The organism is Streptococcus sp. W151 (genome assembly GCF_053010205.1).
Genome location: NZ_JBRKNT010000001.1, coordinates 115,344 through 173,014, shown reverse-complemented (window position 1 = coordinate 173,014; position 57,671 = coordinate 115,344). Strand labels below are relative to the sequence as shown.

Sequence of the window (57,671 nt, the reverse complement as noted above, 5' to 3'; positions counted from 1 at the left end):
CGTCCATACCATCTTCGATAGTGACGATTGGGTATTTGTTTACCAATCCTTCAAGGTAGTCGATTTGTTCAGCAGCAGTGCGGACAGCAGCTCCTTCACCTTCGAATTTAGTGTAATCGTAAACTTTGCGTTCTTTATCGTAGAATTCTGATGATGCACAGTCAAATCCGATAAATACGTCTTTACCTGGAACATAACCAGCAGCTTCGATAGCAGCGATGATAGTTTCAACACCATCTTCAGTTCCGTCGAAACGAGGAGCGAATCCACCTTCGTCACCAACGGCTGTTTCAAGACCACGACCTTTAAGGATTTTCTTAAGTGCGTGGAAGATTTCAGCACCCCAACGAAGAGCTTCTTTGAATGTAGGTGCACCAGCAGGTACGATCATGAATTCTTGGAAAGCGATTGGAGCATCTGAGTGAGATCCACCATTGATGATGTTCATCATTGGAGTTGGAAGAACTTTAGTGTTGAATCCACCAAGGTAGCTGTAAAGTGGGATTTCAAGGTAGTCAGCAGCAGCACGAGCTACAGCGATAGACACACCAAGGATAGCGTTAGCTCCCAATTTACCTTTGTTAGGAGTACCGTCAAGAGCGATCATTGCACGGTCAATAGCTTGTTGGTCACGTACATCGTAGCCGATGATTGCTTCAGCAATGATGTTGTTTACATTATCAACAGCTTTTTGAGTTCCAAGACCACCGTAACGAGATTTGTCACCGTCGCGAAGTTCTACTGCTTCGTGTTCACCAGTAGAAGCTCCTGATGGAACCATACCACGTCCGAAAGCACCTGATTCAGTATAAACTTCTACTTCAAGTGTTGGGTTACCGCGTGAGTCTAGGACTTCGCGAGCGTAAACATCAGTAATAATTGACATTTCTTACTCTCCTTATTGAGTTATATTTTTTACTCCTCTATCATATCGTAATTAGGACATTTTTTCAAGAAAAAACAAGGAAATCTACGAAAATTGAGAAGTTTTTAACAAGAAAACGGTTCCACTGTCTTATTTTCTTCCATTTCTCCTCCTTATTTAATTTTTTAGCATTCTTCTACTCTTCTGCTACGCTTTATGCTATACTAAATTTATGACAGATATTAATAAAACGATTTTAGAAAAAGCTGCTGGTCCTACTCGGTTCAATCCTGATGAACAGCGTCGATTTTTGGAGACATATGAGGAGCGTGTGATTGCTTCATATACCTTGGAGGAGGCAAGGGACAATCTCTATTTGGAGCACTATTCTTCAATTCTTACGAACATTTCAGAACGCTTTGAACCTGTATTGGTCAAGATTTCGCCTGCCTTGGATGAAAGTAGCCAACTTCAATATTTGAAAAAAACAAAGGATCTTGGTCTTGTGGCAAGCATTGTTTCAGATGACTGTCGCCACTCTCCCTTTGGTCTCATCATCCATACTGATCATCCATCTGGAATTTCTCCAACCGATATCAGCCTCCAGTATCCAAATTTGTTTGAAAAGAACGAAGAGAGCACAGCACCTGAAAAAAAATCATTTTGGAAACGCCTCTTTGGCTAAAGAAAGAACCAATTGAAAAGGAATTTCCTTTTCAATTGGTTTTTTAGTTTGCTTTCATTTTTAAGAGGTTACCAATATTTCGAGCACAGGAAATCAGATTTTTTTCAGTATGAGTGAGTGCATCTGCCACCTCACAAGGACCTGGTACAATAGAGAAGGCAGCCTCAATATGATGACTTGGGAATGCTGGCAAATCGTACGCTAAGCTACCACAAATAGCAAGCACTGGGATCTTCTCTGGTGTTCGTTTGGCTACCCCGACAGGAGCTTTTCCAGACAGAGATTGGAGGTCCATCCTACCTTCTCCCACGACGACCAGATCCGCTTTTTGAACTTTGGTATCAAAATCAATTAAATCGAGACTTTTCTCAATTCCTGATGAAATCTGACCTCCCGCAAAAGCGACTAAGCCTGCTGCCATGCCACCTCCAGCTCCAACGCCAGCCATAGACAAGATTCGGGGATCAACTAGCTGATAAAAATCCTCCATAGCTTGATCAACTGCTGGAAACAGAAGGGGATTCAATCCCTTTTGCCCGCCAAAGATATAGGTTGCTCCTTGACTGCCACAGAGAGGATTGGTGACATCCGTTAAGACCTGGAGCTCGATGTCTTGTAAAGCTTTTGGAACCGCACTGGTATCTATTCTATCCACACGACCGATCGAAGCTCCTACAGGACGAAGCATATGACCTTGATCATCATAGAAGGCTACCCCTAGTCCGGCTGCCATCCCAATCCCACCATCATTGGTCGCTGAACCACCAATTCCCACACAGATCATTTTAACCCCTTGGTCAACCAATTGCAAAATCAGTTCACCAATTCCTCGTGTCTCTAGTTCTAGTGGATTGCGTTTTTCAGCTGGGATAGAGCCTAAGCCAACAAGAGAGGCCATCTCAAAAAATGCCATCTCATCTTTTTGGTAGTAAGCCATTGAAACAGGCTTCCCAAATGGTCCTGTTACCTGAGTATGCTTCTTGGTTAAATTCAGAACGCCAGCAAGTGTATCCATTGTTCCTTCGCCACCATCCCCTATGGGAAGGAGGTCAAAAGTTGTATCTGGTAGAGCCTCTTGAAATCCTTTTTTTAAGGCTTCTGCTACTTGTTTGGCGGATAAGGATTCTTTAAATGAATCCGGTGCTAGTAGGATATGCATACTGTTTCCTTTCTATGCTGGTCTAGAATTTCAAGAACAAGGCTTAGATCCCTCGTCTCAATACGGTATGGAGCTCGTTCGGCTACGATCGGCTTTGCCATAAAGGCAATCCCGATTCCGGCTGTTTCAATCATAGGAAGATCATTGGCACCATCTCCCATAGCAATCGTCTGACTTCGTGGAATATGATTTTCTCTCGCCCATGTCAGGAGGGAGTCTTTTTTTCTTTCAGGGGTCACAATCTCTCCGAGCACTTTCCCCGTCAGACGGCCATCAAAAGTCTGCAAACGATTAGCACGAACCAGATCAATTCCTAAAGACCTCGCGATAGGATCGATGACTTCATGAAATCCCCCTGAAACAAGTCCAACCTTGTAACCGCTTTGATGAAGTTCCGTGATTAAGCTTTCAGCTCCTGGTGTGACTTCAATCTGCTCCAAAATTTTCGGAAAAATAGAGGCCTCTAATCCTTTCAATAAAGCGACACGCGCCTGTAAAGACGCTTTAAAATCCAGCTCTCCATTCATTGCTTGTGCTGTTATCTCTGCTACTTTTTCTCCCGCGCCAGCTTCTTGAGCTAGTAAATCAATTCCTTCTTGTTGAATCAAAGTTCCATCTACATCCATAACGAGGAGACCTGTTACTTCTTTCATCGCTTTCCTTTCTTATTTCTCCCTTACTATACAAAAATAGGGTTTAAATTTCAAGTTTCAATGATCATTTGAAGATAAAAAAACGACCTCCTAAAAAGTCGTTTTTTTGTTATTAGAAGCGAATTTGCTCCCGAGTTTTTTCATACGAAGTAACAAAGCGATCTGTTACGCCAGCTTCTACCATCTCCAAAGCATCTGAGATGACTTTAAAGGAAGCTGCATAGTCATATTCTCTTTCGAAAATATAAAGGGATTCATCAAAAGCTGCTTGCACATGATCATCAAATGAACGGTAACGGTTTGAGTATTGCAATAACTGCTCGGTTAAAGTAGCATTTTGTACAATTCGATAAGTCGCTTCTTCCAATTCATTCATATCATTTGTCAAAATATCTAACAAACGATTGGTTGATTCGATGTTGATTTTATCCCCTTCCAACTCATCCATCAAAGTCTCTGTATTGTTGCTTGCTGTAAAGAATAATTCCAAGAATTCTTGAGGGATTCCTGGCAAGTTTCGCTTGTCCATATAGCGTTTAATGGCATGCAAACGGTTGGCATAGATGTTGACTTTTTGGCGAGCATTGGCATCGTCTTTTTCAATTTTTGAAAGGGAATCACTTAAGCTGATTTGCTCATCTTCGATTTCTTTCAAGCGAGCCTCAATAGCTTCTAACTCTTCTTCTACGATAGAATAAGCTTTTTGTGTTTCAGATGAATCTTTCAAGGCATCTTCTACCACATTTTCTTGTGAAGATAACTCAGCTTCTAACTCTTTTAATTGTTGACTGAAAGCTTCATTCAAGACGAATGTTTTACCAAGGCGTTCCACTTCTGCTGCAAGGTTGCTATTGTTATCTTTTGCGTGTTTCAAATAGCCAGGCAGTTGTTTCACTAACTTCTTCACGACTTTTTGTGATTCGATTTCACGAGTAAAGATGTGATACAATGCATCGATTTCCTCTTGAATTTGCTCATTTTCGTAAATAGCATTGTCCAATTCAAGCGCGGATACATTTGCCATATTGTTCTTCAAGGAAGCATGCAACTGTTGGAAACGAGATTCAATATCTGTTTCAGTGAAGTGGTAGCCCGATTCCAAAAGCTTGCGGTAGCCACTTTCCAAATCCTCTAATTGGTCTGGAAGTTTTGACTGAAGAGCGGTGACAATTTCTGGCACTCGCTCAACAATTTGTTTTAAGGCCACAATATGATTCTCAGCTGTATCAAGGATTTCAGCTGCTTCAACAGGGTCACCTGAAGAATTCAAGGTGACAAATTGTGAAAACTCAGATTGAATATTTCCAATTTGCTTTTCAATTTCAGGAAGTGCACTGCCATAACGATCTGGATCTGAAGTGACTTCTTTTTGAAGTTCTTCAAACATATCTAAGGTATGAACCACGCGTCCGCTATTTTTTTGTTCTTGCTCTTCAAGATCTGAAAGGGCCTGGCGAATCGCTTTGATATCTTCGTCGATCAACTGGATCTGACTTTCGATATTGTCAATAGCTTGTTTAGCCTTCATGAAACGGAAAGAATTATTGTAGCCTTCCGCCTCAAACAAATTATTTTCAATATCAGCAAATGAATTTAAGGATAAATCTACCCATTTTTGATTCCATTCACGAAATGCAACTTGACTTTGACCAATCAAATGCATGTTTTTTACGGCCTCAACTTCATCGTTGACCGGAAGGTTATATAACTTTTCTTTTCGTTCTTCCAGTGCTGCCAGTAAGGCCTCGTTTCGTTTTCTCAAAATTACTGCAACCACATATCCTACAATCAAGATAAGGGCGACAATAAAGATGAGAACAATTAGTCCACTAGACATATAAAAACTCCTTCATCGTATTACTTGAACGTAATCCTTGTAATTATACCATAAAATATCCATTAATGGGAAGCGTTCGTTGAATTTTATACATCGAGTGTACTATATTCAGCGTTTTCTTCGATAAATTCCCGACGTGGTTCCACGCGGTCCCCCATCAACATATCAAATATCTTATCTGCTTCCGCAGCATCGTCTACTGATACCCGTGCCATTAAGCGGTGTTCGGGGTTCATGGTTGTTTCCCATAATTGGTGATCATCCATTTCCCCAAGACCTTTGTAGCGTTGGATGGTTGGTTTTGAGCGACCTTCTGAGTAGCGTTCCAAAGCTGCAGCTAATTCTGCTTCTTGGTTCGCACCAGGTTGGATATATTCTTTGATCTCACTACCGACTTTGACCCCATAGATTGGTGGTTGCGCAATATAAACATATCCCGCTTCCAAGACTGGTTTCATATAGCGATAGATCAAGGTCAACAGAAGGGTTCGAATATGTGCGCCATCGACATCGGCATCGGTCATGATGACTAATTTTTGATAACGCGCTTTTGTGACATCAAATTCAGCACCAAATCCAGTTCCCATAGCAGTAAATAAACTACGGATCTCTTCATTGGCAAGAATCTTGTCCATACTTGCTTTTTCAACGTTCAAAATTTTACCACGGATTGGAAGAATTGCCTGAAATTCACGATTCCGACCTGATTTAGCAGATCCTCCAGCCGAATCCCCTTCGACAATGAAGAGTTCTGTTTCTTGTGGGTTGTTTGAAGAACAGTCAGCCAATTTACCAGGCAGGTTAGAGATCTCAAGTCCCGATTTCTTACGGGTCACTTCCCGTGCCCGCTTAGCTGCTACCCTAGCTTTAGCTGCTAAAATCCCTTTTTCAACGATTTTCTTAGCGATTTGTGGATTTTCCAAAAGGAAATCAGAAAAGGCATCACTAAAGAGTCGATTGGTAATTTTTACAACTTCTGAATTTCCAAGCTTTGTCTTGGTTTGTCCTTCAAACTGTGGGTTTGGATGTTTAACTGAGATAACTGCTGTTAAACCTTCCCGAACATCCTCACCTGTTAAATTGTCTTCATTTTCTTTTAAGAGTTTATTTTTCTTAGCGTAATCATTGATGACACGAGTGAGGGCTGTACGGAAACCTTGCTCGTGGGTACCACCTTCATGGGTATGGATGTTATTAGCAAAACTCATGACGGTTTCATGGTAGCCCGTAGTATATTGCATCGCCACTTCAACGGTAATATCATCCATTTCCCCATCTGTATAGATGGGTGTTTCAAAGATGACATCTTTATTTTCATTGATGTATTCGACGTAACTAGAGATCCCACCTTCGTAGTGGTAATGCTTTTCCTGCTCTAAGCCTTCGCGCTTATCCGTCAAGGAAATACGCAAACCACGATTCAAAAAGGCTAATTCTTGAATCCGTTTGTTTAATTTTTCAAAATCATACTCAGTCGTTTCCGTGAAGATTTCTGGATCTGGAATAAAGTGAACAGTTGTCCCTGTCCGATCTGTCTCTCCGATGACTTTCAAATCATCCACAACTTGTCCACGACGATACTCTTGGTAATGGATACTGCCGTTTTTATAGACGCGAACATCGAGGGATGTGGAAAGGGCATTGACAACAGATGACCCTACCCCGTGAAGACCACCAGAAACCTTGTAGCCACCTCCGCCGAATTTTCCTCCCGCGTGGAGCACGGTAAAGACAGTTTCAACGGCAGGTCGACCCGTCTTTTCTTGGATATCCACTGGAATTCCCCGACCATCATCGACAACCGTGATAGAATTGTCTTTTTCAATGAAAACTTCAATATGGCTAGCAAAACCGGCTAAGGCTTCGTCAATCGAGTTATCTACAATTTCCCAGACCAGATGATGAAGACCTTCTTTTGAGGTAGATCCAATATACATTCCCGGACGCATGCGAACGGCTTCTAGTCCTTCCAAGACCTGAATCTGACTGGCATCATATTCTTGCGCTTGAATTTCTTGCTGTTTATCCTCTGTCATAATTTCCCTTTTCTATTCAAATATAAACTGGTGTAAGTGGAGCATGGTATCAAATAAATAAGTTGTCATCCCTGCCGCCTTCCCAGCTTCTATATCAATCGGACGATCTCCAATGACCAGACCGTCTTGAATGCCATATTTTTCTTTCAAATAGAGCATCGAGGTTGGATCTGGCTTGCGAGGAAAGCCCTCGTCTGCTGTTACAATCTCAGTAAAGAAGGGAGCAATGCCCGTCTGATCAATAAGGGTCAAAACTTGGCGATCTCGATGAGATACCAAAAAATGACGTCCTCCATGTGCTTGAATCTCTTCTAGTAACTCTTTTGCTCCATCAAATAAAACCGGATCTTGCAAACCTAAGGCTTCTTTTTTCTTGTATTCCGTCCGAAAATTAGGAATATGAGGCGCAAAGGTATGGATTGCATCCTGTGTTGAGATTTTTAACGCTGCATAAACAGAATCATGATCGGCTTGGATGTGAAAGTCCTTCAATGTCGCTACAAAGGCATTTGTGGACGTTTCGTAATTATCCAATAGCGTCCCACCAAGATCCCATATAAAATCATGATAATTCATAGTCAATATTATACCACAAATGGACAAAAAAAATAAGCTAAAACCCTCATTTAGGGGGGATTTTAGCCATTTTTTACGGTCATTTCATTTTAAATCAAATAAAACTCTTTTCACACTATAAAAAGTGATCTATCACCAGAAACCGTTGTGTCCAAAAGAGCCCTTTTATGCATCTCCAAAGACGTCCTGATAGAGCATTCCTTTCCGAAGGCTTTGGGCATCTCCTCCAAAATGATCCACCAAGGCATAAGCTAAGGCTAGGGCTGTTGAAGGACCACGACTGGTGAGAAGATTACCGTCTTTCACCACTGTTTCTTTCTGATAATGGCCATCTTGAATCTCTTCTTCAAAGCCATCGTAACACGTATAGTGTTTATCTTTTAAGAGACCTGCACGCGCCAAAACAATGGGAGCAGCACAAATTGCAGAGATGGTTTTTCCTTTGCCACTTTCTTCCTGAAGGGCTGTGATCAATTCTGCATTGTCCCTCAAATTCGCTGCTCCTGGCATCCCACCTGGTAAGAAGATTCCATCATAATCTGAAAGATCTCCATTCCAAAGGCGATCTACTTCCACTGTAATTTGGTGAGAACCTGTGACTGTTTCTTCCATGCCAATGAGGTCGCAGTCAATCCCAGCACGTCTCAAAACATCGACAATGGTCAAGGCTTCAATTTCTTCAAAACCGTTTGCTAAAATCGTTGCTACTTTTTTCATTTTCATTCCTTCTTTCTAACTATTGCGCCTTTTTAAGGACTACTTTTTTACGGATTGGAACCTCTTCTTCTAGTCCTTTCTTTTTACTACTATGATTATATATTGAGAGTACTAGACCAATACCAATCAGATTACTAATAATAGAGGAGCCTCCTTGTGAGATAAAGGGGAGAGGAATCCCCGTCAAGGGAAGAAGGCCCGTTACCGCTCCGACATTTTCAAAAATATGAAAGACCAGCATCATAATAAATCCGATGGAAATATAGGTATAAAATTGGTTGTTGGACTGGAGGGTGATTTTTAAAATACGGTAAATCAGGGTCACATATAAAATCAACAGCACAAGAGCTCCAACAAAGCCAAAGTCTTCTGCTACTACTGTAAAAATCATATCACTTTCCCTTACGGGAACCAATAAATTAGATACATTAAATCCTTGACCAAAGAGGCCACCACTGGCAATGGCTAGCTGTCCTTGTGCCTGCTGGTAGGTGGTTGTTTGTGCATAGTCAAAAGGATTTAACCAGGCTAAAATACGGTTCATTTGGTAGGTTGGCATCCCTACTTGCTGGTGCAGAAAAGCCCGACCCCCTTCTGATAGAAAGAGAAAGAGAAAGCCTGCTAACCCACCTGCCAGAAGCAAGATGACCGGCAAGATAATTTTCCAGGAAACTCCTGAAACGAGCACTAAGCCCGCAAAGATGGCCAAGAATACTAAGGCCGTTCCCAAGTCCTGCTGGAGGGCCAATAAGGCAAAGACCGGAATAGTATAGATAGTCAACTCTAGAATTAAAAACCAATCTTGTCGTAACAATCGCTCACGCCCCTTATTTCTTTGTAAAAATCGAACAATAGAACGTGACAGCATCAGGATGAAGGGAATCTTCATAAATTCTGAAGGCTGAAATAAGGTGATGTTTCCATAAGCTACCCAGTTTTTTGCTCCTGTTGAAGCCACCAAGTTTGGATTATAAAAAACAAGAGGAAGAACCATCAAGGCCAAGCCTAGTAGGTAAAGAAAGGGAGTGATTTTCCAAAGAAATTTCGTACTAAAAATCGTCACAATCAGGCAAATGATACATCCCACACCAATCCAGGCCAATTGCTGCCCCAAAAAAGGCCACACCATTCGGGGATAATCATGAGAAACTGCCACATAAACGGATAAGATCCCAATCATAAGTAGGGTGAAGACAATTCCAATGATCGAATAATCCAGGTGGATCGTCCAAAAATGATTTTTCTTCATTCACGTTCCTTTCTGTGAGAATCATCAAATTAATTAATAGAACAACATCTGTAGAATCAAGCTAGATCCTGCCACACAAAACCAAGCAATCAAACCTACCAGAAGGGGGGCTGCTCCTGCAGCACGGAACTGTTTCCAAGAAACCTTGCTTCCGATTCCAACCAAGGCCATGGCCATAAAGAGGTGAGAAAGGTCCTTTAGGTAAGGTAGGACCACTTTAGGTACCAGGCCAATAGAAGAAAGAATGGAAGCCACAATAAACCAGATAATAAACCAAGGAATAATTTTCTTTAACATTCCTTTGTTTCTTCCTTGTTGTTTACTCCGATACCATTTTAAACCGATCAATCCCAAACAAACTGGTACAATCATCAGGGCGCGTGTTAACTTAACAATTGTAGCCATTTGCCCCGCTGCTTTACTGTAAGAAAATGCTGCTGCTACAACAGATGACGTATCGTTAATGGCTGTTCCTGACCAGAGGCCAAATTGGAAATTAGACATATGCCATAAATGCCCTAATACTGGAAAGATAAAGACAGCCAAAATGTTGAAGAAGAAGATAGTTGACATAGATAGGGCAATTTCCTCTTCGTCTGCTTCAATGATCGGCGCTGCTGCTGCAATAGCAGATCCACCACAAATAGCTGTACCAAACCCAATTAAGGTCCGTAGATGAGATTTCAGGTGGAAGACTCTCCCAAAAATAATAGCTGCAAGAAAGGCAACGGTTATCGTTGGCAGACTAATCTTTAAAGATGAAAGACCAGTAGAGGCTACTGTTGCAATGGGCAAGCTAAATCCCATGAAGATAATCGAATACTGCAACAATTTCTTACCGGACCAGTTCAAGCCTGGGCGAGAATTCTCAGGTAAGTCAATCAATTCATTAAGTAAAATTCCTAAGATCAAGGCAAAAACACTGGAGCCAATAATGGGAAAGAAATTTCCCAAAAACATGGCACAAAGAGCCAGTACAAATGCAATTGCAAGTCCAAATCCTTTATTTTTCATTCTCTCAATTCCTTTCAAAAAAGTCAGCTGCTTGCTCAATAAGCCGCTCTCTCAATGTCGTATGAAGGGGCAACACCTGTTGCAACCCGTCCAAAATTTGTTTTCCATATCGCTTGGTTACCACCCGCTGATCCAATAAAAGCACCAGAGATTCCTGATCTTGAAAACGGCTGGTTCTCCCAATAGCCTGTTTTAGCCTTAAAATCGCGACTGGAAGACTATAGTCGTAAAAGGGATTTTTCCCCTGTTCTCTGAGTTTTGTATTTAGCTTTTGAACCATATAATCTTTAGGATTGTCAAATGGCAGGCGCGTGATGATTTGAATCACTTCTTTTTGTTGAGAGAAATCGACTCCCTCCCAGAAGCTTCCTGTTCCCAATAAAATGGAGCTTTCTCCTCGGTCAAATCGCCGCTTAATATTGGCTGCATCCCCATTTCGATACTGGGCCAAGTGAGGAAACTTCAAAGCAGCTGAGGTTTCCAATAATAATTCTTTTGAAGTGAACAACAGAAAGATTGGTTTTCTAATAGGAAGCAACTCTTCTACCAGACGACTAATTTCAATTGCATACTCTAAGGAAGACAGGGAAACTACATCTGGAAAATCAATTGGTAGGAGCATTATCTGGTGTTGCTTCAGCTGGGTTGGAACCTGGTAGATTTGTTGCTCTTGGTAACCCAAAAGAGAAGGCAAATTCACCTTTTTACTGATGGCAATGGTCGCCGATACAAAGAGCACAGGCACTTCTTCAGGAACAAAATCCCTAAAGGATAGCAAGTCCTCCACTCCTGCATGAAGATGAAGGATTTGGTGGCTGTCGATCACTTCTTTATCGATCCAAAATGTTTGGTAGCGCTCATCAAATAATTCTCTTAGATTCTTTAATGAGTCTTTTTTTAATTCCGATACATCTTGGCGTATTTTGGCCACTGTTTGATCGGATAAGACTGCTGTTTTTCCTTGCTGGACTTCTTTGGAGCAGGCATTTAACTCAAATTGAATACTCTCCAACAAACGCCGTTGCAGAAGATCTTTCTCCTCTTCAATTGCGTGTTGCAGGCTCATTAAAAGAGATTGCAAAGTTTCTTCTCTCTGTGAAAACTGCTCTAAAGCAAAGAAGAGTTTTTGTGCTTCATCCACAACCAGAACAGACTCTTGAAGCAGACTTTTGTCATCTTCAAGACGTGTTAAAAGATAGGCATGATTGGTCAGAATCACCCGGCTAGTTTTTACTTTTTCTTGGCCGCGACGCCAGAAATCTTCTTGATAAAAAAGCGAACGCTTCGACAATTGGCCATCGTGACATATTTCAGAGACAAAATGGACATGACGATAGAGCTGGCCAATCTCACTCAGCTCTCCAGTTTCTGTCATGGTTAGCCAGACCAACAGTTGCATCTTAAAGCGTCGGATCACCCTATTATCCGAATCACTCTGTAAGGTCTCATAAAACTTATCAAGTTGAATGTAATCCTTGGGGCTTTTTAGGCTATGAAAAGGGATTTGGAAAAGCTCCTGGATGGCCTTTCCTTCCTTTTTCATCATTTGATCCTGAAGAATTTTAGTCGGAACACTCACAAGGATACGCTTAGTGGTTTTGGCCAAAAGCGTTAACAAATAGGCATAGGTCTTCCCAATTCCTGTCGGAGCCTCTATAAAACTTGGAAGAGGCTGATGCAAACTTTCCTCGATATAGGCCACAAATTCACTCTGCTCCGGATAAGCCTCCATTCCCAACAACTGCATATTGAGTTCAAATTGTTCAGATAAATGGTAGCTTTCCAGGAACTGCTGCGACTTTCGCAAATAGAGTCCATGAACTTCGAATAAATGAGACGGCAAAAAGTGGCTGCTGTCTTCCAGTACATCTTCTATCAAGAGTCGTGATTCATAAATCAAACAATCTGCCATCGAAAGAAGGTTTTCGATCAATCCTCTTGGTAAGCTCGCAATTTTTTCCCTTAACTTTAACAGCAACTGGGCTGTAGCCATAGCATCCGCTAGAGCAGAGTGAGCATGGTGCAACTCAATTTCCAGTTCACTCGCAAGTGCTCCTAAATTGTAACGTTCTAAAGTAGGATAGAAGATTTGAGACAATTCAACCGTATCAATCCTAGGAGTTGTCAGCTCAAAGCCTTCCCAAAAAAGAGCTTCTGCCAATAAATTCGCATCAAATTTGACATTATGGGCCACAAAGATGGCATCTTCTATTAACTCAAAAATTTCTTTTGCCACTTGTGCAAACTCTGGAGCTTTTCGTAAGCGAGCATCTGTCAGGCCGGTCAATTGTTTGATATGCTCATCCAATCGTTCATGGGGATTCACATCCGTCTCATAGGATTGAGTGATCACCCCATCTTCAACGATGACAATTCCAACCTGAATGATCTTGGCGTTGCTTCCAGCACTGGTCGCTTCCAGATCCACAATGGCGTATTTCCGTTTCTGTCTTGTCATAGTACTTAAAATTATATCACGTTTGAGCAAAGTCTGCAGATTTTATTATCCTTTCGAGCTGACTTCAATCCTGTTATTTTCCTTATAATTTGATACACTATTCTAGAAAGGAGTCCCAATGAAAATCTATCGAACTGTTAATCCTATAGCTTATGAAAATACCTACTACCTTGAAAATGAACACTCCCTCATTCTTGTTGATCCAGGTAGCGACTGGGCGACTATTCAAAAACAAATTGATCGTATAGGTAAACCAATCGTAGCGATTCTTTTAACCCATACGCACTACGATCACATTATGAGTCTTGAAAAGGCCCGTCAGAATTATCATTTCCCACCAGTCTATGTCCATTCGGCAGAAGCCAGTTGGTTGTCTTCTCCTGTCGATAATTTATCTGGTTTGGATCGTCATGCGGATTTAGAAGATATTGTCTGTCAGGAGGCCGACTTCCTTTATGAAATTCGCTCCGATTACGAAATAGCCGATTTCCACTTTTATGTTCTAGAGACACCGGGCCACTCTGCAGGAGGAGTCTCCATCGTCTTTCCTGAAGATCACCTGGTTCTATCCGGTGATGCCCTTTTTCGCGAAACCATTGGACGGACCGATCTTCCAACAGGGAACGCGGCACAGTTGCTTAGCAGTATTAGAGAAGAACTCTTTTCCCTTCCATCTTCCTATACCGTCTATCCCGGTCATGGCCCTGAAACTTCTATTGGTCACGAGAAGATGTTCAATCCCTTCTTTAGACAATCTTAAAGAATCATGTATCCTCCTTTCTGTCCTAATAAAAGGATACAAAAAAAGCAAGTGTGAACTTGCTTTTTTATTATATCTTAAGAAAACGTCTCATGGAGATTGACGAACCGATCGCTCCGATCAAAATTCCTAATCCAAATAAGCCACCCACCATAATCGGTACCAAAAGATGTGGACTATAGAGATACAAGTTTTGATCTGCCAAGTTATTGTTCATTGATGTATAGACAACGTTATAAACATAGAAGACCAAAGCTGAAGGAACCAAGGCTCCCAAGAGACCAATCCAAGCCCCTTCTAAAAGGAATGGTGCACGAATATAGCCATTTTTTGCTCCTACTAGTCGCATAATCTTAATCTCACGACTACGTGAAATGATGGTAATCCGGATGGTATTAGAAATCAAGAAGACTGCGATGAAGATCAATAAAGCTACACCGATCAAGCCCCAGTTTCGGATGAAGGTTCCAAGTGCAAACAAGCGTTGGGTATCGACCCCACCATCTTTCACTTCAGAGACCCCTTCAATTTTTTTGGCATCTGCTGAGACTTGCTTCACATATTTTGGAGCTGTCGTCTCTACATAATAGGCATCGTAGAGTGGGTTTGCGTCTCCATCAAATATCTTCCAGTTGTTCCCAGCCGTTTTGATCAGTTTATCATACTGTTCTTCCTTGCTAGAAAAATCAACCTTGTCAACATGTTTCATGGCTGTCAGAGCATCGTAGACCTTATGGTAGTTTTCATTGGTCACGGTTTGACCGTCTTTTTCAATTTGTTCACTCTGGTCTTGAATATCTTTGCGCATGTATACTACAACCCGCACACTATTTTGAATATCATCTGAAAGCTTGATGGTATTGGCAATCACAGAGGCGAAAATAGCAACCAAGCTAAGGGTAATCATAACCGAGCTGACCGCTGCAATCGTCATCCAACCATTTCGTTTCAAGCTTTTAAGCGATTCGATTAAGTGTCGGAAAAATCTTCTAATCATCGTATCCGTACTCTCCTTCCGCTTCATCACGCACTACACGACCATTTTCAATCGCGATGACACGGTGACGTAAAGTATTTACAATCTGGCTATTGTGGGTCGCCATCAATACTGTTGTCCCTTGCAGATTAATCCGCTCCAAAAGGTTCATGATTTCCCATGAATTATCTGGATCCAAGTTACCAGTTGGCTCATCCGCAATCAAGACTTTCGGATTGTTGACGATCGCGCGAGCAATCGCAATCCGTTGTTGCTCCCCACCGGACAATTCATTTGGGAATGAGCGGACCTTGTGTTTCAACCCAACAAGATCCAAAACTTCCATCACACGCTTTTTAATATTGCGACGGCGTTCACCGATAACTTGCATTGCGTAGGCAATGTTTTCATAAACGGTTTTCTTTGGAAGTAATTTATAATCTTGGAAAACCACTCCTACATTGCGTCGCAACATAGGAATATCGCGTTTTTTGATTTTATCCAAATCAAAATCAGCTACTTTTAAGCTTCCTTTATCGTGTTTGACTTCACGGTATAAAAGTCGAATAAAGGTCGACTTCCCAGCACCAGAAGGTCCTACAATGTAGGCAAATTCTCCTGGTTCAATTTGGACAGAGACCCCGCGAAGGGCCGTCGTCCCGTTGTCATACTTTTTGACAACATCTTTCATTTCAATCATTGACATGTAATGAAATTCCTTTCATTCTTTTCTGGTTGATTTCCTCTCGGTTATTGGAGACGCCATTTGAGATAGGCATCAATAAAGCCATCGATATCTCCATCCATCACCTTGTCCACCTGTGCTACTTCGTAGTTGGTCCGGTGATCCTTAACCATGGTGTAAGGGGTAAAGACATAAGAGCGGATTTGACTTCCCCAGGTGATTTCTTTTTTATCCCCTTTTAGAGAATCCACTTCTGCTGCTTTTTTCTCTTGCTCTAATTGGTAGAGTTTAGCTTGCAACATCTTCATTGCTCGATCACGGTTCCCGTATTGGGTCCGGTCCACAGTAGATGCGACAACAATTCCTGTCGGGATGTGGGTCAAGCGTACCCCTGTAGAGACCTTATTGACGTTTTGTCCACCAGCTCCACCAGAGCGGAAGGTGTCCATCTTGATATCATCATCCCGAACTTCGACTTCGATGGTATCATCTAATTCAGGCATGACTTCAACAGAAGTAAAGGAGGTGTGACGTCGTTTAGCAGAATCAAATGGAGAGATTCGAACCAAACGGTGTACCCCCATTTCAGATTTCAGAAGACCGTATGCATGTGGCCCTTCAAAGGATAAAGTCACAGACTTGATTCCGGCCTCATCTCCAGCCTGATAGTCCAAGACTTCAACTTTAAAGCCGTGGGCATTTCCAAAACGAGTATACATCCGAAGAAGCATGTCCCCCCAGTCCTGAGCTTCTGTCCCTCCTGAACCTGGGTGGATTTCTAAGATGGCATTATTATTGTCATAAGGTTCAGACAATAGCAAGGTCATCTCATAGCTGGTCATACGTTTATCCAGCTCCTCCAACTTCTCAATCAATTCTTCTTTGACTGAATCATCTTCGGTCAAAAAGTCTAGCAGGATTTCTGACTCATCAAAGAGATCCACCATTTGACGGAAATTTTCATAGGTTTGCTTGAGTTCATTTAATTCTTGAGATGTCTTTTGCGCAGCAATATTATCATCCCAAAAATCAGGTTCTGTCATTTTATTTTCTAAAATGGCAATTTCTTCTTCCAATGCCTCTAAGTCAAAGAGACCCCCTGAAAGAAGCTAATTTTTCACGATTTGCGTCAATTTTTTGACGAATTTCTGAAATGTCCATAAGTACCTCTTTCTATGTATCTAGTCTATTATATCATAACCTTCACTATTTGCCCACTTTCCAATATTGGATCTGCTGGTTGACCATTGCCAAACCAGTTAATTTTCAAAATTTTTCCATTCATTTGTAACCTAATTGTTAGAAAAAAAGATCCTCTTATGCTAGACTTGTAGCATGACAACAGTTGCTTTTATGTCCGATTTACATATTGATTCAAACAACTTTGGAAAAGATGAATTAGAGACCCTTATCACTCTTTTCAAGGACAGAAAAATTCAACATCTCCATATTGCAGGAGATATTGCCAACGGCTTTGAAAAGACCTCACAAGAATTTTTAGCCCAACTCCAATGTCAGCTTCCTGTGACCTTTAGCTTGGGAAATCATGATATGTTGGGCCTATCAGAAGAAGCTATGAGACCTTTTGAATTTCAAAAGATTCCTTTTTCAAAGCATACACTCCTTGCCTTTTCTGGCTGGTATGACTACAGCTTTGTTCCTAATCTCTCTCCCCAAAAACATCTCCAAACCAAGAATCTGTTTTGGTTTGATAGACGCCTCCAACGAATGGGATCTGATCCAGCCATTACCCAACGTTTGTTGCGAGAGCTCGAAACAGAACTCATGCAAGTGGATCAACCCCTGACCATCGCTATGCACTTTGTTCCTCATAGCCAGTTTCTCCTACGCCACCCTTATTTTGAACGTTTCAATGCTTTTTTAGGGAGCCAAGCCTTTCATGAGCTTTTTAGACAATTTCCTGTCAGAGAAGTGATTTTTGGTCATAGCCACCATCGAATGTCAGCAACAACTATTGACACGATCACCTATCATGCCAGACCTTTAGGCTATGTCAGAGAATGGGAGCTCTCCAAACAATTCTTTGAGGTTTTTCCTGAATATGATTTTCCAAAAAGGTACGACCCCTACAAACGCTATCGCAGAATCAAAGACCTCCCCGAATTTAAAGCCTACAAGAAAAAACAGCTTGCTCATGAATTTTCTCAAGCCATGACGATCCTTGAACTATAAAAAATTGGTCCCTCTAGAATCAATTTAGAATGTAGACAAACTACTTTAAAGTTAAATAAGTTAAGCGATTTTGCAAAAAAATAAAAATGAGTTCCAATTTTTAAATCGATTCAAGAAAATACCAAAACTTTCCACTGTGAGAAAAGTGCCTGAAACAATAATGTTTCAGGCACTCGAAATGATTGATACCCTAGGCTCAATCATTCGCCATGGAACTTCTTGGATTGCTGAAATCATCCACTGGATAATTTCACCTAACGTCCGTACTCACCTAAGGAAAGTTTTTTATATGACTTTGTCTTCAATCTGAATTGGTCCCTCTGGAACCAATTTTTTATTCTTCTGTATCTAAGAGATTTTTTGCAACGATTGCTGCGAGAATTCCTCCTACAATTGGAGCCAAGATAAAGATCCAAATTTGTTGAAGGGCTGCACCACCAACAAAGAGGGCAGGTGCCAAACTACGAGCTGGGTTAACAGAAAGTCCTGTAATGTTCAAACCAACAAGAATAATCAAAGTTAAGCTCAAACCGATCACAAGACCAGCAATTTTGCCATTTCCTTTAGAAGCAGATGTGACGGTCATAATGACCAAAATAAAGATAAAGGAGGCAATCACTTCAAACAAGAATCCGCCAAATGGAGTCACACCCTTTGCCAGGGCATTTTCCCCAAGACTGGCTGTTGACATGCCTGAATTTGACAAGAGGAAGAGTACTGTTGCAGATGCGAGAACCGCACCCACTACTTGCGCTGCAATATAATTGATCAAGTCTTTTGATGACAAGCGTTTATTCACAAACATGGCAATCGAAACAGCTGGGTTTAAGTGGGCGCCAGAAACAGTTCCAATTGAGTAAGCTGCTGCAACAATAGACAAACCGAATGCCAAGGCAATTCCTAAATGTCCAAGACCTTCTGTCCCATTTCCAAAAACAACTGCGCCAGTCCCGATAAAGACAAGCATAAATGTGCCGATTACTTCAGCAAAAAACTTTTTCATAATTAAGTTTCCTTTCTTCAAACTGTTGACTAGTTTATCAAAAATCCACATGTACCTCAAGAAATATGCCCGGTCCATTTTGCCCGCAAAAAAAGCCATCCAAAGATGACTTTTTTTATGTTTATATAGCGTTTTTATCTTTTCCAAGTGCGCGTTGAACGGCTTTGACAATTTCAACGAGAACAACAATCAAGAGCGAACCAATCAAAACGGCCAACCATTGTGTCAAGCTCAAATGAGACACATGGAAGAGTTTGTTAAATCCAGGGACAATGATGGTTGCCATCAAGAGAACAAAGGCAACTGGGATAGACCAGTTAAAGGTTTTGTTCTTAAAGAGTCCCACTTTAAAGATCGATTGGTAAACAGATTTGACGTTAAAGGCATGGAGCAATTGGATCAAACCAAGAGTTGCAAATGCCATGGTCAAAGCGTCTGCATGGATTTCTGCACGAGTCGCATGTTCTGGAGAGAGCAAGGCCCAGCCATAAACACCAAGAACTAGCATGGTTTGGAAGACACCTTGATAAAGAATGGCACCAAAAACCCCACCGTCAAAGAAGTTAGATTTACGTCCACGAGGTTTGTGAGTCATCACACCTGGCTCAGCTGGTTCCACCCCAAGAGCGATGGCTGGTAAAGTATCAGTTACCAAGTTGATCCAGAGAAGATGCACTGGTTGCAACACATCCCAACCAAAGAGGGTTGCAAAGAAGATGGTGAAGACCTCCGCCATATTGGCAGACAAGAGATACTGGATAGATTTTTGGATATTAGAGAAGACCTTACGTCCTTCTTCTACCGCTACGATAATGGTTGCGAAGTTATCATCGGCAAGAACCATATCAGAAGCTCCCTTAGAAACCTCTGTACCTGTGATCCCCATACCGATCCCGATATCAGCTGTCTTCAGTGATGGTGCATCGTTAACCCCATCCCCTGTCATGGCAACAACCTTACCTTCATTTTGCCAAGCTTTGACGATCCGAACCTTGTGTTCAGGTGATACACGCGCATAGACAGAGTATTGTTTGAAGACCTTTTGGAATTCTTCATCAGAGAGTTCGTTCAACTCAGCCCCTGTGAAGACATGGTCTTCTGTATCATTTGGATCGATGATTCCAAGACGTTTGGCAATAGCTTCTGCAGTATCTTGGTGGTCACCCGTGATCATAATCGGACGGATTCCTGCTTCCTTAGCGACACGAACTGCTTCTGCAGCCTCTGGACGCTCAGGGTCAATCATGCCGACCAAACCAGAGAAGATGAGGTCAGATTCAACAATTTCAGATTCCAAGGTTGGAATTTCCTTACTTGTCTTGTAAGCCATCATCAAGACGCGAAGGGCTTGCTTAGCCAAGTCTTTATTGGTAGCAAGGATAGCTTGTTTATCTTCTTCTGTGATGGGGCGAACTTCCCCATTGACTTCAATACGCGTCACACGTTTGAGCAACTGATCAGGAGCCCCCTTGACAGCGATAAAGTAAGAACCGTCTGCTTCCTTATGAATGGTAGACATGAGTTTACGGTCTGAGTCAAATGGCAATTCCGCTACACGTGGTTCATCCTTCAAGACTTCACGAACATCAAAGTTGTGGTCCAAACCAAACTGTACCAAAGCAGTCTCCGTTGGATCCCCAATCAACTTGCCAGATGGATCCACCTTGGTATCATTGGCAAAGTTCATGATACGGAGGGTATTGTTGCTAGCAGCAATCTCGGATGCTGAGCTTTGCAATTGACCGTTGGTATAGACCTTCTCAACCGTCATTTGGTTCATGGTTAAAGTACCTGTTTTATCAGATGCGATGATTTCTGTTGAACCAAGTGTTTCAACGGCTGGCAATTTACGAACAATTGAATTCCGTTTGGCAAGGGTTGTCGTTCCCAATGATAGAACGATGGTTACAATGGCAGGAAGTCCTTCTGGAATCGCCGCAACCGCAAGGGCAACCGCCACCATCAAGCCTTCTAATGGATGTTCTCCACGAACGAAGACACCAACCAGGAAGGTCACTGCGGCAATAGCTACAATGAGGTAAGTCAAAGCTTTAGAAAGTTGTTCCAGACTTTGCTTCAACGGCGTTTCCGTTTCATCGGCATTCGCTAACATATCTGCAATCTTACCGACTTCTGTATACATACCCGTGTTGGTCACGACCCCTGTACCACGACCATAGGTCACGTTTGAGTTTTGGTAACCCATATTGACACGGTCTCCGATACCAGCATCTGCCTCAACAAGGCCAGTCACATCTTTTTCAACTGGAACAGATTCTCCTGTAAGAGCTGCTTCTTCGATCTTAAGAGAAGCTGCTTCTAACAAGCGCATATCGGCTGGAACCACATCTCCAGCTTCCAGAAGAACGATATCCCCGGGAACCAATTCTTTTGAGTCAATCTCAATCACATGACCGTCTCGGCGGACACGCGCTAACGGACTAGACATATTTTTCAGTGCTTCGATAGCTGCTTCTGCTTGCCCTTCTTGGTAGACACCAAAAGCTGCATTCAAAACAACAACGGCTAAGATGATCATAGCATCTGTAAGGCCGTCCATTCCTTCTGTGATCACAGAGAGAGCTGCAGCGATCAACAAGATGATAATCATCAAATCTTTAAACTGGTCGATAAACTTAGACAAGAGGCTACGTTTTTCACCTTCATCCAGTTCATTATGACCATAAGTCGCTAAGCGTTCTTGAGCTTGAGCAGTTGACAAGCCTTCAATTGAAGAGTCCAATTCCTTTAGAACTTCTTCTTTACTCTGTGTATAAAACAAAGCTTTATTTTGTTCTTTTGACAAAATAGTTTCCTCCTTATAGCTTCCTACTCGGTCTCTTTTGCACAAAAAAGAGACCTGTTTGAAAAAACAAGTCTCGCCGTTTAATATAGTGCCGGAAATAATTTCGTAATGACGACACTATCGCGGAAAACCGCCAGCTACTCCCTTGAGTGGTTTTATTATACCATTTTTATAGAATAAAGCAAGCGGGATTTCTAATAATTTAATGAGGTCTAATCTTCCCATTCCACCAGTAATTGATAATTGGCAAATTCCTGTTCTCCATCAAGAGTTAACAAGCGATAAGAGAGGTGCAAACGACCTAGTTCTAATTGAAAGAGGTCTGTTGTAATCAAAAACTGCTGAATCCCCATCGGAGTTGGGATGATCGCCCCACCATCTTCATTTTTGTAGAAGCGCATGATGGATTTTGGAGTTGAAAATCGTGTCATGACCAATTCATCGTCGGAAAATTTCAAAGCAACCTTTTCATCTTCTTCATTGGTATACAAGAGATATTGAAAACCTGCTTTTTCCTTCCATTCTCCTTGATAGTACTGATCAACAATTTCCATTTCTTCTCCAAATCGAATGGTATTTTGAATGCGAATCTGCATCTTTGTCTCCTTCTCTTCTTTTCTTGCCTTACTATTCTATCAAATTTTACGCATTTTGACTGCTCCTATTAGCCTCTAGATCGCAAAATAGGCTTTTTTTTGCTATAATAGACCCATGAATGAAAAAGTCTTTCGCGATCCCGTACATGATTACGTTCATGTGGATCATCCGATCATTTATCAATTAATTAATAGTAAAGAATTTCAACGACTACGCCGCATCAAGCAACTGGGGACATCTGGTTTTACCTTCCACGGTGGGGAGCATAGTCGTTTTTCTCACTGTCTGGGTGCCTATGAAATTTCAAGACGCATTCTGTCTATTTTTGAGGAAAAGTATGCAGATCGATGGAATTCTGATGAAAATCTACTGACCATGACAGCGGCCCTTCTTCATGATATCGGGCATGGTGCCTATTCCCATACCTTCGAAGGACTCTTTGGGACCGATCACGAAAAAATGACCCAGCTGATCATCACCAGTCCAGAGACAGAGGTGAATCAGATCCTCTTACAGGTGGCACCTGATTTCCCTAATCGTGTAGCCAGCGTCATTGACCACACCTATCCCAATAAGCAAGTGGTGCAGTTGATTTCCAGTCAAATTGATGTGGACCGGATGGATTATTTACTACGGGATGCTTACTTTACAGGTGCTTCCTATGGAAAATTCGACTTGACCCGCATTCTTCGCGTCATTCGACCGATTGAAAATGGCATTGCCTTCCAACAAAATGGCATGCACGCTGTCGAGGATTACGTGGTCAGCCGTTACCAAATGTATATGCAGGTCTACTTCCACCCAGCTACTCGTGCCATGGAAGTCCTCCTTCAAAATCTACTCAAACGCGCTAGAACCATTTATCCAGATCAGAAAGAGTATTTTCAACTCACCTCGCCTCGCTTGATTCCATTTTTTGAAGAAGAGGTCACCATCCAAGACTACTTAAATCTAGATGACGGTGTCATGAATACCTATTTCCAAGTCTGGATGGACAGCCCGGATACGATCCTGTCTGATCTTGCTCAGCGCTATATCAATCGGAAAGTCTTTAAGTCGATTCTATTTACAGAAGATAAGCGAAAAGACTTAGTAATCCTTGAAAAACTGATTAAAGAGGTTGGGTTTAATCCTACTTATTACACAGCCATCCACCAAAATTTCGATTTGCCCTACGATATTTATCGGCCAGAGCTTGAAAAACCGCGGACTCAGATTGAGATGATAAGAAAAGATGGAAGTTTGGCCGAGTTGTCTCAGTTATCTCCACTTGTCGCTGCCCTTGCAGGAACCCGCTATGGGGACAACCGCTTCTATTTTCCAAAAGAAATGTTGGAAGCTAACGGACTTTTCAGTAAGCAAGTAGAAGAATTCACTTCTTACATTACCAATGATTATTTTACAGGAGAGACGGATGTCCATTAAATTAGTTGCGATCGATATCGATGGTACACTCCTCAATTCAAAAAAAGAGATCACACCAGATGTTTTTCAAGCTATTCAAGATGCAAAGACTGCGGGAGTCAAAATTGTGATCACAACAGGTCGTCCCATTGCAGGTGTCTCAAAACTCTTAAAGGAACTTCACCTCATGGATCCTGGAGACTATGTCATTACCTTTAATGGTGGACTGGTTCAAGAAACCGCTACTGGAAAAGAACTCATCAAGGACCTCTTAACCTATGAGGATTATCTTGATATCGAGTCTCTCGCCAACAAACTTCAGATTCACTCTCATGCGATTACAAAAGACGGCATTTATACCAGTAATCGAGATATCGGACGCTACACCATTCATGAATCTCAACTAGTTAATATGCCCCTTTATTACCGGACGCCTGAAGAAGTTCGCGAGAAAGAATTTGTTAAGGCCATGTATATCGATGAGCCAGATATTCTGGATGCTGCGATTGCAAAGATCCCTCAAGAATTTCAGGACCGCTTCACCATGGTCAAATCAGCCCCTTTTTATTTAGAAATTCTAGGGAAAACGACCAATAAAGGAGCTGCCCTTCTTCATCTAGCCCAACGACTTGGAATCCAGCAAGAAGAAACCATGGCTATTGGAGATGAGGAGAATGACCGCTCTATGTTAGAAGTTGTAGGACATGCTGTCATTATGGAGAATGGCAATCCAGCTCTCAAAAAAATTGCTACAAGTATCACTAAATCAAATGATGAATCTGGCGTTGCATACGCCATTAGAAAGTGGGTATTATAAGAAATGTACCATTACCAGCTAGGAATTTCTGCTAGTGAGCATGATGACTTTGTTATTCAGAGTGACCAAACCAATCTCTTACAAAGCAGCTCATGGGCAAAAATCAAAGATAATTGGGGAAATGAACGGGTTGGTTTTTATCAAGAAGACCAATTAGTCGCTGTTGCAAGCATCTTGATTCAACCCCTGCCACTTGGCTTTTCCATGCTCTACATTCCTCGTGGCCCTATTATGGATTACCAAAACAAGGAGCTGGTTTCATTTGTGATCCAGTCCCTTAAAAAGATAGCCAAACAATACAAGGCCTTGTTTGTGAAATTTGATCCAAGTCTTTTCTTGAGTAAACACTTGATTGGACAAGAAAAGACAGAAGCTCCTGCTGAGCAAGCGGTAATCGACACCTTAACTAAAGAAGGGGTTGAATGGACTGGCCGAACCAGTGATATGGCAGAAAATATCCAACCACGCTTTCAAGCGAATATCCACAAAGAGTTTTTCACCGAGCAAGATCTTTCAAAATCTACTCGACAAGCCATCCGAACCGCTCGAAACAAAGGGATCCAAGTGCAATTTGGCGGGACTGAATTGTTAGAGGACTTTGCTTCTCTCATGAAAAAGACTGAGGCACGTAAAAGCATTCATTTACGTGGAAAAGACTACTACGAAAAACTACTCACAACCTACCAAGGACAATCCTACATTACTTTATCTACTCTAGATCTCGAGAAGCGTAAAACCTCCCTTACAAAAGATCTTGAAAAAAACAAAGCAGAGGCTGAAAAATTCACAGAAAAAACAAAGCCTGGCAAGGTTGAGAATAACCAAAAAGAAAAAGAGCGTATAGAGGAAGAACTGCAATTTCTTGAGCAGCATCTCCAAGCAGGTAGACAGATTGTTCCTTTATCTGGGACCTTAACCCTTGAATTCGGTGGGACGTCTGAAAATGTTTATGCAGGGATGGATGAAGAATTCCGCCGTTACCAACCCGCCATCCTCACCTGGTATGAAACTGCCCAACACGCTTTTGATCGTGGGGCTTCTTGGCAAAATATGGGAGGCATTGAAAATTCACTAGATGGTGGACTCTATCATTTTAAATCTAAATTTAATCCTATCATTGAAGAATTTGTTGGGGAATTCAACCTTCCAACAAGTCCACTCTATCCACTTGTAAACAAAGCTTACAAGATCCGGAAAAAATTAAGGAGTAAATAAGTTACATGACTCTTACGACAATTTCAAAAGAAGAATTTACCTCATTTGCAAATACCGTCTCCCATCGCTCTTTCATCCAGTCTGCAGAGATGGCAGATCTGCTTGTAGAGCGAGGGAACACCGTTCAATTTATCGCTTGGAAGGAAGATGATCACGTCCAAGTGGCTGCGATCTTGTATAGTCTTCCCATGACAGGTGGTCTCCATATGGAAATCAATTCAGGGCCCCTCTACCAAGAGGAAATCATGCTGGAACCCTTCTATGCAGCTTTAAAAGACTATGCGAAAGACAATGGCGCTATTGAACTCGTCATCAAACCCTATGATACCTATCAAACCTTTGACAGTGACGGCAATCCAACCAGTGAAGAACAGAGCCATTTTTTAGATACACTTAAAAACTTAGGTTATCAACATGATGGTTTAACTACAGGTTATCCAGGTGGAGAAGGTGATTGGCACTATGTGAAAGATATGGAAGGCATTACCGAAAAAAATCTTCTCCAGAGCTTCAGCAAAAAAGGAAAGCCGCTTGTTAAGAAAGCGAAATCTTTCGGTATTGAACTGAAAAGATTAAACCGGGATGAACTACAACTCTTTAAGGATATTACTTCTTCTACCAGTGACCGTCGAGACTATCAAGATAAGACCTTAGATTATTACCAAACCTTCTATGATAGTTTTGGGGACAAAGCGGATTTCATGATCGCAACGCTGAACTTCCACCACTACTACACGAATCTTGAAAAAGACCAAGCGAAACTAGCACAGAAGATTGAGAAATTACAGAAGGATCTAGAAGTCAACCCCAATTCAGAGAAAAAACAAAATCAGCTCCGTGAATTCTCCAGCCAGTTTGATACCTTTGAAGTGAGAAAGAAGGAAGCAAAAGAATATATTGAAAAATATGGAGATCAAGACGTCATTCTTGCAGGTAGCCTCTTCGTTTATATGCCGCAAGAATCCACCTATTTATTCAGTGGCTCTTATACAGAATTTAATAAATTCTATGCTCCTGCTGTTCTCCAGGAATATATGATGCTTGAAACCATCAAACGTGGGATAACAAGATACAACTTCCTAGGCATTCAAGGAATCTTTGACGGGTCAGATGGTGTGCTTCGTTTCAAACAGAACTTCAATGGCTACATCGTTCGTAAAATGGGAACCTTCCGTTATTATCCCCGTCCTCTTAAATACAAAATGATTTCTCTCATTAAGAAACTTTTAGGACGTTCCTAACTCAAAGAGAGTGGGACAGAAATCGGTAATTCGTTAGAATTCGATTTCGTCGTCCCACCTCTGCACAGTTGAGTAGGGCTATAAAAGCTGATGAAATCAGCATAGTAGAGCCCACTCAACCACTGCGTCTTGCTCGACAATCCAAAGACAATTGAGAGGCTAGGACTTTTGTCCCAGTCTCTTTCTACTATAAAAAAAAAGACGAGAAACCTCTCGCCTTTTTATATGTCATTATTCAACGAAGTCAAGCAATGCCAAGAAGCTTTCAGCTTCAAGTGATGCACCACCTACAAGAGCTCCGTCAACGTCTGGACAAGCCATGTATTCAGCAACATTTTCAGGTTTAACTGAACCACCGTATTGAACACGTACTTTGTCAGCTACTTCTTGACCAAAGTCAGCAGCTACAACGTCACGAACAACTTTACACATTTTTTGTGCGTCGTCTTGTGAAGCTGATTTACCAGTACCGATAGCCCAGATTGGTTCGTAGGCGATTACTGTTGAAGCGACTTGTTCTGCAGTCAATCCAGCCAAAGCAGCTGAAACTTGAGCACCTACGAATTCTGCTGCTTTACCAGCTTCGTAAGTTTCAAGGCTTTCACCACAACAGATGATTGGAAGCATACCGTTCGCAAAGATTGCTTTTGCTTTTTTGTTGATATCTTCATCAGTTTCGTGGAAGTAGTCACGACGTTCTGAGTGACCGATGACTACGTAGTCAGTACCGATTTCTTTCAAAACTTGTGGGCTAGTTTCACCAGTGAAGGCACCAGCATTTTCAAAGTAAGTGTTTTGTGCAGCAACTTTAAGGTTTGAACCTTTAGCAGCAGCAAGTACAGCTGTCAAGTCAACTGCAGGAGCCGCGATGCCAGCTTCAACAAGATCAGCTGAAGGAAGTTTTGATGCTACAGCTTCAACGAATGCTTTTGCTTCTTCTGGATTTTTGTTCATTTTCCAGTTACCAGCGATAAATGGTTTACGTGACATTTCACATACCTCTTTTTTCTATTTTTATACTATCTATTTTACCATAAATTTCGTCATAATGAAAGGTTGCACAAGCTCATTTTACTTTTTGCAAAAAATAAAAACCCCGTCTTCACGGGGTTTTCTGTCTGTCTATATAATTGTTAATCTGGGAACTAGATCGAATTAAGCTTCGATTTCAGTAACCATACCTGAACCAACAGTACGTCCACCTTCACGGATTGAGAATGTAGTACCTTGTTCAACGGCGATTGGGTGGATCAACTCAACGTCGATAGTCACGTTATCACCAGGCATTACCATTTCAGTTCCTGCTGGAAGTTCGATAGATCCAGTTACGTCAGTTGTACGGAAGTAGAACTGTGGACGGTAGTTGTTGAAGAATGGAGTATGACGTCCACCTTCTTCTTTAGTAAGGATGTAAACTTCACCTTTGAATTTAGTGTGTGGGTTGATTGAACCTGGTTTAGCGATAACTTGTCCACGTTCAATTTCATCACGTTGGATACCACGAAGAAGCACACCAACGTTATCCCCTGCAAGACCTTCGTCAAGTTGTTTACGGAACATTTCAACACCAGTAACAACTGCTTTTTGGATTTCTTCTTTGATACCAACGATTTCGATTTCGTCGTTGACACGAACAACACCACGGTCGATACGACCTGAAGCAACTGTACCACGTCCAGTGATTGAGAATACGTCTTCGACTGGAAGAAGCAATGGTTTGTCAGTATCGCGTTCTGGTTCTGGGATGTACTCATCAACAGTATCCATCAATTCCATGATGATGTCTTCATATTTAGAGTCACCTTCAAGAGCTTTAAGAGCTGAACCTTGGATAACTGGAAGGTCATCACCTGGGAAATCGTATTCTGAAAGAAGGTCACGGATTTCCATTTCAACCAATTCAAGCAATTCTTCATCGTCAACCAAATCAACTTTGTTCATGAAGACGATCAAGTGTTTAACACCAACCTGACGTGAAAGAAGGATGTGTTCACGTGTTTGTGGCATTGGTCCATCAGTTGAAGCTACTACAAGGATAGCTCCGTCCATTTGAGCGGCACCAGTGATCATGTTTTTAACATAGTCCGCGTGTCCTGGAGCGTCGATGTGAGCGTAGTGACGTTTAGCAGTTTCGTACTCAACGTGTGCAGTGTTGATAGTGATACCGCGTTCGCGTTCTTCTGGAGCAGCATCGATAGACGCATAGTCTTTTGGTTGGTTAACTGATGAAGGCAAGCGACGTGCCAAAACAGTTGTGATTGCTGCAGTTAGGGTAGTTTTACCGTGGTCAACGTGTCCGATTGTACCGATGTTAACGTGCGGTTTACTACGATCGTATTTTTCTTTTGCCATTTGAGTAAAAGCCTCCAATAAAATATATTTTATAGATAGACAGTAGGCAATACAGTCTAACTTTCCTTACTATTCTATCGAATTTTAGATAAAATTGCAAGCCTTTTACCTATATTTTCTTAATTATTCCTCTTCTTTCCTTTTATTTTGTCCTCTTGCTGAAAGATCCTGATCAAGCTTTGAAAATCCTCATTTGAAATCTTCAATTTAAGCTCGTTAAGCATCTTCTATCACTTCGTTTTAGAGCAGAAAAAATCGGAACATTGTTCCGATTTTTTTAACCTGAATTTCGTAATCCTGTAGCCACTCCATTGATGGTGATATGGATTAGCTTGTCTTGATCGGCTGATAGTTGTCCAGTCCGTTGACGTCGAATCAATTCTAACTGAATATAGTTCAAGACGTTAAAGTACGGCATCCGATAATCCAAACTTTCTTTCAGATAAGGGTTTTCCGCGAGCAATTCGTCATGCTCCTCAATCATCAGAATGATATCCTTGGTCAATTGCCATTCATGTAAGATAATCTGATAGATATTGCGGACTTCTTCTTCCTCACACAATTGCGCATACTCAAAGGCAATATCCATGTTGGCTTTAGATAAGACCATGTCCACATTTGACAAGAGAGATTGGAAGAAAGGCCAGTTCTTATACATATATCGAAGGGTTTCAATATTCTCAGGATTCTCATCGATAAATTCCTTAAAGCTAGAACCTACTCCATACCAACCAGGGAACATCACCCGACTTTGTGACCAAGAGAATACCCAAGGAATGGCACGCAAACCACCAATTTCTGTAATAGTCTTACGGGCAGCTGGACGCGAACCAATATTAAAGCTAGAAATAGCTTTGATCGGACTTGATTCAAAGAAGTAATCATAGAAGTGCTCATTTCCAAAGACCAAATCACGATAGATATCGTAACTGCGATTCACCACCTTATCCATGACTTCCCCGAAACGATCAAACATAGAAAATGGACTCTTTTGTTCTGCAATCATCCGGTTAATGGTTGCTGAAACGAGCATCTCAAGGTTGTAGTAGGCAGCATCTTTGTTCCCGTATTTATTGCCGATCACTTCCCCTTGCTCGGTTAAGCGGATACGGTCATTAATGGATTTCAATGGTTGAGAAGTGATGGCTTCATAAGTAGGACCTCCACCACGACCAACCGTTCCTCCACGGCCATGGAAGAAGGTGATCTTCACGCCAAACTCATCTCCGATAGCAGTCAATTGTTGTTGGGCTTTAAAGAGAGTCCAACAAGAAGACAAGTAGCCACCATCCTTGTTAGAATCCGAGTAACCTAACATAATTTCTTGGTAGTTGTTCTTGGAAGCAATCCAACGTTTGGCAATTGGAAGAGACAAGTAGCTTCTCATAGTTTCTTCTGAATGATCCAAATCTTCGATTGTTTCAAATAAAGGTACGATTTGCACGCGAGCTTTTTCCGTATCAACTAAGCCCACTTCTTTCAACATCACAGCCAATTCCAACATATCTGATACACTTGTTGCATGAGAAATGATGTTTTGACGAATGACTTCTTCTCCTAAACGATCCTTCAATTCACGAGCCGTTTGGAAAATTGCTAATTCTTTTTCAAGTAGTTCAGATTTTTCAGCATGGGTTGCTGATAAAATCCGTGGGTCTTCTAAGAGTTCTTTCAAGAGAACTTGACACTTTTCATCCTCTGATAAATCAGAATAATGGTCATTGATCCCTGCTGATTTCAATAATTCTGCTACACAGGCTTCATGCACACTAGAATCCTGGCGCATATCAATAGAGGCCAGATAGAATCCAAAAACATCGATGGCTTCTAGAAGTTCTGCAAACTCACCAGAAATTAAATACTCTGATTTGTTTTCTAACAAGGAATCTTTGATCTTTTCAAGGTCTTCTTTGAATTCTTGAGCAGAGGCATAAGCTGGAGCTTCTTTCTCAGAAATTTTCTTTAAAGCTCCAGAGATACGATTGCCGATATAATCAGAAACTGGCCCTTGTTGATGAGCGTTTGCTCCTAATAACCTCTCGACAGCATAACGATCTTCTCTAGTTTCCCCAACCATCGTCCATTCTTTTAAGTTGACCAAGGTTTGGATCAATTTTGACTGGATATAGTGGAAAGCACGACGGTATGGCTCTTTTTCACGAAAGACGGAGGTATCACTTGATAGAGCTGCCATTTCAGCTACTGCTTCACTTGTTTTAGAAAGACTCGTTGAAAGTGAGAAATGACGGTATAATTTAGAAATCTTTTCGATGTAATAGTTCAAAATGACTTCACTTTGAATGGTTGCTGAACGTTTCAAGGTCTCAGCAGTTACAAAAGGATTTCCGTCCCGGTCTCCCCCAATCCACATGCCCATTGTAATCGGACGTGGTTGTTCAAGCTCCAATCCATGTTCTTTTGCCAAGCGTTTGTATTCCAACATCAAGTTTGGAACAGCTTGTAAAAAGGAGCTATTGTAATATTCCATGACGTTGGTGATCTCATTTGTAACCTTCAATTTCTTGTCACGGATCATATCCGTTTGCATCATGATTTCAATATTACAACGAAGGTTATTATACCACTTGTTTTCATTAATCAATCCCGCTTTAACATCCCGGTGTTGACGGAGCAAGACATGGATATGATTAGTCAGATCCAGCATAGTCTTTCTTTGCACTTGAGTTGGATGGGCTGTTAAAACCGGTACAATATTGAGATTTTCAAGAATTTCTTGCGCATCTTCATTTTTCGCAACTTCTTTAATGGTTGAAGAAAGTTTTCCAAGGTATTCGCCATCCACATTATTCAAATGATTGATTTCATAGGCCAAATCGACATCTTCTGAGATGTTAATTAACAGTGGTAAAATCGCAAAATAACGTGAAATGACTGTCATCTCTTCATTAGACAGTTGTCTCACTAGTTGATTCAAGTCGCGGTAATTCTGTGTTTTTGATAAATCCTTCAACTGTGTAATTTTATCAAAGGTTTCCGGACGAACCAAATTTTTAGTAATATCATCTAATAAATCTGTTAGAATTTCGACCTCTTCTGTAAGAATGCCTTTATTCCTATAGTTCTCTAATTTTTTTAAGACCATTTTTTCTCCTTTTTGAAAAGCCATTAAACAATACCCTTTTAATAATATGGTTTGATTTTACCTTTTTCTTCAAAAACCATGCCTTCTTGTTCCATCTTGGCCCGTTTTTCACTAGCATCAATATTCAAAACAAAAGCAATCGCTATAGATAAGACCCATAAGCTATTTCCCCCTTGGGATAAGAAGGGGAAAGTCACACCTGTAGACGGAATCAAGCCAGAAATACCTCCGATATTAATGAAGGTTTGTACCAAGATCATCCCTCCGATCCCAATGGCCATCATTGAATTAAAAGGATTCTTTGCTCGAATACCGACTAAAATGATCCGAAGAATTAAGAAGAATAAGAGAGCAAGAATCAAGCTAGCTCCAACAAAACCTAATTCTTCAATCACAATCGCAAACACAAAATCTGTGTGAGCTTCTGGTAAGTAACCTTGTTTTTCAATGGAATTTCCAAGTCCCAAGCCAAACCAACCACCGTTACTCATGGCATAGTAGGAATTAGCTAATTGGTGACCCGCACCAGACAAGTCATTAAAGGGGTTAAAGAAGGCACTAAACCGTTTGGCTACATAACCAAAGACAGGAATTTTAGCGACACGGTCCACACCGATGATCCAAATGGAACCAAGGACAATGGTGGATGCTCCAACAACTAAACCAAGTAAAGAGGTAAACCAACGGTAGCCCACTCCACTAGCCGTAATCATGATCAAGACCGTTAAGGCTAAGATCGTCGCATTTCCCAAGTCCGGCATGATCACAACGATTCCAATCAGAATCAAGGTCAGCCAACGCCAATCGTTTAAATTTCTTGGAATCCATTCATTATGCGTCAAGGCTTGGTAATCATAATCACGGATTTCGTCTTGTCGTTTAGAAAAGATCAAGGCCAGATACCAGACTAAGATGACCTTGAGGTATTCTGCTGGCTGGATACTAAACATTCCTGCAATCGTCAACCAACCGTGAGCTCCATTGACCGTATCCGTGATAAACCTAGACAGAATCAACAAAATCACCTCAATAAAGATGACAAAAGCTAATACTTTTTTATTTCGCAGGAAGTCTAGGCTAAATTTATAAATCAAGGCAATGGTTAGGAGACTAAAGATGAAGAAGAACCCCTGTGTCCGTACCATTCGAATCGAACTCACTCCACTTTGAATTGCCAAGGCACTTGTTGTCGAATAAACAACAATCAAGCCAATGATGGATAAAATCAAATAGGGAATGAGGATGGAATAATTTAAAAGATGTCTTTTTTCAATTTTCATAATTCACCATATTCCTAATGTTCAACCTTCATTATATCATTTTTAAGAAGCAAAACCAAGGAAAGGCCCGAAAAGATTCGGCTTCTTCCCAATTTTCGAGAAATATTCTCGTCATTCTTCTTATTTTCATATATTTTTATCCTTTTCCGATGAAAAGATTCCTTTTTTTTAATAATGGCTGAAATCGTGATCTTTTAAGCATTAAGTTTTGCCTTTTCGTCTTATTTACGGTAAAATGATTTTGTATGAGAAAAAGGATAAAACCCGTTGTTCTCTTGGCCTTTTTTATCGGTATCATTTCTTTTCTCGTTCTTTCACGAACGATTGCCGATCTGCAAGTAAGAGAGCGACAAGCAACAACCAAAACCATTCCGAACTCCAATACACCTAAAAAAACAACCACTGCAAGCTCTTCTTCTAAAAAAGAAGAAGATATCAATCCAGAACTGGTTGGCCGCCCGATCATTGATATCTCTGGCTGGCAATTGCCTAGTGAAATTGACTACGATGTTCTCTCCCAAAATGTGGGAGGTGTGATCGTTCGTGTCCATAGTGGGGCTCAAGCTAAAAAGGAAAATGCGGCGACCCACTTAAATGGTCTGGATAAATCCTATAAAACCCATATCCAAGAATTCCAAAAACGAAATATCCCAGTAGCGGTCTATGCTTATGTCGCTGCTAAGGATAAAAAAGAAATGGAAAAAGAAGCAGAAGAATTTTACAAGGCTGCTTCTCCTTACAAGCCGACCTACTATTGGTTAGATGTTGAGGAAAAAACCATGAAGGATATGAACGCAGGTGTTGAAGCTTTCCGAGCAAAACTACAAGCTTTGGGTGCCAAAAATATTGGACTCTATATCGGAACCTACTTCATGGAAGAACATAGTATCTCCACTGATAAATTTACGGCTCTTTGGATTCCTACTTATGGATTTGATGATGGCTACTATAATGCTGCGCCAGATACCAATACAGAATACGACTTGCATCAATATACCTCTCAAGGGCAATTAAATGGATTCTCACACTACTTGGATCTCAACCAAATTGCTCCGACGCAAGACCAAGAAGCGATTTATCGGAAACTATTCAAGGTACAAAAAGATGGCTCTTCCTCATAGCCTCAAAACAGCAGATCAAGTGATCTTCACTTTTTCTGCTGTTTTCTATTTTTAGAGGCTTAGACAATATCGCTGCTATTATATGTTATAATGGTCTAATGAAATCTGATTTTGTAGAGAAAAAGAGAAAAGGAGAAAGCCATGGCAAAAAAAAATAAGGTGAAGAAAACCTTGGTCGAGCAGATCTTGACTAAAGCAAAAATTGAGCACATAGGCTTACAAATCAACGCTTTAGAAGGGAGCTTACCAGAAAGAATTGATCGCTCTACTATTTTCAAAACCCTAGCTCTCAAAGGAGATAAAACGGGGCCCGTGATTGGGATCATTCCTATTACAGAGCATCTGTCAGAGAAAAAGTTAGCCAAATTATCAGGGAATAAGAAAATCGCTATGATTCCTCAAAAAGATCTTGAAAAAACAACGGGTTATATTCATGGGGCCAATAATCCGGTGGGCATTCGCCAAAAGCATTCTTTTCCTATTTTTATCGATGAATCAGCCCTTCAGTTAGAAACCATGATCGTATCTGCTGGGGAAATTGGCCATAGTATTCAAATCAAACCACAACTTCTAGCAGACTTCGTCAAAGCGACTTTTGCAGATATTTTGGAATAATAACAGAGAAGGAGACAAGATTGTGAAACTATATTTTATTAGACACGGACGGACAGAATGGAATGAAGAGGGACGTTTTCAAGGATCAAATGGCGATTCTCCGCTGTTACCAGCCTCCATTCATCAGCTTGAAAAATTAGGAAAGCATCTAGCTACTGTCCCTTTTGATGCAGCTTTTGCAAGTGATCTGCCACGGACAATCCATACTGCACAGATCATTCTCGATCAATTGGAGACACCTCTAAAATTGCAACCAACGCCTGCTCTTCGTGAGTGGAATTTGGGAAAATTAGAAGGAGCTAAAATTTCTACCATTTCGGCCATCTATCCCCAACAAATGGATGCATTTCGACATAATCTCGCCCGCTTTCAAAATGAAATCTTTGATGCAGAATCTGTTTATGAAACAACCAAACGTACCTGTGATTTTGTAAAAAGTCTGAAAGGAAAAGAGCTCGATACCGTACTCATTGTTGGACACGGAGCCAATTTAACCGCTTCTATTCGGACCCTACTTGGTTATAAACCAGAGGAACTCCGTAAAAACGGTGGCCTCGACAATGCCAGTGTGACCATTTTGACAACAGATGATTTTGAGCACTATCACTTAGACACTTGGAACGACACTTCTTATATGGAAGACTAAAAAACACTGATCGCAAGATCAGTGTTTTCTTTTAGCTTATTTCATGGTTGGGAAGAGAAGAACGTCACGAATTGTTGTTACATTTGTCAACAACATAACGAGACGGTCAATACCAATTCCAAGTCCACCTGTTGGTGGCATACCATATTCGAGGGCTTCAACGTAGTCATAGTCGATGCCTGTAGCTTCATCATCTCCCAATTCTTTCGCACGCGCTTGCGCTTCAAAACGTTGCAATTGATCGATCGGATCATTCAATTCTGTGAAGGCATTGGCATACTCTTTGGTCATGATGAAGAGTTCGAAACGGTCAGTGAAGCGTGGGTCTTCTGGATTTTTCTTAGCCAAAGGTGACACTGCTACTGGGTGACCATAAACAAAAGTTGGTTGCGTCAAGGTTTCTTCAACATATTCTTCGAAGAAGGCATTGATAATTTGTCCCACTTCTGTGTAGTGTTTTTCAACTGGTACATGTTTTTCATTTGCAAGTGCTACAGCTTCTTCAAAGGTCATGTCTTGCCAGAAATCAATACCTGTGATTTCTTTGATCGCATCAACCATGTGAACCCGTTTAAATGGTTCGTTGATTTTGATTTCTGTTCCTTGATAGTCAATTGGACCATCTCCATGGACCGCTTTAGCAGCATGTTGGATGATACCTTCTGTTAAATCCATGATATCGTGGAAGTCAGCGTAAGCTTGGTAGACTTCGATCGAAGTGAATTCAGGGTTGTGAGTGGCATCCATTCCTTCGTTACGGAAGATCCGTCCGATTTCGTAAACGCGTTCCATCCCACCAACAATCAAACGTTTCAAGTGGAGCTCAGTCGCGATACGAAGCACCATGTCAATATTTTGCGCATTGTGGTGAGTGATAAATGGTTTGGCAGCAGCACCCCCAGCTTCATTGTGAAGCACTGGTGTTTCCACTTCAAGGAATCCTTGACCATCTAAATAACGACGGATTTCAGAAATAACTTTTGAACGGGTTACAAAGCGTTCGAAGCTTTCACGGTTTGAAATCAAATCCAAATAACGTTTGCGATAGATGGTTTCCACATCTGAAAGTCCGTGGAATTTTTCTGGCAAGGGACGAAGAGCTTTAGACAAGTGTGTGATATGAGTAGCTTTGATTGAAAGCTCACCCATGTCGGTCCGCATCACTTCTCCTTCTACCCCGAGGAAATCTCCAAGGTCCGATTTTTTGAAGATTTCGTAGTTTTCTTCTCCAACAGCATCCTTACGAACGTAGATCTGAATTTGACCTTCACGGTCTTGAAGATGGGCAAAGCCAACCTTTCCTTTCCCACGTTTGGTTACGAGACGACCCGCAATAATGGCTGTTTCGTTCAAGTCGTGGAGTTGTTCTTTATCTAATTCTGAATATTTTTCTTTTAATTGACCTGAATTTGCAGTACGTTCGAATCGTTTTCCAAATGGATCGATTCCTTGTTCACGAAGGGCCGCCATTTTCTCACGACGGACAATCTGCTGGTCATTCAATTCTTCCATATGTTCAGTAGTCATTTGGAACCTCCTAAGTTATTCTCCCCTATTCTATCATATTTAGACCAGAAATTCACTAATATTTACCAATTAAACAAAAATAAGATGGAAGAAAAAATGCAGCTTTTTGAATGAATACTTAAAAACATCTGAACACCGTCGTTGACTCCCCAAACAGCATGAACTATCTAAGGCAAGATAGTTAAAAAGGTTTCGACAAGCTATTCAAAAAAAGTACAAAAAAGGAGCGAGGAGAATCTTGCACCATTCATCCTGACTCGCTCCCATTTTTTTATTCATAACGCAAGGCCTCGATAGGATTTAACTTAGAAGCCTTATTTGCTGGTAAAATTCCAAAGATAATGCCTACAAAAGCAGAGAAAATAATGCTACCGATGGCGACGTTTAAGGAAATAATTGGTGGTCCTTCTAAGGAGGCTGCAGCAAGGGAAGTAATTAAGCTATTCACACCATAAGCAAGGCCAAGACCAATCAGCCCTCCAATGATGGTTAAGAGCATAGACTCAATCAAAAATTGAACCAGAATCTTACCTCGGGTTGCTCCCAATGCTTTGCGAAGACCGATTTCTCTCGTCCGTTCGGTAACAGAGACAAGCATGATATTCATGACTCCTATCCCACCAACCAAGAGGGAAATCCCTGCAATAGCCCCAATTACTGTCGTCATAATTCCGACCACTTTGTTGGTTTCCTCTAGGATGCTATCCAAATTAAAGATTTGGAATTCCCCTTGGCGAACACCTGAAAGCTCTGTTAGCTTTTGAGCAGCTTCGATCCCAACAGATTTGATTTCTTTCACATTTGGAACGTGAACGACGATGTTCTGAATCTCGTCTGTTCCAAATTCAGAAGCCAGCTGAGTATTGGCCATCAAGGCACTTCCACCTGAAGAAGCTCCATAGAGGGCAGTCCCTGCATTTGGATCCTTGAAAATTCCAACGACGCGATAATTGTTATCCCCAACAGAGACCACCTGATTCAGTGGATTTTCCGTTCCAAATAATTGTTGAGCCAAGCCTTCATCAAGAAGCACTACCCGTGAGAAATTACTATAGTCTGCAGGCGTTAATTTTCGGCCAGATAGGAGTTCCACCTTCTTGACAGAAAAATAGGTCTCATTTACCCCTTGGATATTCACCCCGTCTGCTTTCTTCTTTTGAAAAGCAATGGTTGCATTGGAGGTATTGCCTACATAATAGCCATCGATTCCTTGAATCTTGGTTAATTCCTTGACCCAGGATTCTTGCACAACTGGTGGTGCTTCTTTGACTTGACCATCAATATCTTCAACATTTTCTCCCTCGATATCCGATGGAGCAGCCATCCCTCGATCTTCAGCTGCAGGGCCACTTTCGCTTCCGCCTTCTCCTGTATCCTCAGAGGGACCAATATTGATCCCAGTCACATAACCACTCTTATTGGGAGAATAAGAGATTTGTACATACTCTTGATCTTTAGTGAAGGTCTTGGTAACACCAGCTTTCATGCCATCTCCAAGAGCCATGATGACAACAACAGAGGCAACTCCTATAATGATCCCCACCATGGTCAAGAAAGACCGTAATTTATGGCTCATAATCGAGCTGATTGCAAATTTCCAATTTTGCATTAGGTCCCCCTTTCCAGCTTGCTATCTGAGGAGATCACTCCATCACGAATGACAATGCGACGATGAGCAAAAGCTGCAATTTCTGGTTCGTGTGTAACCATGATAATGGTCTTTCCTTCTTGGTTCAGCTTGGTTAACAAGTCCATTATTTGCTCTCCCGTCTTGGTATCTAGGGCACCAGTCGGCTCATCTGCTAAGACGATGGCTGGCTGATTGACGAGAGCTCGAGCTATCGCAACCCGCTGTTTTTGACCTCCAGAGAGTTCCGAAGGCAAATGGTGCATGCGAGAATGAAGCTCTACCTTTTCAAGATATTGCTCAGCTAATTCCTTTCTTTTAGCAGGATGAACCCCTGCATAAATGAGAGGGAGTTCTACATTTTGAAAAGCATTAAGCTTGGAGAGAAGAAAGAATTGTTGAAAGACAAAACCAATCTGTTCATTTCGAACACGCGCTAATTTTTTCTCACTGAGATTTCCGACTTCCTGGCCTTCTAGGAAATATTCTCCGCTGGTCGGCCTGTCCAACAAGCCAATGACGTTCATCAAGGTTGATTTTCCTGAGCCAGATGGGCCCATAATAGCCACAAACTCGCCCTCTTCGACTTCTAAATCGATATCTTTTAAGACACGAAGTTCCTGGTCCCCATTTTTATAGGTTTTATTGATTCCTTTTAGTTCAATCAATTTTGTCATATTTTCCGATCTCTTTTCCATCTTCCAGTTTCTCATTAGGATTCACAATAACTTGGGCATCTTTCTTCAAGCCTGACAAGATTTCCTGGTTTTCTGCATCGGCGTTACCAAGCATCACTTTTACTTTCTTAGCCTTACCATTTTCGACCGTCCATACATAACTCGTATCTCCATCAGCCATGACACTGGTCACGGGAACAAGTGGATGTTGAGTAGAACTTTTGACTTCAATATTGACAGAAAAGCCTTGTTTGAGTTCCCCAATGTCACTAGTAATATCTACTGTGAATGGGTACTTGGCGCCCCCACTTCCTTGTGTTCCTCCTGCTGCATTAGTCCCTGTTTGACCCGCGTCAGTCGGATAATTCGCTACATAAGAAATCTTTCCTGTCCAGGTTTTATCCGGATAAACTTTGGAAGTGAGAACCACTTCCTGACCTTCAGAGATATTGGCCAAATTGTATTCAGATAATTCCCCTTTGACTTGTAAATTTCCGTTGCTCACAATGTGAACCAGAGTTTGGTTAGTCCCTGTAGTAGATTTTGAAACATCTTTATTGACTTCAACGACAGTGCCATCTGTATTACTCTTGACTGTCGTCGCATCCAGAAGTGCCTTAGCCTTGTTCATATTATCGACCGCATCCAACTTGGCATCTCGTAAATCGCTAGCTTGGGAATCGACTGTTCGTTGGGTCTGTGAAGCTGACTTGGCATCTGCTTCTTCATCTCCTGTCGTATCAATGGTCACACCATTTGTCAGTAAATCATTTAACTGACGATCTGCCTTATTGACAGCACGAACGGCTGCATCGTAAGCTGTTTGGGCCTCCGTACTGCTATATTGAACGATTGACTGACCAGCCGTCACTTGATCTCCTACATTGACCAAAATCGACTGCAAATCACCTTTGGTCCCATCAAAATAGACATACTGCTCCTGATTGGCAGTGACCTTCCCAGTTAACAAGACAGAAGAAGCGATCGAGCCATCCTTGACCGTTTGCACCATTGGAGTTTCTTTAGTGACTGCTTGATCAGGAGTACTTGGATGTGAAAACACCATCACACTTCCTGTTCCAATCACCGCAATTGCCGCACCTGCGGCTGTAAATAGTTGCCATTTTTTCAATTTCTTCATCGTTTTTCTCCATCAAAGAAAGCGTTTAATTCTATACCATAGTATACCATATTTACTAACTTTTCTATCTAAAATTGACACAGCAAAATGAAATTTAAATGCTTGGGAAAATGCTAAACCCTTGACTTTTGTAACAGTTGATATTACAATCAAACTGAAATCTCATTTAGGAGGAAAACATGAAAGAATTTGATATTATTTCAATCGGTGGAGGTAGTGGAGGAATCGCTACGATGAACCGGGCTGGGGAGCACGGAGCACGCGCTGCTGTCATCGAAGAAAAACAATTAGGGGGCACCTGTGTCAACAGAGGATGTGTGCCTAAAAAGATTATGTGGTATGGTGCACAAATTGCAGAAGCTATTCGCGATTATGGACCAGACTATGGTTTTACTTCTGAACAAACAAAATTTGATTTTGCAACCTTAAGAAAAAATCGCGAAGCCTATATAGATCGTTCTCGGAATTCTTATGATGGTAGTTTTAAACGCAATGGAGTCGAATTGATTGAAGGTCGTGCTCGTTTTGTGGATGCTCATACGATTGAGGTCAATGGAGAAACGATCCAGGCCAAGCATATCGTGATTGCGACTGGAGCCCATCCTCATATTCCTTCTGTTCCTGGAGCAGAATTCGGCGAAACATCTGATGATGTCTTTGCTTGGGAGAAACTTCCTACATCTGTTGCCATTATTGGAGCAGGCTACATCGCGGTGGAACTAGCCGGTGTGCTCCACCATTTAGGTGTTCAAACAGACCTCTTCATCCGAAAAGATCGGGTTTTACGTAGTTTTGATTCCTATATTACCGATGGTTTAATGGAAGAAATGGAAAAACAAAACCTTCCACTTCACAAACATAAGGTTCCCATGAAACTTGAAAAATTAGCAGACGGTCGTGTGAAGATATATTTTGAAGATATGACCAGCCACGTGTCAGAACATGTCATCTGGGCAACCGGGCGCAAACCAAACGTCCAGAATCTCAATTTGGAAGCTGCAGGTGTCACCTTAAATGAAAAAGGATTCATTGCAGTGGACGAATACCAGAATACAGTTATTCCAGGAATCTATGCCCTTGGCGATGTCACAGGGGAAAAAGAATTAACCCCTGTCGCTATTAAAGCTGGACGCACTCTTTCTGAACGACTATTCAATGGAAAAGTCAATGCCAAAATGGATTATACAAGTATCCCGACCGTTGTCTTTTCTCACCCTGCTATCGGTACCGTTGGCTTAACAGAGGAAGAAGCCCAGCAAACTTATGGAAAAGAGAATATCAAAGTCTATACTTCTCAATTTACTTCCATGTACACCGCTGTTACCCAACACCGCCAGCAAGCAAAATTTAAACTCATCACTGCAGGACCAGAAGAAAAAGTCGTTGGCCTTCACGGTCTTGGCTACGGAGTGGATGAAATGATCCAAGGATTTGCAGTTGCTATCAAGATGGGAGCGACAAAAGCCGATTTCGATGCAGCTGTCGCCATTCACCCAACTGGATCAGAAGAATTTGTGACTATGAGATAAAAAATAAGCTTGAAGTCCTTGTACTTCAAGCTTTTTTCTTTTCTTATGGTAAGATGGCAATGGCACGAACAGGTGAACCAGTTGCCTTGTCCCAATGAGGGAAGGCAATTGAAATCAAGGCACCTACTGCTGGTACTTGATCCAAGTGATTCAAGACTTCAACTTGGTAGATATTTTGTTCCAAAAGGTAGTATTCATTGACCAAGCCATGCTCTGCTGCTGGAATACCTGCATCGGTATCAAAGGTTTCATGCCCCACAGCCTTGACATGGCGTTCATGAATCAAGAATTCCAGAGCTTCACGGCTCCATCCTGGACTTTGTTGAACCCCATTTTCATCAAGGTTGCGCATAGCATCTTGATCCGGCCAACGTTTTGACCAATCACTACGGAAGGCCACAAAGGCCCCTTCTGCAATTTGTCCATTCTCTGCTTCAAAGTCTAAGATATCTTGTTTGCTCAAGATAAAGTTTGGATTGGCTGCAACTTCTTTAGACTTGTCGATAACATAGAGTGGCAAGATGAGATCTTTAAGGGCAATCTCATCTAACCAACGACCACCTTCTACAAAGTGAATTGGTGCATCGATATGCGTACCATATTGACCAACCACTGTAAATTTTTGAACATGGAAACCATCTTTTAGTGTGAAGAGATCTTCTTGTTGCAAAGCAGGAAGGGCTGGGAAGTGTGGACTTTCCGCATTGATCTGGTGACTCAAGTCCACCCATTTTTTAGCTTGCAATTCTTTATAAATACTTAGTAAATCTGACATGTTTCTTCCTCCTTATTCGCCCCAAACTTCAGCGACAATTTCCTTAATCAAACCGATTTTTTTCCATTGGTCTTCTTCTGTCAAAATGTTTCCTTCTTCTGTTGAAGCAAAGCCACACTGAGTCGACAGGTAAAGATTTTCCAACGGTACATACTGACTCGCTTCTTTAATACGAGCAATCACTTCGTCCTTGTTCTCCAATTGACCACTCTTAGATGTCAAGAGGCCTAACACCACTCCTTTTCCAGGAGTTACTTCTGCAAGTGGTTCAAAACCACCAGCCCGATCAGTATCAAACTCTAGGAAGTAAGCATTGACTGCTTCTTCTCCAAGGAGTTCTTTGGCAATCGGAGCATAGCCACCTGATGAAGCCCAGGTGGAATGGAAGTTCCCACGACAAACGTGTGTATTGACAGTTAAACCAGCTGGAACATTTTGGTAGACATCGTTGTTAAAGGTCAAGAAGAGATCAGCTAATTCCCGGCGAACCTCATCTTTTGACTTGCCTTGAGCTGCTCCCCAAGCCGTCAAGAAATGATCGTCTACCAAGACACCCCACGTACAATCATCTACCTGAAGTGTCCGAAGTCCTGCATCATACAAATCTTGAATCACTTGAAGATAGGCTTGCTTGATGTCTTCACGAACAGCCACAAAATCAGGATAGATGTTATTCAATTGCTCTACATGTTCTGCATCACGGATCAATTCAAAATAGAATTGCGCGGGTGCTGGAATGGTGTATTTAGGTTCTACACCATCTACATCTGCCACAAGGTCTTGTAAGAACTTATAATGGTCTACAAATGGATGGTTGTCTCCTGTGATTTTTCCAATAACAAGTGCTGAGTCCGCCTTGGTCGTTTCATCATGGAATTGATAGCCTTGAGCAGCCTGGACATGATCAATGCCTCCAAATCCCCAGAAGAAATCCAAATGCCAATAAGCACGGCGGAATTCTCCATCCGTTACTGACTTCAGACCAGCCGCAATTTCTTTTTCAACTAAGTCACGAATCGCTTGATCTTCTACTTTTGTTAAGTCAGCCTGACTGATTTTTCCAGCTGCGAAATCTTCACGAGCTTGAACCAAAGCTGCTGGACGAAGGAATGAACCAACATGGTCTATGCGATAAGGTGCATGTGTATGTGTCAATATGAATTCCTCTTTCCTATAAATTTTACATTAATTCATCAATGCAACCATTATAGCAGTCTAATACTTGATAAACAAGGACTTGGGATAATCTAATATCTTTGACATCTATATAGTCTTAGACTATAACAAAAAAGAAGTCCTTGAAGGACCTCTTTTTTATTTTAATTTTTAAATGCATCGAGCATAACTTGAAACTCTTCGTTCGTAAGTGTAATGCCTTTCCCCATCTTTGTATGGTCGGGACTCCAGGTCCGGATATCATACTTAGCTGGAGCACCGTTAAAACTTACACGGTTCAATTCCTTGGTCCAACCCTTGTCATTTTCTGACAAGACCAGTAGATGTTCTTCGATTTGGAATGAAAATTCTGCCATTTCACGACTCCTTTCTTGCCTTCTCATCTCTATTATTCGTAAATCATTTACAAAATCGTTGAAATTATCTATAATATATTGTATCAAGTTATGGAGAATTTAGCTATGAAAAAATTTCTCGAGATCGTTAAAGACCGAGCAAATGAATTTTTCAATGGAAAAGTCATTACCCCTCCCCCATTAGAAAACGAAAGAATTATTGAAATCATTCAACAAGCATTGCGAAAAAAACAAGGGGTTCATGTTATTTTTTCAAACAAGAGTTTTACAGGCGATATTGTCAAATATGACCAAGATCGCCGACAACTGATCGTGAAAAATTTTAAAAAGAGTATGTCCACGATTATTCGGATTTCTGAGATCCAGAAAATCAGTTTGGTCCCCAATAATATTCGCATCGCCCAACAAAAAGGAGAGGTTTAACCCTCTCTTTTTTTCTTATGCTCGAACAGTTTTACTTGCACCGTCTTTGGAGTAGAGATTGATCAAGCCTTCTTGGCAAGAACGAATCATATCTCCTGGTTTGACTTCCTGCGGAACGGTAATGGTAAGGAGTTCCATCGGATTTGGTGCGCGATCAATCTTCACTCCATCCTTATCATGTAAGTCTTGGATCTGGCATTCAAAATGTCGGAAGCCTGGTCCGTAGAATTCCACTTGGTCCCCTTCATTGATCACATTCCGTTGACGAATCGTCGCGGTCATGGTAGATGGATCAAAGTCCACTACTTCTCCTACAAATTTGTATTGAGGAATCTTCCGACGTGCCCCAAACAATTGTTCATTTTCAGTCGGTGTTTGGTAGTAGAATCCAGTTGCCAATTCACGTTGAGCGACTTTCCACAATTCATTGATCAAATCATCCTTGATGGCATAAAAGGCTTCTGGACTTTCCATATAAGCATCGCAAGCAGCCTTGTAACAGTTAGCCACTGTTGATACGTAATGGACAGATTTCATTCGACCTTCAATCTTCAAGCTATCCACCCCATTATCAATCATGTCTGGAATATTCTCGATCATACACATGTCCACGGCTGACATAGAGTATTCTTCTGGAACTTGCCCTTTGATACTCTTACGTTCTTGGCCGAATGGCATGTCGTAAAGGTCGTATTTCCAACGGCAAGATTGAGAACAGCCACCACGGTTGGCATCCCGGTCAGACATGTGGTTAGAAAGGGTACAACGTCCGGAATAGGAAATACACATCGCTCCATGAACGAAGGCTTCGATCTCAAGATCGGTACGCTTACGAATCTCTGCCAACTCTTCCATGGATACCTCGCGGGCCAAGACGACACGGGTCAAGCCATATTCTTTCCAAAAATGGAAAGTCTCCACATTGGTTGCAGAAGCTTGCGTAGACAAGTGAATATTGAGTCCAGGTGCATAAGTTGCACAGATTTCAATCAAGGCAGGGTCTGAGACGATGACGGCGTCAAGGCCCATATCCCGCAATTCACGGAACCATTCTCCAGCCCCTTTTTCATTTCCTTCATGAGTTACCATGTTGGAAGCGACGTGCACATCTACGCCATGTGCATGAGCATATTCAATTCCTTCACGAAGCTCATCCATAGTGAAGTTTCCGGCACGGCTACGCAAACCATAGGCTTGTCCACCAACGAACACAGCGTCTGCCCCATAATTAACGGCAACTTTTAGTTTTTCTAATGTTCCAGCAGGTACCAAAACCTCTGGACGTTTTTTTGTATTTGTCATGTTTTCTCCAATTTACAAGATTGTCGATATAATGAATAGCCTCTTCGTTCCCTGAAAAAGGAAAACTCTCAAACGAAGAAGCCCTAGTTTATTATTATTTTACACGATCTGGTTCATAATCATAGAAACCAGTATCCAAACCACGATTGGCTGGATGCAATTTGCGAATCTCTTCATCAAAGAGATAGGCTTGATCCTGTGTAAATGTTCCTTTTTGAATCAAATCACGGGCCTTGACAAAGTACTCTGTAATCTTGACAAAGTTTTCACCCGGACAGTAGACACCGTCGAGTTTCCAATGATCAAAGCCATGTTCTACCAACTCAGACAATTTGGTCATCATATTCAAGTCATTATTTGAGAAGATATGGGTTCCATGTTTGTCTTCGTAGACCGAATAGTGAGAATTTGGATCTCCTGGTTCAGCTAAGAACAGATCGCGATCTTTGGTCACAGACTCCTCTGTCTTGATGAAGTTGTAATAGTTCTGAAGAAGAGGTCGTTTTGAATGGTGAATAATGCTAGCACCGTAAACCAATACTTCTGCTGGAATCTGAAGATTCTCAGCCATTACGAATAATTCGGCAGATGGAATCTCACGAGCCAAAACAGCCTCAGAAGCTCCTGCTTGTTTTCCCCAGAAATTGATCTGGCGGCTAGAAGTGACCATGGTTGATGCATCGTAAATCGTTTTGAATGGATAGCCATCTCGTTTCAAGACATAAAAAACGCCCGCATCTCCGACAGTAATATAATCAGCCTGAATTTCCTTTAGAAAATCTAAAAAAGGCTTGATTGAATCCATCATCGATTGGTGCATGAGTGCATTTACAGCCACTGTCAATTCTTTGCCAGCAGCATGGACTAATTGGGCAATTCGATTTATTTCGTCATAGCTTAAAGTTTGAGGCAATCGTAATCCGTAATCTTTTTCACCGACATAGATTCGGTCAACCCCTGTATCAATCAGGGCTTGTGCTTGCTCAACACTCTCTGCTGTTGCTGTAATTATAATATTTTTCATAGAACCATTATAACAAAAATTCCGATATTCTAGAAAAATTTATTTATTTTGTAAAATTTGTAACATTTTTGTAACATTTATATAGCTGAATTCATGATAGAATAATAGAGTACTGTTAGGAGAGAGAAAATGCCCGTAAGAAATTTAAGACACTATGATGAAGAATTCGATTATATCGAATTAACCAAACAAACCCAAGAATCCCCTATTCAGGACTATGCTCCTGAAGTTGAACCCGCGCCTCAATTAAGTGAATTGCTATATTTTTTAAATATCGCTATTTTCTGTGTGTTGACGGTTGTGTTTAGTTTTATCTTTTTAGCAACGAAAATGAATACCTTCTTTGCTTTTGCCTTAGCTATTGGTTCTAGCTTTGCTAGTATTCAAGGATTCCGAATTTACTACAACAAACGAAAAAAATAAAAATCAGGTTCGCCTGATTTTTTTATTTACTCGAATTTTTTTAATTCCTAAGTTGTCAAATTAAGTTAGACTTTTCATGTAACTCAGAAAAATTTGGTATGGTGTTTGATAATTCAAAGGCTTCCTTGGAATTCTATAAGAATAAATACTTTTTATGAGTTAAAGTTATTCAACCATCTATTGAAACTTTCCGCCGTGAGAAAAGTGCCTGAAATATAATTGTTTCAGGCACTCGGAAGTTTTGAAACTTTAGCTTCAAAACTAAGTCATGGAACTTCTTTGAAGTTCGCTGACGTCCGTACTCACTTAAGGAAAGTTTCTAAGATAATTTTGTCTTCAATCTGAAATGAGACTCACTGAGCCTAATTTTTTTATGCTTCTTTTGTTTCTTCTTCAGCTGCTTTTTCAGGATCTTTTTCATCCAAGTCTAGCACAATGTCTTCTGATTCTGTTTGTTTGCGAATGGATTGAACCAAGTCATTGCCACTTAGATTTTCTTTTTGAAGTTTATCCTTAAATGAGTGATAGACTTCTTGAGATTTTTCAACCACATCTTGCGTTTTTTCTTTGACAGATTCCAAAACAGTTCCTGTCGTAATTTCTCCAGATCCAACTTTTTCTTTGGTTTGTTGGATTACTTCTGCTGCTTGTTTTGAAACATCTTTAGCAGTTTGTTTAACTGATTCATGCACTTCTTGAGGATCTTCTTGATAGTCTTTTACAAAGCGCACAACTTTTTTAGTAACTTTCTTACCTTGCTCTGTTGACAAATAGTAGGCTGCTGAAGCACCTGAAATCACCCCAATTAATAAACTAGATAAACGTCCCATATTCTTCCTCGATTCTATTTAAATAATTTTGAAGCCATCTGAATCGCTTTTAATCCGATAGAGGCTTTCACTGTTTTTCCACCAGCTGATACAGCTTTAACACTCAATTGACGCGCTTGGTCATTCAAATCTGAGACAGACTCTGAAAGATCTGCTACAGCTGTAAAGAGTGGATCAATCGTTGCAACTTTTTGATTCAAATCATCCGTTAAAACATTGACTTTTGCCAATAGGTCATTGGTCTGATGCAAGGTAACATTGACATCTGACGTCAACACTTGGATGGTTTTTTGCGTCTCATCTACAACTTTTCCAATCTTTGAAAGGAAAAAAATCATGTAAATGACAAGCGCTACTAAGGCAAGGCCTAGGAGGCCGTATGCAATTTCAATAAACATATATTACTCCTTTGCTTCAACATAATAAGGGGCTTTTTTGCGACGTTGGTAAACGATAATGGCGAGTCCAACTAGAATCAGGATCATCGATAGCCACTGGGAAACACGTAAACCCGCAAACATCAGGCTATCCGTCCGCATTCCTTCGATGATCATCCGACCAAAACCATACCAGATAAGGTAAAAGGCTGTGATCTCACCTTGTCTCAAAAATTGGGGTTTTCTACGAAGAATCAAGATCAAGAGAAATCCTAGCAGATTCCAACTGGATTCATATAAGAACGTTGGCTGACGATAACTGCTATCTATATACATTTGGTCTCGAATAAAAGAGGGCAGGTAGTTGAGGTTCTTAACAGTAGCTCCATAAGCTTCCTGGTTAAAGAAGTTTCCCCAGCGACCAATGCTCTGGGCAATCATGACGCTTGGGGCCGCAATATCTAAAAAGTCGATCGGTTCAATCAAACGTCTACGAGAGAAAAGATAAAGAACTAAAGCACCCGTTAAGAGACCACCATAAATCGCAATTCCTCCGTTCCAAATGGCAAAAATCTCACCAAGGTGCTGGCTATAATAGCCCCATTCGAAAGTAACGTAATAGAGTCTGGCACCCACAATCGCAAGAGGAAAAGCAATCAGAATGAAATCAATAATGGCATCTGGATCAATTTTCTTACGAGGCGCTTCTTTCATGGAAAGATAAACAGCTAGAATCAAACCAGAGACAATACAAATTGCGTACCAACGAATACTGATCGGACCTAATTGAAGGGCTACTGGATTCATTCCTTCACCTCATTTTGACTAATCAACTGGGACAAACGTTCTTCAAAGGTTTTAGTGGCATCATAGCCCATTTGTTTGGCACGAACATTCATGGCTGCTGCTTCAATCACGACCGAAATATTTCGACCTGTCTTCACTGGAATGCGAATACGAGGAATGGTGACTCCACCGATTTCCAACTCTTCTGCGTTGTTACCAAGACGATCATAAGTTTGGTCCTTAGTGTAATTTTCCAGGTAAACGTCGATTTGAACTTGTGAAGAATCCTTCACAGCACTCGCACCATAGAGACTCATCACATCGATAATGCCGACACCACGGATCTCTAGTAAGTGACGTAAGATCTCAGCTGGCTCTCCCCAAAGGGTCATCTCATCTCTCGCATAGATATCGACTCGGTCATCCGCTACGAGGCGATGACCCCGCTTGACAAGTTCCAAAGCTGTCTCGCTCTTACCGATTCCGCTATCTCCTTGGATCAAGACACCCATCCCATAAATATCCATCAAGACACCGTGTACACTCGTACGTTCTGCTAGGCGGCTATCTAAATAGCTAGATAGCTCTCCAGACAAACGACTCGTCGCAACATTGCTCTTCAAAATGGCTAGTTGCTTTTCTTCAGCCGCACGCAACATTTCTTCTGGAATGTCCAAGTTCCGCGCGACAATGATGACAGGTGTCTCTGGCTGGAACATCTTGCGCAAAACTTGATGTCGGTTGTGAGAGCTCATCTTCACCAGGTAGGACCATTCTTTCATTCCTACAAGCTGAATCCGCTCAGGTGTGTAATAGTCAAAATAGCCCGTCATTTCAAGACCTGGACGTGAGATGTCCGCAGTCGTAATTTCCTTGCTTAAGAGGTTATCATCCCCATAAACAACTGACAGACGAAGCTTTTCCTGTATATCGCGAACAGTAACTGCCATATCATTCTCCCTTTTAAAATTCTCTCTCTATTATAGCAGATTTTCTCTTCAGACGAGAGACTGAAGTGTCATTTGAATGATCCATTTTCAACTCCTTTTTAATGCAACTAAAAAGAGGCCAAGACAAATGTCTCTAACCTCTAGGAAATGATGGTAACATCTGAAGAATGCTCCTGTCTTCAGCCTTGCAAGAAATCTTTGATCATGGATTTGATTCCAGTCGAGACAGCATAGACCACCGCATTTGAAGGAAATGCAATCAAGCCGAGCATAAAGGCGATAGGTCCTCCCCCCAACAAGGACAAAACCAGATACAACATCGGCAGAAATAAAATCGAAAACCGATAAATTTGTGGCTCTCTTGCCCTTTCTGTTGTCAGAAACAAGAGGTAGAAGAGACTATTCCAAATGCCCAGTGGAAAAAGGAGCAATCCGATAAAAACTGTTCCAACTCCTTCTCCAAAAACACGATTTAAAATGAAAAACTGTCCTATAAAACTGAAGAAGAGATATAGAATAAAAGCAAGGTAATAGAACTTCTGCTTCACCCGGATCTCCTTTTAGAAAAACGGACTATCATTCTGATCATGGATGGGTTCGGCCTCTTTTCTCCGACGAGGTCGAGGGCCATCGTCAAATATTTCCTGCTCCTCTTCCTTATAAGGTAAGGTCGTATCTAACAGTAAATAGATAATCACACCGATAAAGGCATGAGAGACCGTAAAAAGAATAAACAAGAAGCGAAGTAGAGTTACACTCAGACCAAATTTATCGGCCAGCCCAGCTAGCACACCTGAAACCAGGCGGTGGCGTTTTGATTTGTAAAATGATGATGTCATTTGATTTTCCTCTTTCTAGTTAGACCTATTTTAGCAGAGTCTAACTAGAAAGAGATCCGCCTAAAGACCGATTCTCATTCCTGTCTCATTTCAAGGAGTTGCAGACGACCGTGACAGCGACCGCAAGCATATTTCTTCAGATCGATTTTTCGCTTTCGACTATACTCTTGACCACAGTGAGGACATTGATAGAGATAGATCTGCTTAACTCGTCCACTCTTTTCTGGTAGGGGAGGTGTGAAACGAAGTCCATCCACTTGCTGAAGGAGCTGTTTAAAGGCTGGATCTTTGTGGCGATAGCCTTTTCCTTGATCGTAAAGATGGTAATGGCAGAGCTCATGGCGGACGATTTTCCGAAAGGTCTCTAATCCTAAAGTCTGATAAATCTTGGGGTTGAAATCAAGATGCCGATCCTTAGGAAAGAAACGGCCTCCGGTGGTTTGCAGACGCGCATTCCACACTGCTTGATGGCGGAATTCCCTACCAAAATCTTCCAGAGATACCTGGCGTACATAGTCAGTCAGATTCATTCGGTGCTACCAAACTGAGGTTGACTTTTTCGCGTTCCACGTCGATCTTCTTCACCCAGACCGTCACTACATCTCCTACAGAGACGACTTGGCTTGGATGCTTGATAAATTGCTTGCTCATATGGGAGATATGAATCAAGCCATCCTCGTGAATGCCAATATCGACAAAGGCTCCGAAATCAACCACATTGCGCACAACCCCTTCTAATTTTTGACCAATGTGGAGGTCTTTAATATCCAAAACATCCTGACGGAGCACTGGTGCATCAAAGGAATCCCGCAAATCGCGACCTGGTTTTAGGAGATCATCAATGACATCTTTCAGGGTTTCCGGCCCCAGTTCTAGCTGGGTCGACATTTCCTCTATCTTGACAGCTTTTAATTTTTCTTGAGCAGATTCATCGAGTTCGGTAATCCCAAGGAGTTCAAAAAGTTTTTCAACTTCCTTGTAACTTTCGGGGTGGACGCCAGTATTGTCCAAAATGTTTTTACTTTCAGGAATGCGCAAGAATCCCGCTGCCTGCTCGAAAGCCTTGGCCCCGAGGCGAGGGACTTTTTTAATCTGTGCCCGTGAGAGGATCATTCCTTCTTCTTCCCGATATTTCACGATATTTTCAGAGATGGTCTTATTAAGTCCTGCTACATGCGCTAAGAGAGAGGGACTAGCAGTATTGATATTAACCCCAACTTGGTTGACCACTGTATCCACGACAAAATCCAAACTTTCTGTCAATTTTTTCTGATTGACATCGTGCTGGTATTGACCGATACCGATGGATTTGGCATCGATTTTCACCAATTCTGCCAATGGGTCTTGCAGACGACGGGCAATGGAGATGGCCGAGCGTTTTTCAACGGTTAATTCTGGAAACTCATGACGGGCCAACTCACTAGCTGAGTAGACAGAAGCTCCGCTTTCATTGACAATGACATAGCGGACCCCTGGATGGTCATGGAGTACATCTGCGACAAAGGCCTCACTTTCACGGCTAGCGGTTCCATTACCGATCGCAATAATCTCTACGTCAAACTCCTTGATCAAGGAGGACAAATCTTTCTTGGCCTGCTCGATCTGAGCTGGTTTTGCAGGGGCAACCGGATAGATAACCTGGGTTGCAAGCATTTTGCCTGTCTCATCGACAACCGCTAATTTGGCACCGGTCCGAAAAGCTGGGTCAAATCCAAGGACCACGCGCCCTTTTAATGGAGGGATAAGCAATAGATTCCGTAGATTCTCAGAGAACAATTGAATGGCACCGTCTTCTGCCACCTCTGTCAACTCTGTCCGAATTCGACGTTCAATCGCAGGTACGATTTTTTTCTTAACCGCTTGCTGAATAACGTCATCGACATAGGCATTTTTATTTTTAAAACGGGCTTCAAAAATACGAATGATTCGATCTAGATGGTGCTCGAATCCGACTTTAAGAACGCCCAATTTTTCCCCACGATTGAGAGCCAGGGTCCGGTAGCCCTGCATACTCTTGATCTTCTCAGAAAAATCATAGTAGATTTCAAAGGTTCTCTTAGGATCTAAGCTTTCATCCTTCAAGTTTGACATCATGAGGGAATGACCATGAATTTCTTGATAGGTGAGGGCCCGCAATTGGGTATCCTCTGAAATAGCCTCTACCAGAATATCCACTGCACCAGTTAAAGCAGCGGTTTCAGTTGGGAAGGTCTCACAGGTAAATTTCTGTGCCTCCACTTCCAAGTTTGGACTATTTTGCAGGATGAGACGTGCCAAGGGGAAAAGTCCTGCTTCTCGGGCAATCGTCGCCTTAGTCCGTCGTTTTTCCTTATAAGGTAGGTAAAGCTCTTCGACATCCGCTAATTTTTCAGCAGCTTCAATAGCCTGCTTGAGCGCCTCTGTCAGTTTGCCTTGTTCCTCAATCTTAGCAAGGACGGTTTCCTTTCGTTCAGCTAGAGCCGTTAAGGATTTGTCCCGATCAATAATAGCCTTGATCGCTACTTCATCTAAATTTCCCGTCAGATCTTTTCGATAGCGAGCAATGAAGGGAATGGTTGAGCCTTCTGCGGTCAGACTCAATACGGTATCGATTTGTTTTAAGCTAACACCCAATTCTTGGGCTATTTTTTCATATTTATCCATAGCTTCTATTATAGCATATTTTACCGTAGCCAAGGCTTCTAGCCACCTATTTGCTAGGGTTTTGTAGAAGTTTTCTCCTTGTCTTTTATGCTCTATTTCCCCCTTGACCTTTCCTTTTTGTTATAATGATAGAAAACGAAAAAGGAGGCCCAAAAATGGCTATTAAATTTTCTAAGACAGATGATCTTGATAAAATGTTTGAAAACTTTGCAAGTTTTCCAGATCTAGAAAAAACAGTTGAATTCCCCGAAGAAAAAAAGAAAGCTGAAACGGCTGCTAAAGATGCAAAGAAGGCTAAATAATGACATTCTTTCAACACCTTCCCTCTAGCGTCTTGCAGGCTGGGGCTATTTTTCTCTCGATTATCATTGAGGCCCTGCCCTTTGTCCTGATCGGAAGTATCATTTCAGGAATGATTGAGGTTTATGTCACACCTGAGAAGGTTTACCGTTTTCTTCCCAAAAATAAATTTGGGCGAATCTTCTTTGGGAGCTTTGTCGGCTTTATCTTTCCTTCCTGTGAATGCGGAATTGTTCCCATTATCAATCGCTTTCTAGAAAAGAAAGTCCCAAGTTATACTGCTGTTCCCTTTTTGGTGACAGCACCGGTCATCAATCCCATCGTTCTCTTTGCGACCTATTCAGCCTTTGGGAATTCTATTAAGATGGCCCTCTACCGCGCCCTTGGTTCCCTACTGGTCGCAACGGTACTAGGGATCTTCCTTGGCTTTATTCAGACAGATTCGATCCAAAAAGAACATCGCAAGCCTGTGCATGAACATGATTTTAGCGATTTAAGCAAAGGCCAAAAGCTCTTTCAAGTCTTGGTGCAGGCGATTGATGAATTCTTTGATACAGGACGCTACTTGGTATTCGGTTGTCTTTTTGCAAGCCTCGTCCAAGTCTATGTCCCAACACGGATCCTCACTTCGATCAGTGCGACGCCGGTTATTGCTATTCTCCTCCTTATGGCCTTGTCCTTCCTCCTCTCACTTTGTAGCGAGGCGGACGCCTTTATCGGCTCCTCTCTTCTGAGTAGTTTTGGAGTAGCGCCGGTGCTGGCCTTTCTGGTGATTGGACCCATGCTTGATGTCAAGAATCTCCTCATGATGAAAAATTATCTCAAGACCCGTTTTATCTGGCAATTTATCGGAATTGTCTGTGGAGTTGTGCTCCTATACTCTTGGATTGTGGGGGTAGCTTTATGATACGATTTTTGATCTTAGCAGGTTATTTTGAGCTCACCATGTATCTTCAATTATCCGGTAAGCTCAATCAATACATCAACTTACACTATTCTTACTTGGCTTATATTTCCATGTTTTTGTCCTTCGTTTTAGCTCTTGTGCAGCTGATTATCTGGGTCAAACAAATGAAAATCCATAGTCATCTATCCGGCTTATGGGCAAAAGTGGCGAGTATCTTCTTGCTCTGTATTCCTTTGTTTGTCGGCTTATTTTTCCCAACAGTGACGCTGGATTCTCAAACTGTCTCTGCCAAAGGCTATCACTTCCCAGTGGCAGCAGGTTCTTCCAAAGAAATCCAACAGGATGAAGGGACAACAACCCAGTATCTCAAACCGGATACCAGTAGCTATTTTACTAAGTCCGCCTATGAGTCAGAGATGAAGCAGGCAGCTAAGAAATATGTTGATAAAAAGGTGATCCAAGTGACTACTGAAAATTATATGGAAGTCATGGAAGTCATTTATGATTATCCAGACCAATTTGCGGGAAAGACCATCGAGTTGACCGGTTTTGTATACAATGACCCTAATAACAAAGACAGTCAATTCCTCTTTCGCTTTGGGATCATCCACTGTATCGCAGACTCGGGTGTCTACGGTCTTTTAACAACCGGTGCTCCTCAACATTTTGACAACAATACCTGGATCCATGCAAAAGGAACCTTGTCCATTGAATACCACAAACAGCTCAAGCAAAGCTTGCCTATCCTCCACATTACGGATTGTCAAACCATTACAAAACCGTCTAATCCTTATGTCTACCGCGTATTCTGATGGAGCTTCCCTTGTAGATCCAAACACCTTATAACAGTTCAAGCTAGAACCCACATTGGTTCTAGCTTTTAGAACGTTGAAAAACTTTATTTGTAAAATGAGTTAAGTGATTTTATTAAGAAAGAAAAATTAGTTCTATTTTTTTAATGATCAAGAAAATACTGAAACTTTCCGCCGTGAGAAAAGTGCTTGAACCATTACCATTTCAAGCACTCAGGAGTTTTGAGACCTTAGGCTCAAAACTAAGTCATGGAACTTCGAAGAAGTTCGCTGACGTCCGTACTCACTTAAGGAAAGTTTTTTAATACTTTGTTTTCAACATGAAAGCTAGAACTTACCTGTGTTCTAGCTTTTTCTTTCACCGAGTTACACTCAATTGGAAATTGTGAGGAACTTAGTTTCTGTATAGGAAATCTTGTAGATTTTATGGTAAAATATGGTTAATAAAATAGGAAATAGGTACTTAAATGTCTTCAAAAGTTATTGTAACCATTTTCGGGGCCAGTGGAGATTTAGCCCATCGCAAACTCTACCCATCCCTTTTTAGACTCTATAAATCAGGAAATCTATCTGAACACTTTGCGGTTATCGGAACAGCCCGTAGACCCTGGAGCAAAGAATATTTTGAATCAGTCGTGGTAGAATCCATCACAGACCTCGCAGATAGCCCTCAACAAGCCCAAGAATTCGCCAGTCATTTCTACTACCAAAGTCATGATGTCAATGATACCGAACATTACATCGCCCTGCGCGAATTGCAAAATAGCTTGGATGAAAAATACCAAACGGAACACAATAAGGTCTTCTTCTTGTCTATGGCTCCTCAATTTTTTGGAACTATTGCCAAACACCTGAAATCAGAAGGGATTGTCGATGGACAAGGTTTTGAGCGCTTGATCGTTGAAAAACCTTTCGGTACAGACCTAGAAACGGCTAGTCAGCTCAACAAAGAATTGGAAGAAACCTTTGATGAGGAACAAATCTTCCGAATTGACCACTACCTTGGCAAAGAAATGATCCAAAATATCTTTGCCATTCGTTTCGGCAATCTCATTTTTGACAACCTCTGGAACCGAGACTTTATTGACAATATCCAAATTACCTTTGCTGAACGCTTGGGTGTTGAAGAACGCGGTGGCTACTATGATCACTCTGGAGCTCTTCGAGACATGGTGCAAAACCAT

General features: G+C 41.5%; 53 protein-coding genes (2 of these 53 cut by a window edge). 17 read left to right on the top strand and 36 right to left on the bottom strand.

Annotated features, from left to right (window positions below; genetic code table 11):
- Window positions 1-886, bottom strand: partial view of a surface-displayed alpha-enolase gene (eno, locus tag ACVC7Q_RS00800; RefSeq protein WP_447264453.1) — the 5' portion only. It extends 419 nt beyond the left edge of the window; only the first 886 of its 1,305 coding nucleotides appear in the window; it begins with the start codon at window positions 884-886; its stop codon lies off the left edge, out of view.
- Window positions 887-1,097: 211 nt separating this feature from the next.
- Between eno and ACVC7Q_RS00795 the strand changes: the two genes are divergently transcribed.
- Entirely contained in the window at window positions 1,098-1,550 is a 453-nt protein-coding gene (locus ACVC7Q_RS00795; protein WP_447264452.1) for a DUF1694 domain-containing protein, read from the top strand.
- Window positions 1,551-1,593: 43 nt separating this feature from the next.
- Here the strand turns inward: ACVC7Q_RS00795 and ACVC7Q_RS00790 are convergent, their stop codons facing one another.
- From ACVC7Q_RS00790 to ACVC7Q_RS00750, 9 genes are all read right to left on the bottom strand, one after another.
- Window positions 1,594-2,709, bottom strand: coding sequence for a glycerate kinase (locus ACVC7Q_RS00790; RefSeq protein ID WP_447264451.1), 1,116 nt, complete (start codon window positions 2,707-2,709; stop codon window positions 1,594-1,596).
- Window positions 2,694-3,362 (bottom strand): phosphoserine phosphatase SerB, encoded by a 669-nt coding sequence (gene serB, locus ACVC7Q_RS00785; RefSeq protein ID WP_447264450.1) that lies wholly within the window; start codon window positions 3,360-3,362, stop codon window positions 2,694-2,696. The genes ACVC7Q_RS00790 and serB overlap by 16 nt, the downstream gene beginning before the upstream one ends.
- A gap of 112 nt (window positions 3,363-3,474) precedes the next feature.
- On the bottom strand, window positions 3,475-5,199 hold the full coding sequence (gene ezrA / locus ACVC7Q_RS00780) for a septation ring formation regulator EzrA (protein WP_447264449.1): 1,725 nt from the start codon (window positions 5,197-5,199) through the stop codon (window positions 3,475-3,477).
- Window positions 5,200-5,285: 86 nt separating this feature from the next.
- Window positions 5,286-7,235, bottom strand: coding sequence for a DNA topoisomerase (ATP-hydrolyzing) subunit B (gene gyrB / locus ACVC7Q_RS00775; protein ID WP_049483373.1), 1,950 nt, complete (start codon window positions 7,233-7,235; stop codon window positions 5,286-5,288).
- Window positions 7,236-7,247: 12 nt separating this feature from the next.
- Entirely contained in the window at window positions 7,248-7,811 is a 564-nt protein-coding gene (locus ACVC7Q_RS00770; RefSeq protein ID WP_447264448.1) for an HAD-IA family hydrolase, read from the bottom strand.
- 165 nt (window positions 7,812-7,976) lie between these two features.
- On the bottom strand, window positions 7,977-8,528 hold the full coding sequence (locus ACVC7Q_RS00765) for a DJ-1 family glyoxalase III (protein ID WP_447264447.1): 552 nt from the start codon (window positions 8,526-8,528) through the stop codon (window positions 7,977-7,979).
- Window positions 8,529-8,547: 19 nt separating this feature from the next.
- Window positions 8,548-9,777: an FtsW/RodA/SpoVE family cell cycle protein gene (locus ACVC7Q_RS00760; protein WP_447264446.1), complete on the bottom strand. Its 1,230-nt coding sequence runs from the start codon at window positions 9,775-9,777 to the stop codon at window positions 8,548-8,550.
- 33 nt (window positions 9,778-9,810) lie between these two features.
- Entirely contained in the window at window positions 9,811-10,791 is a 981-nt protein-coding gene (locus tag ACVC7Q_RS00755) for a YeiH family protein (protein ID WP_447264445.1), read from the bottom strand.
- 4 nt (window positions 10,792-10,795) lie between these two features.
- Window positions 10,796-13,249 (bottom strand): bifunctional DnaQ family exonuclease/ATP-dependent helicase, encoded by a 2,454-nt coding sequence (locus tag ACVC7Q_RS00750; RefSeq protein ID WP_447264444.1) that lies wholly within the window; start codon window positions 13,247-13,249, stop codon window positions 10,796-10,798.
- 118 nt (window positions 13,250-13,367) lie between these two features.
- On the opposite strand from ACVC7Q_RS00750, the gene ACVC7Q_RS00745 reads away from it, so the two are divergent.
- Entirely contained in the window at window positions 13,368-14,009 is a 642-nt protein-coding gene (locus ACVC7Q_RS00745) for an MBL fold metallo-hydrolase (RefSeq protein ID WP_447264443.1), read from the top strand.
- 70 nt (window positions 14,010-14,079) lie between these two features.
- Here ACVC7Q_RS00745 and ftsX read toward each other — a convergent pair whose 3' ends face one another.
- From ftsX to prfB, 3 genes are all read right to left on the bottom strand, one after another.
- Window positions 14,080-15,006 carry a permease-like cell division protein FtsX gene (gene ftsX, locus ACVC7Q_RS00740; protein WP_042759907.1) on the bottom strand — a complete coding sequence of 309 codons (927 nt, stop codon included), beginning with the start codon at window positions 15,004-15,006 and terminating at the stop codon, window positions 14,080-14,082.
- Entirely contained in the window at window positions 14,999-15,691 is a 693-nt protein-coding gene (gene ftsE / locus ACVC7Q_RS00735; protein WP_003008021.1) for a cell division ATP-binding protein FtsE, read from the bottom strand. The genes ftsX and ftsE overlap by 8 nt, the downstream gene beginning before the upstream one ends.
- Window positions 15,692-15,735: 44 nt before the next feature.
- A protein-coding gene (prfB, locus tag ACVC7Q_RS00730) for a peptide chain release factor 2 (RefSeq protein WP_447264442.1) occupies window positions 15,736-16,831 on the bottom strand; the annotation gives its coding sequence in 2 pieces (ribosomal slippage) (window positions 15,736-16,758 and window positions 16,760-16,831; 1,095 coding nt in all).
- A 174-nt stretch (window positions 16,832-17,005) separates the two neighbouring features.
- On the opposite strand from prfB, the gene ACVC7Q_RS00725 reads away from it, so the two are divergent.
- Window positions 17,006-17,863, top strand: a complete 858-nt coding sequence (locus ACVC7Q_RS00725) for a metallophosphoesterase (RefSeq protein ID WP_447264441.1) — start codon at window positions 17,006-17,008, stop codon at window positions 17,861-17,863.
- A gap of 334 nt (window positions 17,864-18,197) precedes the next feature.
- Here ACVC7Q_RS00725 and ACVC7Q_RS00720 read toward each other — a convergent pair whose 3' ends face one another.
- The 3 genes from ACVC7Q_RS00720 to ACVC7Q_RS00710 form a co-directional block, all read right to left on the bottom strand.
- Window positions 18,198-18,866, bottom strand: coding sequence for an MIP/aquaporin family protein (locus tag ACVC7Q_RS00720; RefSeq protein WP_195423422.1), 669 nt, complete (start codon window positions 18,864-18,866; stop codon window positions 18,198-18,200).
- Between the two features lie 121 nt (window positions 18,867-18,987).
- A complete protein-coding gene (locus ACVC7Q_RS00715) occupies window positions 18,988-21,672 on the bottom strand; it encodes a cation-translocating P-type ATPase (RefSeq protein ID WP_447264440.1) in 2,685 nt (894 codons plus the stop codon).
- A gap of 212 nt (window positions 21,673-21,884) precedes the next feature.
- Window positions 21,885-22,268 (bottom strand): DUF1934 domain-containing protein, encoded by a 384-nt coding sequence (locus ACVC7Q_RS00710; protein WP_447264439.1) that lies wholly within the window; start codon window positions 22,266-22,268, stop codon window positions 21,885-21,887.
- Window positions 22,269-22,383: 115 nt separating this feature from the next.
- Between ACVC7Q_RS00710 and ACVC7Q_RS00705 the strand changes: the two genes are divergently transcribed.
- From ACVC7Q_RS00705 to ACVC7Q_RS00690, 4 genes are read left to right on the top strand one after another with little or no spacing between them, the layout of a single operon-like run.
- Entirely contained in the window at window positions 22,384-23,694 is a 1,311-nt protein-coding gene (locus ACVC7Q_RS00705; protein WP_447264438.1) for an HD domain-containing protein, read from the top strand.
- Window positions 23,684-24,490: a sugar-phosphatase gene (gene yidA / locus ACVC7Q_RS00700; protein WP_447264437.1), complete on the top strand. Its 807-nt coding sequence runs from the start codon at window positions 23,684-23,686 to the stop codon at window positions 24,488-24,490. Before ACVC7Q_RS00705 ends, yidA begins: the two co-directional genes overlap by 11 nt.
- Before the next feature lie 3 nt (window positions 24,491-24,493).
- Window positions 24,494-25,705, top strand: a complete 1,212-nt coding sequence (locus ACVC7Q_RS00695) for an aminoacyltransferase (RefSeq protein ID WP_447264436.1) — start codon at window positions 24,494-24,496, stop codon at window positions 25,703-25,705.
- Between the two features lie 5 nt (window positions 25,706-25,710).
- Window positions 25,711-26,946 carry an aminoacyltransferase gene (locus ACVC7Q_RS00690; protein ID WP_447264435.1) on the top strand — a complete coding sequence of 412 codons (1,236 nt, stop codon included), beginning with the start codon at window positions 25,711-25,713 and terminating at the stop codon, window positions 26,944-26,946.
- 231 nt (window positions 26,947-27,177) lie between these two features.
- Here the strand turns inward: ACVC7Q_RS00690 and tpiA are convergent, their stop codons facing one another.
- The 4 genes from tpiA to ftsW all read right to left on the bottom strand — a co-directional run bounded on the left by tpiA (window position 27,178) and on the right by ftsW (window position 33,681).
- The gene (tpiA, locus tag ACVC7Q_RS00685; protein ID WP_447264434.1) at window positions 27,178-27,936 is read right to left on the bottom strand and encodes a triose-phosphate isomerase; all 759 of its coding nucleotides are present in this window, start codon (window positions 27,934-27,936) and stop codon (window positions 27,178-27,180) included.
- Between the two features lie 165 nt (window positions 27,937-28,101).
- Window positions 28,102-29,298: an elongation factor Tu gene (tuf, locus tag ACVC7Q_RS00680; protein WP_003002543.1), complete on the bottom strand. Its 1,197-nt coding sequence runs from the start codon at window positions 29,296-29,298 to the stop codon at window positions 28,102-28,104.
- A 277-nt stretch (window positions 29,299-29,575) separates the two neighbouring features.
- Window positions 29,576-32,401 (bottom strand): phosphoenolpyruvate carboxylase, encoded by a 2,826-nt coding sequence (ppc, locus tag ACVC7Q_RS00675; RefSeq protein ID WP_447264433.1) that lies wholly within the window; start codon window positions 32,399-32,401, stop codon window positions 29,576-29,578.
- A gap of 38 nt (window positions 32,402-32,439) precedes the next feature.
- On the bottom strand, window positions 32,440-33,681 hold the full coding sequence (gene ftsW / locus ACVC7Q_RS00670) for a cell division peptidoglycan polymerase FtsW (RefSeq protein WP_447264432.1): 1,242 nt from the start codon (window positions 33,679-33,681) through the stop codon (window positions 32,440-32,442).
- Between the two features lie 245 nt (window positions 33,682-33,926).
- Here ftsW and ACVC7Q_RS00665 point away from each other — a divergent pair, with 245 nt between their 5' ends.
- The 3 genes from ACVC7Q_RS00665 (at window position 33,927) to ACVC7Q_RS00655 (ending at window position 36,063) form a co-directional block, all read left to right on the top strand.
- Window positions 33,927-34,802, top strand: a complete 876-nt coding sequence (locus tag ACVC7Q_RS00665; RefSeq protein WP_447264431.1) for a GH25 family lysozyme — start codon at window positions 33,927-33,929, stop codon at window positions 34,800-34,802.
- Window positions 34,803-34,943: 141 nt separating this feature from the next.
- Entirely contained in the window at window positions 34,944-35,417 is a 474-nt protein-coding gene (locus tag ACVC7Q_RS00660) for an aminoacyl-tRNA deacylase (protein WP_447264430.1), read from the top strand.
- 22 nt (window positions 35,418-35,439) lie between these two features.
- Window positions 35,440-36,063 carry a histidine phosphatase family protein gene (locus ACVC7Q_RS00655; protein WP_447264429.1) on the top strand — a complete coding sequence of 208 codons (624 nt, stop codon included), beginning with the start codon at window positions 35,440-35,442 and terminating at the stop codon, window positions 36,061-36,063.
- Between the two features lie 36 nt (window positions 36,064-36,099).
- On the opposite strand, the gene lysS is transcribed toward ACVC7Q_RS00655, so the two are convergent.
- From lysS to ACVC7Q_RS00635, 4 genes are all read right to left on the bottom strand, one after another.
- Window positions 36,100-37,590, bottom strand: coding sequence for a lysine--tRNA ligase (lysS, locus tag ACVC7Q_RS00650; protein WP_447264428.1), 1,491 nt, complete (start codon window positions 37,588-37,590; stop codon window positions 36,100-36,102).
- A gap of 271 nt (window positions 37,591-37,861) precedes the next feature.
- Window positions 37,862-39,199 carry an ABC transporter permease gene (locus tag ACVC7Q_RS00645; RefSeq protein WP_447264427.1) on the bottom strand — a complete coding sequence of 446 codons (1,338 nt, stop codon included), beginning with the start codon at window positions 39,197-39,199 and terminating at the stop codon, window positions 37,862-37,864.
- Window positions 39,199-39,894 (bottom strand): ABC transporter ATP-binding protein, encoded by a 696-nt coding sequence (locus ACVC7Q_RS00640; RefSeq protein ID WP_003002759.1) that lies wholly within the window; start codon window positions 39,892-39,894, stop codon window positions 39,199-39,201. The genes ACVC7Q_RS00645 and ACVC7Q_RS00640 overlap by 1 nt, the downstream gene beginning before the upstream one ends.
- Window positions 39,878-41,035: an efflux RND transporter periplasmic adaptor subunit gene (locus tag ACVC7Q_RS00635; protein ID WP_447264426.1), complete on the bottom strand. Its 1,158-nt coding sequence runs from the start codon at window positions 41,033-41,035 to the stop codon at window positions 39,878-39,880. Before ACVC7Q_RS00635 ends, ACVC7Q_RS00640 begins: the two co-directional genes overlap by 17 nt.
- Window positions 41,036-41,214: 179 nt before the next feature.
- Between ACVC7Q_RS00635 and gorA the strand changes: the two genes are divergently transcribed.
- Complete coding sequence (gorA, locus tag ACVC7Q_RS00630; protein ID WP_447264425.1) at window positions 41,215-42,564, top strand: glutathione-disulfide reductase; 1,350 nt, start codon at window positions 41,215-41,217, stop codon at window positions 42,562-42,564.
- Between the two features lie 43 nt (window positions 42,565-42,607).
- Here gorA and ACVC7Q_RS00625 read toward each other — a convergent pair whose 3' ends face one another.
- The 3 genes from ACVC7Q_RS00625 to ACVC7Q_RS00615 form a co-directional block, all read right to left on the bottom strand.
- Window positions 42,608-43,339: a cyclase family protein gene (locus ACVC7Q_RS00625; RefSeq protein ID WP_447264424.1), complete on the bottom strand. Its 732-nt coding sequence runs from the start codon at window positions 43,337-43,339 to the stop codon at window positions 42,608-42,610.
- 12 nt (window positions 43,340-43,351) lie between these two features.
- Window positions 43,352-44,494 carry a 5-methyltetrahydropteroyltriglutamate--homocysteine S-methyltransferase gene (locus ACVC7Q_RS00620; RefSeq protein ID WP_447264423.1) on the bottom strand — a complete coding sequence of 381 codons (1,143 nt, stop codon included), beginning with the start codon at window positions 44,492-44,494 and terminating at the stop codon, window positions 43,352-43,354.
- Between the two features lie 164 nt (window positions 44,495-44,658).
- A complete protein-coding gene (locus ACVC7Q_RS00615; protein WP_003002541.1) occupies window positions 44,659-44,871 on the bottom strand; it encodes a YdbC family protein in 213 nt (70 codons plus the stop codon).
- 90 nt (window positions 44,872-44,961) lie between these two features.
- Between ACVC7Q_RS00615 and ACVC7Q_RS00610 the strand changes: the two genes are divergently transcribed.
- Window positions 44,962-45,294, top strand: coding sequence for a hypothetical protein (locus tag ACVC7Q_RS00610; RefSeq protein WP_447265027.1), 333 nt, complete (start codon window positions 44,962-44,964; stop codon window positions 45,292-45,294).
- A 15-nt stretch (window positions 45,295-45,309) separates the two neighbouring features.
- Here the strand turns inward: ACVC7Q_RS00610 and ACVC7Q_RS00605 are convergent, their stop codons facing one another.
- Window positions 45,310-46,596 carry a peptidase U32 family protein gene (locus tag ACVC7Q_RS00605; RefSeq protein ID WP_447264422.1) on the bottom strand — a complete coding sequence of 429 codons (1,287 nt, stop codon included), beginning with the start codon at window positions 46,594-46,596 and terminating at the stop codon, window positions 45,310-45,312.
- 94 nt (window positions 46,597-46,690) lie between these two features.
- Window positions 46,691-47,620 (bottom strand): peptidase U32 family protein, encoded by a 930-nt coding sequence (locus ACVC7Q_RS00600; RefSeq protein WP_447264421.1) that lies wholly within the window; start codon window positions 47,618-47,620, stop codon window positions 46,691-46,693.
- Window positions 47,621-47,749: 129 nt separating this feature from the next.
- On the opposite strand from ACVC7Q_RS00600, the gene ACVC7Q_RS00595 reads away from it, so the two are divergent.
- On the top strand, window positions 47,750-48,043 hold the full coding sequence (locus tag ACVC7Q_RS00595) for a DUF3270 family protein (RefSeq protein WP_155199972.1): 294 nt from the start codon (window positions 47,750-47,752) through the stop codon (window positions 48,041-48,043).
- A gap of 371 nt (window positions 48,044-48,414) precedes the next feature.
- On the opposite strand, the gene ACVC7Q_RS00590 is transcribed toward ACVC7Q_RS00595, so the two are convergent.
- The 7 genes from ACVC7Q_RS00590 to ACVC7Q_RS00560 form a co-directional block, all read right to left on the bottom strand.
- Window positions 48,415-48,873, bottom strand: a complete 459-nt coding sequence (locus ACVC7Q_RS00590) for a YtxH domain-containing protein (protein ID WP_447264420.1) — start codon at window positions 48,871-48,873, stop codon at window positions 48,415-48,417.
- A 14-nt stretch (window positions 48,874-48,887) separates the two neighbouring features.
- Window positions 48,888-49,271 (bottom strand): DUF948 domain-containing protein, encoded by a 384-nt coding sequence (locus tag ACVC7Q_RS00585; RefSeq protein WP_134974102.1) that lies wholly within the window; start codon window positions 49,269-49,271, stop codon window positions 48,888-48,890.
- 3 nt (window positions 49,272-49,274) lie between these two features.
- Entirely contained in the window at window positions 49,275-50,057 is a 783-nt protein-coding gene (gene lgt / locus ACVC7Q_RS00580) for a prolipoprotein diacylglyceryl transferase (protein WP_447264419.1), read from the bottom strand.
- A complete protein-coding gene (hprK, locus tag ACVC7Q_RS00575) occupies window positions 50,054-50,986 on the bottom strand; it encodes an HPr(Ser) kinase/phosphatase (protein WP_347112486.1) in 933 nt (310 codons plus the stop codon). Before hprK ends, lgt begins: the two co-directional genes overlap by 4 nt.
- A gap of 560 nt (window positions 50,987-51,546) precedes the next feature.
- A complete protein-coding gene (locus ACVC7Q_RS00570; protein ID WP_257739024.1) occupies window positions 51,547-51,825 on the bottom strand; it encodes a PspC domain-containing protein in 279 nt (92 codons plus the stop codon).
- Window positions 51,826-51,899: 74 nt separating this feature from the next.
- On the bottom strand, window positions 51,900-52,355 hold the full coding sequence (locus tag ACVC7Q_RS00565) for a SprT family protein (RefSeq protein ID WP_447264418.1): 456 nt from the start codon (window positions 52,353-52,355) through the stop codon (window positions 51,900-51,902).
- Complete coding sequence (locus ACVC7Q_RS00560; protein ID WP_447265026.1) at window positions 52,342-54,468, bottom strand: Tex family protein; 2,127 nt, start codon at window positions 54,466-54,468, stop codon at window positions 52,342-52,344. Before ACVC7Q_RS00560 ends, ACVC7Q_RS00565 begins: the two co-directional genes overlap by 14 nt.
- 155 nt (window positions 54,469-54,623) lie before the next feature.
- Here ACVC7Q_RS00560 and ACVC7Q_RS00555 point away from each other — a divergent pair, with 155 nt between their 5' ends.
- The 4 genes from ACVC7Q_RS00555 to zwf form a co-directional block, all read left to right on the top strand.
- The gene (locus tag ACVC7Q_RS00555) at window positions 54,624-54,770 is read left to right on the top strand and encodes an SPJ_0845 family protein (protein ID WP_009731407.1); all 147 of its coding nucleotides are present in this window, start codon (window positions 54,624-54,626) and stop codon (window positions 54,768-54,770) included.
- The gene (locus tag ACVC7Q_RS00550) at window positions 54,770-55,675 is read left to right on the top strand and encodes a permease (protein WP_315377455.1); all 906 of its coding nucleotides are present in this window, start codon (window positions 54,770-54,772) and stop codon (window positions 55,673-55,675) included. The genes ACVC7Q_RS00555 and ACVC7Q_RS00550 overlap by 1 nt, the downstream gene beginning before the upstream one ends.
- Window positions 55,672-56,487, top strand: coding sequence for a TIGR03943 family putative permease subunit (locus ACVC7Q_RS00545; protein WP_447264417.1), 816 nt, complete (start codon window positions 55,672-55,674; stop codon window positions 56,485-56,487). The genes ACVC7Q_RS00550 and ACVC7Q_RS00545 overlap by 4 nt, the downstream gene beginning before the upstream one ends.
- A 467-nt stretch (window positions 56,488-56,954) precedes the next feature.
- Window positions 56,955-57,671: the beginning of a glucose-6-phosphate dehydrogenase gene (gene zwf / locus ACVC7Q_RS00540; protein ID WP_447264416.1), read on the top strand. Its footprint extends 750 nt past the window's final position; 717 of the gene's 1,467 nt are visible here — the first part of the coding sequence; the start codon lies at window positions 56,955-56,957; the stop codon falls past the right edge of the window.

Excerpts from the sequence above, each read along its gene's own strand:
- yidA (WP_447264437.1), top strand. The coding sequence starts at position 23,684 with ATGTCCATTAAATTAGTTGCGATCGATATCGATGGTACACTCCTCAAT.
- ACVC7Q_RS00720 (WP_195423422.1), bottom strand. The coding sequence starts at position 18,866 with ATGAAAAAGTTTTTTGCTGAAGTAATCGGCACATTTATGCTTGTCTTT.
- ACVC7Q_RS00760 (WP_447264446.1), bottom strand. The coding sequence starts at position 9,777 with ATGAAGAAAAATCATTTTTGGACGATCCACCTGGATTATTCGATCATT.
- ppc (WP_447264433.1), bottom strand. The coding sequence starts at position 32,401 with ATGGTCTTAAAAAAATTAGAGAACTATAGGAATAAAGGCATTCTTACA.
- ACVC7Q_RS00595 (WP_155199972.1), top strand. The coding sequence starts at position 47,750 with ATGCCCGTAAGAAATTTAAGACACTATGATGAAGAATTCGATTATATC.
- ftsE (WP_003008021.1), bottom strand. The coding sequence starts at position 15,691 with ATGTCAATGATTGAAATGAAAGATGTTGTCAAAAAGTATGACAACGGG.
- ftsX (WP_042759907.1), bottom strand. The coding sequence starts at position 15,006 with ATGATTAGAAGATTTTTCCGACACTTAATCGAATCGCTTAAAAGCTTG.
- ACVC7Q_RS00550 (WP_315377455.1), top strand. The coding sequence starts at position 54,770 with ATGACATTCTTTCAACACCTTCCCTCTAGCGTCTTGCAGGCTGGGGCT.
- ACVC7Q_RS00750 (WP_447264444.1), bottom strand. The coding sequence starts at position 13,249 with ATGACAAGACAGAAACGGAAATACGCCATTGTGGATCTGGAAGCGACC.
- ACVC7Q_RS00560 (WP_447265026.1), bottom strand. The coding sequence starts at position 54,468 with ATGGATAAATATGAAAAAATAGCCCAAGAATTGGGTGTTAGCTTAAAA.
- lysS (WP_447264428.1), bottom strand. The coding sequence starts at position 37,590 with ATGACTACTGAACATATGGAAGAATTGAATGACCAGCAGATTGTCCGT.
- ACVC7Q_RS00600 (WP_447264421.1), bottom strand. The coding sequence starts at position 47,620 with ATGAAAAATATTATAATTACAGCAACAGCAGAGAGTGTTGAGCAAGCA.
- ACVC7Q_RS00585 (WP_134974102.1), bottom strand. The coding sequence starts at position 49,271 with ATGTTTATTGAAATTGCATACGGCCTCCTAGGCCTTGCCTTAGTAGCG.
- ACVC7Q_RS00605 (WP_447264422.1), bottom strand. The coding sequence starts at position 46,596 with ATGACAAATACAAAAAAACGTCCAGAGGTTTTGGTACCTGCTGGAACA.
- ACVC7Q_RS00615 (WP_003002541.1), bottom strand. The coding sequence starts at position 44,871 with ATGGCAGAATTTTCATTCCAAATCGAAGAACATCTACTGGTCTTGTCA.
- ACVC7Q_RS00625 (WP_447264424.1), bottom strand. The coding sequence starts at position 43,339 with ATGTCAGATTTACTAAGTATTTATAAAGAATTGCAAGCTAAAAAATGG.
- ACVC7Q_RS00745 (WP_447264443.1), top strand. The coding sequence starts at position 13,368 with ATGAAAATCTATCGAACTGTTAATCCTATAGCTTATGAAAATACCTAC.
- ACVC7Q_RS00765 (WP_447264447.1), bottom strand. The coding sequence starts at position 8,528 with ATGAAAAAAGTAGCAACGATTTTAGCAAACGGTTTTGAAGAAATTGAA.
- ACVC7Q_RS00710 (WP_447264439.1), bottom strand. The coding sequence starts at position 22,268 with ATGCAGATTCGCATTCAAAATACCATTCGATTTGGAGAAGAAATGGAA.
- ACVC7Q_RS00570 (WP_257739024.1), bottom strand. The coding sequence starts at position 51,825 with ATGACATCATCATTTTACAAATCAAAACGCCACCGCCTGGTTTCAGGT.
- ACVC7Q_RS00705 (WP_447264438.1), top strand. The coding sequence starts at position 22,384 with ATGAATGAAAAAGTCTTTCGCGATCCCGTACATGATTACGTTCATGTG.
- ACVC7Q_RS00770 (WP_447264448.1), bottom strand. The coding sequence starts at position 7,811 with ATGAATTATCATGATTTTATATGGGATCTTGGTGGGACGCTATTGGAT.
- ACVC7Q_RS00590 (WP_447264420.1), bottom strand. The coding sequence starts at position 48,873 with ATGGGACGTTTATCTAGTTTATTAATTGGGGTGATTTCAGGTGCTTCA.
- serB (WP_447264450.1), bottom strand. The coding sequence starts at position 3,362 with ATGAAAGAAGTAACAGGTCTCCTCGTTATGGATGTAGATGGAACTTTG.
- ACVC7Q_RS00645 (WP_447264427.1), bottom strand. The coding sequence starts at position 39,199 with ATGCAAAATTGGAAATTTGCAATCAGCTCGATTATGAGCCATAAATTA.
- lgt (WP_447264419.1), bottom strand. The coding sequence starts at position 50,057 with ATGAATCCAGTAGCCCTTCAATTAGGTCCGATCAGTATTCGTTGGTAC.
- ACVC7Q_RS00565 (WP_447264418.1), bottom strand. The coding sequence starts at position 52,355 with ATGAATCTGACTGACTATGTACGCCAGGTATCTCTGGAAGATTTTGGT.
- ACVC7Q_RS00635 (WP_447264426.1), bottom strand. The coding sequence starts at position 41,035 with ATGAAGAAATTGAAAAAATGGCAACTATTTACAGCCGCAGGTGCGGCA.
- ezrA (WP_447264449.1), bottom strand. The coding sequence starts at position 5,199 with ATGTCTAGTGGACTAATTGTTCTCATCTTTATTGTCGCCCTTATCTTG.
- ACVC7Q_RS00640 (WP_003002759.1), bottom strand. The coding sequence starts at position 39,894 with ATGACAAAATTGATTGAACTAAAAGGAATCAATAAAACCTATAAAAAT.
- gorA (WP_447264425.1), top strand. The coding sequence starts at position 41,215 with ATGAAAGAATTTGATATTATTTCAATCGGTGGAGGTAGTGGAGGAATC.
- tpiA (WP_447264434.1), bottom strand. The coding sequence starts at position 27,936 with ATGTCACGTAAACCATTTATCGCTGGTAACTGGAAAATGAACAAAAAT.
- ACVC7Q_RS00545 (WP_447264417.1), top strand. The coding sequence starts at position 55,672 with ATGATACGATTTTTGATCTTAGCAGGTTATTTTGAGCTCACCATGTAT.
- ACVC7Q_RS00555 (WP_009731407.1), top strand. The coding sequence starts at position 54,624 with ATGGCTATTAAATTTTCTAAGACAGATGATCTTGATAAAATGTTTGAA.
- ACVC7Q_RS00795 (WP_447264452.1), top strand. The coding sequence starts at position 1,098 with ATGACAGATATTAATAAAACGATTTTAGAAAAAGCTGCTGGTCCTACT.
- hprK (WP_347112486.1), bottom strand. The coding sequence starts at position 50,986 with ATGGCAGTTACTGTTCGCGATATACAGGAAAAGCTTCGTCTGTCAGTT.
- ACVC7Q_RS00725 (WP_447264441.1), top strand. The coding sequence starts at position 17,006 with ATGACAACAGTTGCTTTTATGTCCGATTTACATATTGATTCAAACAAC.
- ACVC7Q_RS00610 (WP_447265027.1), top strand. The coding sequence starts at position 44,962 with ATGGAGAATTTAGCTATGAAAAAATTTCTCGAGATCGTTAAAGACCGA.
- ACVC7Q_RS00755 (WP_447264445.1), bottom strand. The coding sequence starts at position 10,791 with ATGAAAAATAAAGGATTTGGACTTGCAATTGCATTTGTACTGGCTCTT.
- ACVC7Q_RS00695 (WP_447264436.1), top strand. The coding sequence starts at position 24,494 with ATGTACCATTACCAGCTAGGAATTTCTGCTAGTGAGCATGATGACTTT.
- ACVC7Q_RS00690 (WP_447264435.1), top strand. The coding sequence starts at position 25,711 with ATGACTCTTACGACAATTTCAAAAGAAGAATTTACCTCATTTGCAAAT.
- gyrB (WP_049483373.1), bottom strand. The coding sequence starts at position 7,235 with ATGACAGAGGATAAACAGCAAGAAATTCAAGCGCAAGAATATGATGCC.
- ACVC7Q_RS00665 (WP_447264431.1), top strand. The coding sequence starts at position 33,927 with ATGAGAAAAAGGATAAAACCCGTTGTTCTCTTGGCCTTTTTTATCGGT.
- ftsW (WP_447264432.1), bottom strand. The coding sequence starts at position 33,681 with ATGAAAATTGAAAAAAGACATCTTTTAAATTATTCCATCCTCATTCCC.
- tuf (WP_003002543.1), bottom strand. The coding sequence starts at position 29,298 with ATGGCAAAAGAAAAATACGATCGTAGTAAACCGCACGTTAACATCGGT.
- ACVC7Q_RS00660 (WP_447264430.1), top strand. The coding sequence starts at position 34,944 with ATGGCAAAAAAAAATAAGGTGAAGAAAACCTTGGTCGAGCAGATCTTG.
- ACVC7Q_RS00790 (WP_447264451.1), bottom strand. The coding sequence starts at position 2,709 with ATGCATATCCTACTAGCACCGGATTCATTTAAAGAATCCTTATCCGCC.